Source organism: Micromonospora sp. CNZ295 (genome assembly GCF_004217535.1).
Window position 1 is genome coordinate 511,861 of record NZ_SHKZ01000001.1, and the last position, 57,135, is coordinate 568,995.

Sequence of the window (57,135 nt, forward strand, 5' to 3'; positions counted from 1 at the left end):
GGCTCCTTCGTCGAGCACATGGGCCGGTGCGTGTACGGCGGGGTCTACGAGCCCGGCCACCCCACCGCCGACTCCCGGGGGTTGCGCGGCGACGTGCTGGAGCTGACCCGCGAACTGGGCGTCTCCGTGGTGCGCTACCCCGGCGGCAACTTCGTGTCCGGCTACCGCTGGGAGGACGGGATCGGTCCGGTCGGCGACCGGCCGCGCCGGCTCGACCTCGCCTGGAAGACGATCGAGACCAACGCGTTCGGGCTGGACGAGTTCATGGCCTGGGTCGCCGAGGCGGGCGTCGAGCCGATGATGGCGGTCAACCTCGGCACCCGGGGCGTGCAGGAGGCGTGCGACCTGCTGGAGTACACCAACCACCCGGGCGGCACCCAGCTGTCGGACCTGCGCCGCAAGCACGGCGCCGAGGAGCCGTACGGGGTGCGGCTCTGGTGCCTCGGCAACGAACTGGACGGGCCGTGGCAGGTCGGCCACAAGACCGCCGACGAGTACGGCCGGCTCGCCGCCGAGACCGCCCGCGCGATGAAGCTGGTCGACCCGTCGATCAGCCTGGTGGCCTGCGGCAGCTCCAACCGGGGGATGCCCACCTTCGCCTCCTGGGAGGCGACCGTGCTGGAGCACACGTACGAGCACGTCGACTACATCTCCGCGCACACCTACTACGACCCGTCCGACGGCGACCGGGCGAGCATCCTGGCCTCGGCCGTCGACATGGACAGCTTCATCCGCGAGGTGGTGGCCACCGCCGACCACGTGGCGGCGAAGCAGCGCCACCGGCGCAAGCTCAAGATCTCCTTCGACGAGTGGAACGTCTGGTACCAGTCGCGCCTGGCGGCCGACCTGGACCGGCGCGGCTGGGTGGAGGCGCCGGCGCTGATCGAGGACGACTACACCGCGGTCGACGCGGTGGTGGTCGGCGACCTGCTGATCACCCTGCTCCGGCACGCCGACCGGGTGGGCGTCGCCTGCCAGGCCCAGCTCGCCAACGTGATCGCCCCGATCCGGACGCGCACCGGCGGCCCGGCGTGGCGGCAGAGCATCTTCCACCCGTTCGCGCTGACCGCCCGGTACGCCCGGGGCACCGTCCTCCGGACCGAGCCGGTGTCGCCCACCTACGAGACGGCGAAGTACGGCGCGGTCCCGGTGCTGGACACGGTCGCCGTGCACGACGAGGAGACCGGCGTCCTGACCGTCTTCGCGGTGAACCGGGGCGAGACCGAGCTGCCCCTGGACCTCGACCTGCGCGGGCTGCCCGCCCTGCGCGGGATGGACCACACGAGCCTCGCCGCCGGGGACGACCCGACGGCGACGAACACCGAGGCCGAGCCCGAGCGGGTGACGCCTCGGCAGCTGAACACCCCCACCACCGACGCCGGCCGGTCCGCCGTGGTGCTGCCGGCCGTGTCCTGGAACATGCTCCGCTTCGCCCCCGTCGGCGGCTGACGTCGTACCGACCCTGAGCAGGCACAATCATCCCGTCCCCCAAGGAGTGATAGATCATGACCCACACCGAGATGAGCCGCCGGCGGCTGCTCGGCCTCGGCCTCGGGCTCGGCGCCGCGGCCACCCTGACGCTGGCCGGCTGCGGCGATGACGACGACGCCGGCCCGGCGGCCGGCAACGGCGGCAAGGAGTACACCGGCCCGAAGGTGGACCTGAAGCTCTGGAACGGGTTCACCGGCGGTGACGGCGACATCTTCAAGGCGCTGGTGAACCAGTTCAACACGGAGCACCAGAACATCGCGGTGAGCGTGGCCACCTACCAGTGGGACGACTACTACAACAAGCTCCCGGGCGCCGCCTCCAGCGGGAACGGGCCGGACATCGCCGTCATGCACATGGACCAGCTCGCCACGTTCGCCGCCCGCGGCGTCATCACCGAGCTGGACGACGTGGCGAAGAACCTGGAGCTGACCGAGGGCGACTTCGCCCCCACGGTGTGGAAGGGCGGCCTCTACAACGACAAGCGGTACGGCATCCCGCTGGACATGCACCCGCTCGGCTTCTACTACAACAAGGGGGTCATGCAGAAGGCCGGCCTGGACCCGGAGAAGCCGCCGACCACCCGGGCCGAGTACGAGGCGGCCCTGGTCGAGCTGAAGAAGTCCGGCGTGCAGGGCTTCTGGGTCAGCCCGTTCCAGTTCACCGGCGGCATGACCTTCTACTCGCTGCTGCACCAGTGGGGCGGCAGCGTCTTCGACGCCGAGGCGAAGAACGCCACCTTCAACTCGGAGCCGGCGGTCGAGGCCGCCACCTGGCTGATCGACCTGATCAAGCAGGGCCACTCGCCGGCCAACGTCGGCCAGGACGCGGACTACCTCGCCTTCAAGAGCGGCAAGAACGCGTTCAACTGGAACGGCATCTGGCAGATCAACGACCTGAAGAAGAGCCCCGAGATCCAGTGGGGCGTGGCGCCGCTGCCGCAGATCGGCTCCCAGCCGGCGGCCTGGGCCAACTCCCACAACTTCACCATCGTCAAGGGGCGGGCGAACGACGCCAACAAGGTCTCCGCGGCGAAGGTCTTCATCAACTGGCTCAGCCAGCACTCCCTCGACTGGGCCAAGGGCGGCCAGGTGCCGGCCCGCAAGTCGGTCCGGGAGGGTGCCGACTTCAAGGCGCTGACCGAGGTCAACGCCCTCGCCCCGGAGCTGGAGTACGCGGCCTTCCCGCCCGCGGCTCCCGGCCTGGGTGAGGTCATGACCACCTTCTACAACTCGTTCAACGAGGCCGTGCTGGGCAAGAAGTCGGCCAAGCAGGCGCTCGACGACGGCGTGGCCAAGGCGAACAAGCAGCTCGAGGACAACCGCAAGAAGTACGGGAGCTGATCCCCCGTGTCGGACGTGATCGAGGTCGGGGCGGCGCGCGGTGACGCGCCGCCCCCGGCGGCCGGCCCCGTCCGGCGCAACGCTCCCGGCGGCCGGGCCAGCCGGGCGGCCCCGTACCTGTTCCTCGCCCCGTACCTGGTGCTCTTCGGGGTCTTCGGCCTCCTGCCGATCGCGCTCGGCGTCTGGCTGAGCGTGCACCAGTGGGACTTCCAGCTGCCCAACCGGCCGTTCGTCGGGCTGGACAACTACCGGGAGCTGTTCGCCAGCGACTCGGCGGTGTACGGGGACTGGTGGCAGAGCGTCCGGGCGACCGCGATCTTCACCGTGCTGTCGGTGCCGCTGCTGGTGGTCGTTCCGCTCGGGCTGGCCCTGCTGCTCAACCGCTCGTTCCCCGGGCGGACGTTCTTCCGGGCCGTCTACTTCGCCCCGTACGTGCTGGGCGTGGCGGTCATCGGTCTGCTCTGGCGGTTCCTGCTCGACGCCAACCTGGGCCTGGTCAACCGGCTCGCGGGCATGGTCGGGCTGCCCGCGGACACCCCGTGGGTGACCAGCACGCCGTGGGCCTGGATCTCCCTGGTCGGCGTCACCGTCTGGTGGACGTCCGGCTTCAACGCGGTGATCTACCTCGCCGGCCTCCAGGACATCCCGGCCGAGCTGTACGAGGCGGCGAAGGTCGACGGCGCGAGCACCTGGGAACGGTTCCGCCACGTCACGCTCCCCGGGCTGCGCCCGGTGCTGCTCTTCGTGATCACCACGACCGTGCTCGCCTCGGCGAACGTGTTCGGCCAGTCGTTCCTGATCACCCAGGGCGCGCCGGGCACCGAGACCCGGACCGTCGTCTGGTTCATCGTCGAGGAGGGGCTGCGCGACAACGACGCCGGCCGGGCCGCGGCGATGAGCATCGTGTTCGCGCTGATGCTGGCCGTCGTGAGCATCGCCAACTTCCGCCTCTTCCGCTACCGGGAAGACTGAGGGGCCCCAGATGACGAAAGCGACCCCCGGCGCGGGACTGCGCCGGTTCACGCTCTACGCCACCCTGGTGGCGCTCGCCCTGGTCTTCCTCACGCCGCTGGTGTGGATGCTGATCACCTCGCTCAAGACCTACACGGGGGCCCAGCAGATCCCGCCGACGTGGCTGCCCGACCCGGTCTCCGGGTACGGCTACCAGCAGATCCTCGACAACTCCGCCAACCCGGTGCTGCGCTGGTTCCTCAACAGCATGGTGTCGGCCACGCTGCACGCGCTGCTGGTGCTGGCGACCGCCTCGATGGCCGCGTACGCCCTGGCCCGGATGCGGTTCCGCGGTCGCGGCGTGCTGTTCGCCCTGGTCGTCGGGACGCTGTTCATCCCGCCGACCTCGCTGATCGTCCCGAACTTCCTCATCGTCGACGAGCTCAACTGGCTCGACACCCTGACCGTGGTGATCGTGCCGGGCGCGGCGAGCGCGTTCGGGGTGTTCTTCCTGCGGCAGTTCTTCCTGTCGCTGCCGCGCGAGCTGGAGGAGGCCGCCACGTTGGACGGCGCCAGCCAGTGGCAGATCTTCTGGCGGGTGGTGCTGCCGCTGTCCAAGCCGGCCCTCGCCACCCTCGGCGTGCTGTCGTTCCTCACCAACTGGAACGACTTCCTCTGGCCGATCTTCGTGCTGTTCAGTCCGGAGAACCTGACCCTGCCGCCGGGCCTCGGCCTGCTCCAGGGCTCGTACGTCACGGACTACCCGGTCATCATGGCCGGCGCGGTACTGGCCAGCGTGCCGGTGCTGATCCTCTTCGTGCTGGCCCAGCGGCACGTCATCCAGGGCGTCTCGCGCAGCGGGCTGAAGGGATGACCGCCGGGACCACCGGGCGACGCGGTGCGGCGGCGGTCCTCGCCGCCGCGCTGTTCGTCGCTGCCTGCGACGGTGGCGAGACCCCTTCGACCACGGGAGACGACGCGCGCATGTTCACCAACCCGGTCGTGCGGACCGACGCCCCCGACCCGCAGGCGATCCGGGTCGGCGACACGTGGTACCTGTTCCACACCAACGCGGGCGGCCGGAACGTCCCGGTGCTCACCTCCCCCGACCTGGTGAGCTGGACGCCGGCCGGCGACGCGCTGCCCGAGCTGCCCGGCTGGGCGGACCCGGGGAAGAACTGGGCACCCGAGGTGATCCAGCTGGCCCCGGACCGGTTCGTGCTGTACTACACGGTCGCCGGACGGGAGTCGGGCCGGCAGTGCGTCGGGCGGGCGGTGGCGAGCACGCCGGCCGGGCCGTACCGGGACGACTCGACCGAGCCGCTGATCTGCCAGGCGGAGCTCGGCGGGGCGATCGACGCCAGTCCGTTCCAGGACACCGACGGCAGCCTGTGGCTGCTGTGGAAGAACGACGGCAACGCCATCGGCGTCGACACCTGGATCTGGTCGCAGCGCCTCGCCGACGACGGCCGGTCCCTGGTCGGTGAGCCGGCGAAGCTGCTCAAGCAGACCGAGCCGTGGGAGGGCGCCCTGATCGAGGGGCCGTTCCTGCACCGGCAGGACGGCCGGCTGTACCTGTTCTTCGCCGCCAACGCCTACGACCGGGCCGAGTACGCCGAGGGCTACGCGGTCTGCGAGAGCCCGGCCGGCCCGTGCGTGAAGGCCCCGGAGAACCCGATCCTGCGCGGCGACGACGCGGCCTCCGGCCCGGGCCACGCGTCGATGGTGGTCAAGGACGGCCGCACCTGGCTGCTCTACCACGCCTGGCCACCGGGCCAGGAGGGCACGGTCGACCCGGGCCGCCACGTCTGGCTGGACGAGGTGGTCTGGGAGGATGGAAAGCCAGTGGTCAAGGGCCCCACGTCAACCCCCCAGCCCCGCCCCTGACGGCGAGTGCGGCTCCGGTCACGCTCCGCGCGGTGACGCCCGCCGCTTCGCGGACCGGGGAATCCGACGGACGGATCGATCCGGCACAGACCCTTGCGCCCGGACGCTGGGTGTGAAAATTTTCTACCAGCGGCACGATGTCGACGGCGGATGTTGCCGAGGACGGCCGCGTCGAACCCTGTCACGGGGCCCAACGAAGGGACACACCGTATGAAGGCAACTCGGCTCGGCGCCGCCGGGCTCGCCGCCGCCCTGCTGGGGGCGTTCGTCGCCGCGACACCGGCGGCCGCGGCGAACGACGCGGCCAGCGCCGCCTCCACCACCACCTGCGTCACCGACCCGGCCACCCCGAAGCGGCAGTTCCGGGCGATGTGGATCGCGTCGGTCACCAATATCGACTGGCCCACCAAGGCCTCCTGGACCGCCCCGGACCTGGTCGCGGCTCAGAAGGCCGAGTACCTCGGCTGGCTCGACCTGGCCGAGAAGCTCAACCACAACGCCGTGGTCGTCCAGATCCGGCCGACCGCCGACGCGTTCTGGCCGTCGCCGCACGAGCCGTGGTCGGAGTACCTGACCGGCGAGCGCGGCAAGGACCCGGGCTGGGACCCGCTGGCCTTCGTCGTCGAGGAGGCCCACAAGCGGGACCTCGAATTCCACGCCTGGTTCAACCCGTACCGCGTCTCCATGCCGGCACCGAGCGGCGCCGGCGCCGACATCGACAAGCTCGCGCCGAACCACCCGGCCCGCGAGCACCCGGACTGGGTCTTCGCGTACCCGCCGGCCGGCGTCGCCGGCAGCCGGCTCTACTACAACCCCGGCATCCCCGAGGTCCGCGAGTTCGTCCAGACCGCGATGCTCGACGCGGTCAAGCGGTACGACATCGACGGCGTCCACTTCGACGACTACTTCTACCCGTACCCGAGCGGCACCCACCAGTACCCGGACGACGCGACCTTCGCCGAGCACAACCGGGGCTTCACGAACATCGCCGACTGGCGGCGGGACAACATCAACCTGCTGATCCAGGAGATGAACACCAAGGTCAAGGCCGCCAAGCCGGGGGTGAAGTTCGGGGTCAGCCCGTTCGGCATCTGGCGTAACAAGTCGGCCGACCCGCTGGGCTCGGACACCACCGGCAGCCAGTCGTACGACATCATCTCCGCCGACACCCGGAAGTGGATCAAGAAGGAGTGGATCGACTACGTGGTGCCGCAGCTCTACTGGCACATCGGCCAGTACCCGGCCGCGGACTACGCCCGGCTGGTGCCGTGGTGGGCCGAGCAGGTGCGCGGCACCCGCGTGCAGCTCTACATCGGACAGGCCGACTACAAGAGCGGCGACCCGGCGTACGGCTCGTTCTGGATGAACCCGCGCGAGCTGTCCGACCACCTGACGCTCAACCGGCAGTACCCCGAGGTCCTGGGCAACGTGCACTTCTCGGCCGTCCAGGTACGGGCCAACCGGCTCGACGCGACCGACATCTACGCCGGCGAGCACTACTCCCGCCCGGCGCTGGTGCCGACGATGTCGCACCTGCCGGCGAAGCCACTGCTCATGCCGTTGGTGACCGGCGCGGCCCGGCAGGACGACGGGATCCGGCTGCGCTGGCGGCAGCCCGCCGACGGGGTGGGCCCGCTGGGCACCGCCACCTCGTACGCGATCTACCGCTTCGACGGCCTGAAGGTGGCCGGGAAGTGCGACGTCGCCGACGCCGCGCACCTGGTGGACACGGTCCGGGCGACGCCCGGTGACGTGCAGTCCTGGGTGGACACGACGGCCGAGGCCGGCAAGCGGTACACCTACTACGTGACCGCGCTGGACCGGCTGGCCAACGAGAGCTCGCTCAGCCCGCCGCGCTTCGTCCTCTGATCCACCGACCGCGATGCCCCGGACGCCACTGGCGTCCGGGGCATTGGTCTGTTTCAACTCATGTCACCAATAATTCATACGACAAGATCCAGGAACCGGGCGATTAATCGACACTGATCGACATCCGGTGACCCACCGGTAACCAAGAGTCCGCACACCCCGCGGAGGTTGCCATGTCCCGTCGTCTCGCCACCCTGTTCACCTCGATCGGGCTCGCCCTCCTGGTCGCGCTCGGTGCCGCCAGCCCCGCCGCCGCCGTCACCCGCGACCAGAAGCTCGCCGTCCTGTCCAGCTGGACCCAGACCAGCGCCACCAGCTACAACGCCTGGAACGCCGGCCGACTGAACAAGGCCGCCTGGGCCGACTACAACTTCGACTGGTCCACCGACTACTGCTCGTCCAGCCCGGACAACCCACTCGGGTTCAACTTCACCCTCTCCTGTTACCGGCACGACTTCGGGTACCGCAACTACAAGGCGATGGGCGTGTTCTCGTCGCACGAGTCCCGCCTCGACAGCGCGTTCTACGAGGACCTGAAGCGGGTCTGCGCCACCTACAACTCGGTGGTCCGGCCCGCCTGCCTCAGCCTCGCCTGGACCTACTACCAGGCCGTCCGGACGTTCGGCTCGGTCGCCGCCGTCCAGCAGGCCGACATCGACCGGGCCGCGAAGATGAAGGCCGACGCCGAACGCCGCTCCCCCACCTCCCCCCGCTGACCCCACCCCCACCCCACCCCCCCTCGCCCGCGTTGATCAAGAGGTTTTGGCCGTCTGGCACGGCCCCAGCGGACCAAAACCTCTTGATCAACCGGGTGGTGGCCGGGGGGGTGGGGGTTTCAGGCGTGTTCGGTGTGGGGGGTGGGGGTGGGGGTGGGGGTGGGTTGGCGGGGAGCCGGCTGGCCGGTTCCGGTGGCGAAGCGCGTCGAGTCGGCCGCCAGGTCCGGATGCTCCACCCCGAGCGCCAGCGCCGCCGCCTCCTCCAGGCCCAGCTCCGCGCCCTCGGCGTACGCGCCGTCGAACGCCGCGTCGCCCAGCGCCTCCCGTACCTCCGCCTGTCGCTGCACCCAGTACGCCCCGTAGATGCCGGGGCTGGAGCGCAGGGTCGCCCTCGTCGCCTGCGCCGCGCCGAAGAGCCGCGCGGCGGTGATCCGGTCGCCCCCCGCGGCGCACCGCACCGCGATCGCCTGCAACGTGTCACAGGCGCGGCGGTGGAAGCCGTGCGCCATCCGGGAGCGCAGCGCCACCAGCAGGTGTTCGTGCGCGGCGATCAGGTCGCCGCGGGCCAGCGCCACCAGGCCGAGCAGCATGTCCACCGTGCGGCGGCCCCGCTCCACCGGGCGGGCCGCCTCGACCGGCCGGGCCGCTCCCAGCAGCTCGGCCGCCTCGTCCAGCGCGCCCCGCCGCCACAGCAGCTCGGCCAGGCTGAACACGGCGAAGAGGGCCTCACCCATCACGTCCTGCCGGTGCGCCCAGTCGATGACCTCCCGGCACACCCGCTCGGCCTCGGCGAACTGTCCCATGTCGACCAGCGGGGCCGCCCGGCCGGCCAGGACCCGGGCCAGCAGGCCCGCGTCAGCGGCCTGCCGGGCCGCCTCCTCCGCCCGCTGCGAGAACCGCAGCTCCTCGGCGAACTCACCGTCCGCGCCGGCGTGCATCGAGTGCATGTGGTACGCCGCCGCCAGCTCCGCGTCGGGGATCCGCTCCCCGGTCTCGGCGATCCGGCCGTACAGCCGGGACAGCCAGAGCCGGCCCTCCCGGGCCAGCCCGCGCTCCCGCCACCACTGGTCCAGCCCTCCGGCCAGGACCAGCCCCGGCCGAGCGCTGCCCCCGGTCGCACACCAGCGCAGCGCGGCCCGCAGTTCCCCGGCGAGCGGGTCGAGCGCGTACAGCGAGAGGGTGACCGGCCGGCCGTCCGGCCCCAGGTGCAACCGCTCCAGCGCGTGCGCCGACCAGGCCACGTGCCGGTCCCGCGCGGCCCGCTCCTCCCCCGCCTCGACCAGCCGGCGGGCCGCGTACGCGCGGATCGGGTCGAGCATCCGGTAGGTACTGCCCCCCGCGTGCGGCTCGGCCAGCACCATCGACTTGTCCACCAGCACCGACAGCGGATCGAGCGGGTCGTCCCCGAGCAGCCACTCCACCGTCGCCAGGTCCACCGGACCGGCGAACACCGCCAGCCAGCGCAGCAGCCGTGCGGCGCGGGGGCCGAGCGTGCGGTACGACCACGTGACGGTGGCCTGCATCGTGAGGTGCCGCTCGGCGGCCGACCGCTGCACCGCCCGGGTGGCCGGGCTGGGCGGGCTCGTCCCGGCCGCCGCCGCCACCAGGTCCACCGTGTCCTGTTGGTTGCCCATCCAGCTCCGCTCGGCCGGCGGCGGCTCCGGATCGTCCCGACCGGCGTCGAGCGTGCCCAGCACGTCGTCGAGGCGCTCGGCGAGCTGCCCGACCGAGAGCACCCGCAGCCGGGCGGCGGCCAGCTCGATGGCGAGCGGCAGGCCGTCCAGCCGCTGCACCACCCGGCGCAGGTCGGCCGACTCCGCCGGGTCGGGCTGCCGCCCGCCCCGGGCGGCCGCCGTCCGGTCCAGCAGCAGCGCGACCGCGTCGCTCTCCGAACCGTCGACCGGCGGGTCGACCGACAGCGGCGGGATCCGCCACACCACCTCGCCGGGCAGCCCGAACGACTCGCGGCTGGTGGCGAGGACCCGCATGCCCGTCCCGCCGGCGAGCAGCCGGGAGATCACCTCGGCCGACGCCGACGGCTGGGCGTCGCACGTGTCCAGCAGGACGAGCATCCGGCGGGCGGCCGCGTACTCCACCAGGGTGTCCACCATCGGACGGCCGGGCTCCGGGCGGAGGCCGAGCACCGCGGCGATGGCGAACGCGACCAGGCCCGGGTCGGTGACGGTGGCGATGTCGACGAACCAGACACCGTCCGGGTAGGACTCCACCAGGTCGGCGGCGAGCTCCACGGCGAGCCGGGTCTTGCCGGTACCGCCCGCCCCGAGCACCGTGACCAGGCGGTGCCCCTCCACCAGCCGGCGCAGCTCGGCCCGTTCGGCCTGCCGGCCGACGAACGACGTGATCTGGGTGGGCAGGTTGTGCGCCACCGCGTCGGCGGTGCGCGGGCGCGGGAACTGCCGCTCCAGGCCGGGCGCGACGAGCTGGAACAGCCGCTCCCGGTCGTCGAAGCCGCGTAGCCGGTGCAGGCCCAGGTCGAGCAGGGAGGCGCCGCTCGGCAGCGGGTCGGCGTGCCGGGCGGTCGCCGCGGAGCAGAGCACCTGCCCACCGTGCGCGGCGGCGGCGACCCGGGCGGCACGGTGCACCTCCGGGCTCGCGTACTCACCGTCGCGGGGCTCCGCCCAACCGGTGTGCAGGCCCATCCGCACCCGGGGCACCGCGTCCGGGGTGGGCCACTCGTGGCTGGTCAAAGCCCGCTGGGCGGTCAGGCAGGCGGTCAGCGCGGCGGACGCGTCCCCGAAGGCGAGGAAGAAGGAATCCCCCTCGGTGAGCAGCTCCGCTCCCTCGGTGGCGGCGATCGTCCGGCGCAGCAGGCGCCGGTGTTCCCGCAACACCGGCCGGTAGTCGGGCCCGAGCAGCTGAGCCAGCCGGGTCGAGCCCTCGATGTCGGTGAAGACGAAGGTCACCCACCCGGTCGGGAGGTGGATCCGTGGCGACATGCGTGGAACCTCCGCCCGTGACGTCGGGTTCATGCTGCCTGAACCCGAGCCGTCACGCATCGTGAGAACGGCCGGCCCGGTTCCGCCCCAACGTGCCACTACGTGCACGTGCGGGCAAGCGCCGCGGGGATGCTGGCGGACCGGGAGTCCGTCTCAGCAGCCGCAGGCGCCGCCACAACAGCCACCGCCGGCCGGCGCCGGGCCGGCCGCACCGGCACCACCGCGACCGGTCACCGCGACAGTGGACAGGAGCTTCACGGTGTCGTGGTGCCCCTGCGGACAGGGGGCCGGCTCGGTGGCACGCGCCATCGGACGGTTGACCTCGAAGGTGTCGCCGCAGGCGCGGCAGCGGAACTCGTACCGGGGCATGACTCCAGCGTACGACCGGTCCGGACGCCCGACGGAACATGGGTGATACTCGACGGGTGGACGGCGAGGACAGGCAGACCCTTCGGCCCCTGCGACCGGCCGCGCCGCCCGACGGGCCACTCGCCGGATCCGGTGCCGCGCCGGACGAGCCGGCCACGTCCGTGCCCCGTCCCCGGCGGCCGTGGCTGCGGCCGCAGACGCCCCCGGGCGACGGGTCCGCACCGGCGGCCACCCCGGAGAGCGGGACCTCGACCACCGCGGAGAGCGGGACCGCCGAGACGGCCCCGGACGGCGGGACCGCCACCGGTGTGCCGGCGCCGGCGGGCTCCGACCCGGCCGCCGGTGAACCGGCGCGTACCGGAGACGACCTGACGGTGACCAAGGTCGACCCGGCCGGGACGGCCACCCCGGATCCGCTCGCGGGAGCCCGGCGGCGCCGGGTCCCCTTCGCGCACGCCGTACCCATGTCGCCCCGGCGGCTGGCGGCGGGCACGGCCCGCTCGGTCCGCGACTGGTCGCGGCGCCCCAGCGGCCGGCTCACCCTGCCCGGCGTCTTCCTGCTCTTCCTGGTCGCCGCGACCGCCGCGGCCGGCGCCCTGCTGGTGCCCGCGGCCGTGCGCTCCCGGCCGGTCGCGGTGGACGCCAGCGCCGGCGCGCCGACCGCGTCCGCGCCGACGCTGGTTCCGGGCGCGCCGCTGCCCGGCACCACGCCTCCGCTCGGCGGCCCCTCGGTCACGCCGCCGGCGGGTGGCACCGTCGTCCCGCCGCCCGGCACCGGCCGGCCCGCCGACGCGCTCGCCGGGTGGGCCGCGCAGATCGGCCCCAAGGTCGGGATCGCACCGGTGGCCATGCAGGCGTACGGCTACGCCGAGCTGGTCCTCGCCAGCACCAACCGCAGCTGCGGGCTGAGCTGGACCACGCTGGCCGCGATCGGGCACGTCGAGTCCGCGCACGGCCAGGCCAACAACGCCCAGCTCGGGCCGGACGGCCGGGCCACCCCCGAGATCATCGGCCAGCCGCTGGACGGGCAGGGCGGCCGGATGCTGATCCGCGACACCGACCGCGGGACCCTCGACCGGGACACGACCTACGACCGGGCGATCGGGCCGATGCAGTTCATCCCGACCACCTGGCAGGAGGTCGGCGCCGACGCCGACAACGACGGCCGCAAGGACCCGCACGACATCGACGACGCCGCCCTGGCCGCCGCGAACTACCTGTGCAAGGGCGGTCGGAACCTGACCATCGCGGGTGACTGGTGGAACGCCATCCTGTCGTACAACGACGTGCGGCGGTACGCGCAGGACGTCTTCGACAAGGCCAACCAGTACGGGCAGGCCAGCCGTACGTGACGTGATCGTCCGCGTACATTGGAGAACTGGACACTTCCCCCGGGCAGCCGTTAGCGGCAAGCTAGACGGGTGATGGTGCGCGAGTGGGACCCCAGGAACGCGTCGTCCGCCGAGATCGCGTCGCTGCTGGACACGCTGAACGCGGTCCTGGCGGTCGATCTCCCGCAGGATCCGCCGTGGCAGGAGAGTTCCCTGCGGGAATATCTGGCCGAGGTGATGCCGGGCGAACGGCGGATCTCCTGGGTGGCCCAGGAGGAACCGGCGGTCAACGGCACACCGGGGCCCATCCTGGGGCAGGTCCACGTGCTGCTGCTGGGCGACATCGGCGTGCTCGAGGTGCTGGTGCACCCGTCGGCGCGCCGCGACGGCCTCGGCCGTGAGCTGGTCCGGACGGCCGCCCGCCGGGTCTACCAGGAGGGCTTCCAGTCGATCGGCGTGGAGGTCGTCGGCGACACCCCGTCGGTCGCCTTCTACGAGGCACTCGGCTTCACCAAGGAGTACGTGGAGACCCGCAGCGTGCTGGACCTGGCGACGGTGGACTGGGCCGAGCTGGGCGAGATGGCCGGCGGTGTCGGCGCGGGCTACCACCTGGAGTTCCATCCGGGCGGGCCGCCGGACGAGCTGATCGAGGCGTACGCGCGGGCCAAGGCCGAGGTGCGCGACGTCGAGGACGGGGAACTACGGCCCAGCTCGTACGATCCGCAGCGACTGCGCGACAGCCTCGACTGCCTGCACCGGCGGGGCATGAAGCCGTACATCGTGCTCGCCCAGCACGAGCAGACCGGTGCGGTGGCCGGCCTGACCGAGGTGGTGGTACCGGCGCAGCACCCGACCCGCGCCGACCAGTACGACACGATCGTCGGGCAGGACCACCGCGGGTACGGCATCGACCGGGCGATCAAGGCGCGGATGCTGCTGGAGCTGCGGTCGGCCGAGCCGCAGCTGACCGAGGTCCAGACCTGGAACGCCCAGGCCAACGAGGCGATGCTCAAGGTCAACGCCGAGCTCGGCTACCGCCCCGACCGGGAGTGGTGCGAATACAGCGTCGACGTGGCCGAGCTGGTGCACCGGCTCGACGCCGCCCGCTGAGAAGTTCACGAAACGGTCCGTCGGGGGATGGACGGCGGTCAACCGCGCCCCTTAACGTGCGTTAGTTCCCGTCCACCCACCGTGGAGGCTCCATGCGCCCGCGTCGCACACTCGCCGCGCTCGCGACCGCCACCGCCGCCGTGACCGTCACGGCCGTCGGGGTCGCCCCCAGCGCGGCCAGCGCCGCGCCAACCGACCTGTTCATCTCGGAGTACGTCGAAGGCTCGTCCAACAACAAGGCGATCGAGCTCTTCAACGGCACCGCCGCGCCGGTCGACCTGGCCGCCGGCGGCTACCAGCTGCTGCTCTACTTCAACGGCTCCACCACGCCGTCGACGTTCGCCCTGACCGGCACCGTCGCGGCGGGTGACGTCTTCGTGTTCGCCCACTCGTCGGCGAACGCGGCGATCCTCGCCCAGGCCGACCAGACCACCGGCGCCGGTCTGTTCAACGGTGACGACGCGGTCGTGCTGCGCCGCGGCGAGACCGTGCTCGACTCGATCGGCCAGGTGGGCGTCGACCCCGGCACCGAGTGGGGCACCGGCCTGACCAGCACCGCCGACAACACGCTGCGCCGCCTGGGCGCCGTCACCACCGGCGACACCGACCCGACGGACGCGTTCGACCCGGCGGCCCAGTGGGCCGGCTTCCTGACCGACACGGTCGACGGGCTCGGCGCGCACACCGTGGACGGCGGCGGGCCGGTCGACGTACCGGCGACGGTCACCTGCGGCGACGCCCTGGTCGTCGGGTCCGGCACGGCGGCGGCCCGGGAGGTCACCGCGACCGACCCGGACGACCGGATCGTCGACCTGGCCGTCACGTCGGTCACCCCGGCACCGGCCACCGGCTCGATCAGCCGGACGGCGGTCACCCCCGCCGACGCGGTGGGCGGCACCGCCCGGGCCACCGTCAGCGCGAGCGCCGACCTGGCCGCCGGGGCGTACTCCGTGGTCGTGACCGCGACCGACGCCGGCGGCACCACCGCGACCTGCACCCTCTCCGTGCAGGTGACGCGGGAACTGACCGTCGGCGAGGTGCAGGGCCCGACCACCGACGCCGAGTCCGATGCGGCCGACCGCTCGCCGCTCGCGCCCGCCAGCGGCAACGGCACCAGCAGCAGCCTGTACGACGTCCGCGGCGTGATCACCCAGCGCACCCTCGCGCGGGACTCGTCCGGCCGGGACCAGCACGGCTTCTTCCTGCAGAGCCGAGCCGACGCGACCGACGGCGACCCCACCAGCTCGGACGGCATCTTCGTCTTCATGGGCTCCTTCACCTCCCTCATCGGCGGGTACGTGCCGACGGTCGGTGACGAGGTGGTGCTCCGTGCCCGCGTCTCCGAATACTTCAACATGACGCAGCTCTCCAGCGCCTCGCTGGTCCGCAGGGTGGCCTCGGGCCTGGACGTGGACGCCGTGGTCACGGTGACCGACGCGGTGCCGCCGGCCGACCTGGCCGACGCGCAGCGCTTCTGGGAGCGGCACGAGGGCGCGCGCCTGCGGGTGCGCGCGGGCAGCGGCGCGGTGAGTGGGCGGAACGTGTTCGCCTCCACCGCCGACGCCGAGACGTGGCTCGTGGACCGCGACGACACGCTGCTCGACCGCACCGACCCGTACGCCCGCCGCGTCTTCCGGGACGCCCACCCGCTGGACAACGATCCGACCCGTACCTTCGACGACGGCAACGGCCAGCGGATCATGCTGGGCAGCATGGGCGTCAAGGGCACGACCGGTGACAGCAGCGCCCTGCTGCCGCCCGCGCACACCTTCGACACCCTGACCGCCGACGCGGTGGGCGCCCTGTACTACTCCTTCGAGAAGTACGGGGTCCAGGTCGAGTCGGCGTCCTTCGCGGCCGGCACCGACCCGTCCCGGAACAACCCGCCGAAGCCGGCCAAGCGGTCGGAGGAGTTCGCGGTCGCCGCGTACAACGTGGAGAACCTGTACGACTACCGTGACGACCCGTTCGACGGCTGCGACTTCGCCGGCAACGCCGGCTGCACCGGGGTGCGCCCGCCGTTCGACTACGTGCCGGGCAGCGAGCAGGAGTACCGCGATCAGCTCGCCGCGCTCGCCGACCAGATCACCACCGACCTGCACTCCCCCGACCTGATCCTCGTCCAGGAGGCCGAGGACCAGGACATCTGCACGGTCGAGGGCGCCGAGCTGGTCTGTGGCTCCACGAACGACGCCGACGGCGCGCCGGACACCCTCCAGGAGTTGGCGCTCACCATCGCGGCCGCCGGCGGCCCCGCCTACGCGGCCGCGTACGACCGGACCGGCGCGGACGACCGGGGCATCACCTCGGCGTTCCTCTACCGCACCGATCGGGTCGCGCTGGCCGAGGCGACCGGCGACGACCCGCTGCTGGGCTCGTCACCGGCCGTCCAGTACCGCGCGCCGGGCCTGCCGTCCAACGCGGACGTGCAGAACCCGAAGGCGCTCAACGCCGTTCTGCCGTCCGACGTGGACACCTCCACCGGCCGGGACGGCGACAACGTCTTCACCCGCGCGCCGCAGCTCGGCAAGTTCACCGTGGCCGCCGCGCCCGGCTCGACCGAGCGGTTCACGGTGTGGGCGGCCAGCAACCACTACTCGTCCGGGCCGGACAGCCGGGTCGGGCAGCGCCGGGAGCAGGCCGCGTACGGCGCCGCGATCGTGACCGCGATCGAGGCGTCGGACCCGCACGCTCGGGTGGTGTACGGCGGGGACCTGAACGTCTTCCCCCGCCCCGACGATCCCATCGCCACGGCTGCCGACCCCACCCCGTCGGACCAGCTGGGCCCGCTGTACGGGGCGGGGCTGCGCAACCTGTGGGAGGACCTGCTCGCCGACGCGCCGTCGTCCGCGTACTCGTACAGCTTCGAGGGGCAGGCGCAGACGCTGGACCACCTGTTCGTGAACGAGGCGCTGCACGGCGACCTGGTGGAGATGCGGGCCGCCCACATCAACGCGGACTGGCCGGCCGAGCACACGGGTGACGGGAGCCGCGGTTCGAGCGACCACGACCCGCAGGTGGCCCGGTTCCGCTCGCGGGCCTCGCTGAGCGTGGCCGACGCGTCCGTGGTCGAGGGCGACAAGGGTCGCTCCCAGCTCACCTTCACCGTCACCGTCTCGCGGCCGCTGTCCCAGCCGGTCCTGGTCTGCGCGGCGACCTACGGCACGACCGCGCAGTCGGGCTCGGACTACGAGCCGTACGTCGGTTGCCGGACCCTGGCCGCCGGCCAGAGGAGTCTCACGTTCCCGGTGTCCGTGCGCGGTGACCGGAAGCGGGAGGCCGACGAGAGGCTGACGCTGCTCGTGGCCGGCATTCCGGGGCTGCGCCTGGCCGACCCGCTCGGCACCGGCACCATCGTCAACGACGACTGACGCCGGTCCGCTCGACGACGGCCCGCCGGCCAGGGCATCCGCCTGGCCGGCGGGCCGTCAGCCGTACCGGTCCGGGTCCGGCGGTCGGGGTACGGCCCGGTTCTGGGCGACCCGGACCTCCCACACGCTGAGGCGCCGCCGCATCTCCCGCTCCACCGGGCAGCGGTGGTACGTCTCGGGCGGACGGGCCAGGCCGTAGATGTCTGCCCACCACTCGCCCGGCTCGGGATCGAGGATCGTGTCGAGGTGGGCCGGGTAACGCCGACCGGCACCGTCCCTCGTGTCGTCCCAGACCGCCATCGGCTGCACGATCCGGCCCTTCTGGTCGACCACGACGAGGTAGAGGCCCGCCGCTCCCAGCAGCCGCTCCAGCACCGCGAGGCTGGGTGCCAGGGTGCCGGCCTCCACCCGGGCCACGGTCGACGGCGCGACCTTGGCGAACCGGGCCATGCGGTGCTGGCTCAGGCCGAGGATGCGCCGAGCCCGGCGGACCAGGCCCTGAACAGGGAACGGGCCCAGGGTGGGCCCGGTGTCCGGCGGGTTGAAGCTGTCCGGCAGAGCGGCGGAAAAGGTCATGCCGAGACTGTCCGACCTGGACGGCCGGTGAGGCAACCCCTGTGGATGAACCTGTGGACAACCGCCCTGTAGTCGACCGACGGCGCACCAGCATCGACCTCGGCACCCTCGTTCGTCGCCTTTGCTCTGCTTCACTCCACGCAACGGAAAGAGCTCGATTTTGGTGCGCGGGTTGAAGCAGAGCAAAGGCGATGAAGCGGGAGGGCACGTCGGCAGCGAGAGCCGCGGCCGACGGCCCGGTGCGGAGGGGGTGAGCGTCCGGGTTCAGTAGCGCTGGCGGAGCAGCCCCGCGGCCTCGACCGCCCAGTAGGTGAGGATGATCTGCGCGCCCGCTCGACGGATCGAGGTCAGCGTCTCCAGCATCACCCGCTCCCGGTCGATCCAGCCGTTCGCGGCGGCCGCCTCGACCGTCGCGTACTCGCCGGAGACCTGGTACGCCGCGACCGGGACGTCGACCGCGGCCCGGACCGCGGCGACCACGTCGAGGTAGGGCAGCGCCGGCTTGACCATGACGATGTCGGCGCCCTCGGCGACGTCCAGCTCGACCTCGCGCAGGGCGTCCCGCAGGTTCGCCGGGTCCTGCTGGTACGCGCGGCGATCGCCGTCGAGCGCCGACTCCACGGCGTCCCGGAACGGGCCGAAGAACGCGGAGGCGTACTTCACGGCGTACGCCAGGATCGTCACGTCCTGGTGGCCGGCGGCGTCCAGGGCCCGGCGGACCACGCCGACCTGCCCGTCCATCATCCCGGACGGGCCGACCACGTGGACCCCGGCCTCGGCCTGGGCCACCGCCATCTCGGCGTACGCGGCGAGGGTGGCGTCGTTGTCCACCGAGCCGTCGGGGGCGAGCAGGCCACAGTGCCCGTGCGAGGTGAACTCGTCCAGGCAGAGGTCGCTCATCACCACGGTCGCGTCGCCCACCTCGGCGACGACGTCCCGGATGGCGAGGTTGAGGATCCCGTTCGGGTCGACGCCGCCGGACCCGCGCTCGTCGCGCGACGCGGGCACCCCGAAGAGCATGATCCCGCCGACGCCGGCCTGCACCGCCTCGACGGCGGCCTTGCGCAGCGAGTCCCGGGAGTGCTGGAGCACCCCCGGAAGCGACGCCACGGCCCGCGGCTCGGTGAGCCCTTCCTTGACGAACATCGGCACGACCAGTTCGGCTGGGTCGACGCGGGTCTCGGAGACCAGCCGCCGCAGCGCCGCGGTGCGGCGCAGCCGGCGGGGCCGGATGTCGGGGTACGGCACGGGAACCTCCAGGGTCAGCGGAACCTCAGCGCGGTCGGCCCCTGCACCTTCGAGCCGCGGCGCTGCTTCGCCGGCATGGCGGCGAGCTTCTCGCGCAGCTCGACGGCGTAGGCGGCCAGCGCCTCCACCAGGTCGGGGACCGAGGCGTGCGGCGGCTGCACGTCGACCCGCAGGCCGAACTCCGTGGCCGTCTCCGCCGTCTTCGGCCCGATGACCGCGACAACGGTACGCGCGTGCGGCTTCCCGGCGATACCGACCAGGTTCCGGACGGTCGACGACGACGTGAAGAGCACGGCGTCGAACCCACCCGACTTGATCGCGTCGCGGATCTCGGCCGGCGGCGGCGCCGCCCGCACCGTGCGGTACGCGGTCACGTCGTCGACCTCCCAGCCGCGCTCGGTGAGCCCGGCGGCGAGCGTCTCGGTGGCGATGTCCGCGCGCGGCAGCAGCACCCGGCCGACCGGGTCGAGGACCTCGTCGTGCGGCGAGAACTCGGCCAGCAGGCCCTCCGAGGTCTGCTCCCCGGACGGGATCAGCTCCGGCTGGATCCCGAACGCCCGGACCGCGTCGGCGGTCGCGTCCCCGATACAGGCGATCTTGACGCCGCCGAAGTGCCGGGCGTCGAGGCCGTGCTCGGCGAACTTCTCCCAGACCGCCCGAACCGCGTTCACCGAGGTGAAGATCACCCAGGCGTACCGGCCGTCGACCAGGCCCTTGACCGCCCGCTCCATCTGGGCGGGGGTACGCGGCGGCTCGACCGCGATGGTCGGCACCTCGCAGGGAATGGCGCCGTACGCGCGCAGCCGGGCGCTCATCACGCCGGCCTGCTCCTTGGTCCGGGGTACGAGTACCTTCCAGCCGTACAGCGGGCGGTTCTCCCACCAGCTGAGCTTGTCCCGCTGGCCGACCCCGTCGCCGAGGGTGAGCACGACCCGGCCGGTGAAGCCGAGCGCCGCCGCGACGAAGGAGTCCACGGTCGACGTGGTCGTGTACTGCGTCTCGCCCGTGCCGTCACCGGTCACACCCACGGCGGTCGCGCCGTCCACTCCGGCGGCGAGCAGCCCGTCCCGGATCGCGGCGAGGTCACCGGCGTCCACCGCGAGCGCCAGCGAGCCCCGCGCGACGGCGGCGGCCAGCGCCTCGAAGTCCAGCGTGGTGACGTCCTCGACGTCGGCGGCGGTACGCACGCCCGGCAGCGGCACTCCCGCGTACGTCGCCACACCCTCGGCCTGCCCGACGCCCGGGACCACTTCGAAGTGCGCGGCGGTACGCGCGACCGCCTGCACCTCCTTGACGACCGACCCGTGGCCGAACGGGTCACCGGCGACCAGGTGCACCGCGTTCAGCCCGGACCGCGCCGCCGAGATCAGCACCTTCGCCACGTCGCCCGGCGCGCCCTCGGCCGGGCTGAACTGGGCGTCCTCCTTCGCCTGCGCGCGGACGACGTCGAGCAGCGACTCGGGGACTCCCCGGTCGTACACCACCTGGTCGGCGTCGACCAGGGCGTCGTGCGCCCGGCGGGTCAGCAGGCCCGGGTCGCCGGGACCGGCCCCGACGAACGCGATGCGGCCTACGGGCTTACGGGTGCGGGTCATTCTGTGCTCCCAAATTGCTGGGTCCCCGGGCCGGTGTGTCCTTCCTGGCCGAGGATCGAGTCGGCGCCGAGGTCGAGGAGTTCGGCGGCGAGGGCCTTGCCGATCTCCGCCGCGTCGGCGGGCGTTCCGGTGCGGGACAGTCGGAGGTCACGGATGCCGTCCGGGCTGATCACCGCCCCGCGCAGGTAGATCTCTTCACCCGAGTCGCCCTCGGCGAGCTCGGCGTAGGCGGCGACCGGTGCGCTGCATCCGGCCTCCAGGGTGGCCAGCAGCGCCCGCTCCGCGACGACGGCGGAGTGGGACGGTGCGTGGTCGAGCAGGGCGAGCATCTCGACCATGTCCTGGTCGTCGATCCGGCACTCCACGGCCAGCGCGCCCTGTGCGGGCGCCGGCAGCATCAGCATCGGATCGAGCGTCTCGGTAATCAGCTCGGTCCGGCCCAGCCGGGCGAGCCCGGCCCGGGCCAGCACGATCGCGTCCAGGTCGGCCTCCGGACCGAGCACCCGCGCCAGGCGGGTGTCGACGTTGCCCCGGATCGGCTCGACCTCCAACTGCAGCCCGAGCGCGTGCAGCTGGGCGATCCGGCGCAGCGCCCCGGTGCCGACCCGCGCGCCGGGCGGCAGCTCGGCGAGCGTACGGCCGTCGCGGGCGACGAGGGCGTCGCGCGGGTCCTGCCGGGGCGGCACGGCCGCGACGTGCAGGCCGGGCGCCGCCGCGGTGGGCAGATCCTTGTACGAGTGCACCGCGAAGTCGATGGTGCGCGCGGTGAGCGCGTCGCGCAGCGCGGACACGAACACGCCGACGCCGAGCCGGTGCACCGGGGCGTTCGAGCGGTCGCCGGCGGTGACCACCCCGACCAACTCGACCGGGCGGCCGGTCGCGGCGGTCAGCGCCTCCGCGACGTGCCCGGACTGGGCCATCGCCAGGGCGCTGGCCCGGGTCCCGAGGCGCAGGGGCCTGCTCATCGCTCACCTCCGGTGGGCGGGAGGTCGTCGACGCCGACCTCCCGGGTGGCTACGTCCACCACGTCGGGGACGGTGTCGACCGGCGAGGTCTGCGGTACCTCCAGGTCGAACAGCTCGCGCAGCAGGGCGGCGTACTGGTCGCCGCCGGGCTCGGCGGCGAGCTGCCGGACCCGCACGGTGGGCTGGTGCAGCAGGCGCTGCACGACGCGGTGCACCGTCCGGGCGACCTCGGCGCGTTGGTCGTCGGTCAGGTCGGGGCGGCGTTGGGCGAGCCGGCGCAGCTCGGCGCTGACCACGTCGTCGGCCCGGCCGCGCAGGGCGGCCACGGTCGGCGCGACATCGGCGCCGCGCAGCCAGGTGAGGAAGGCGTCGACCTCGCCGACGACGATCCGCTCCACGGCGGCGGCGTCGGCCGCGGCCGGCCCCTCGGCGACCAGCGCGGCCATCCGGTCGATGTCGATCACCTCGACGCCGGGCAGGTCGGCGACGCCGGGCTCGACGTCCCGCGGCACGGCGAGGTCGAGCAGCACCAGCGGCCCGCGATCCCGGTCCCGTCCGCCGAGCGCCCGGGAGACCACGTCGCGGGTGAGGACCGCCTCGGTGGCGGCGGTGGCGGCGACCACGACGTCCACCGTGGAGAGGGCCCCGGTCAGCTCGGCCATCGGGGCGGCGGCGGCGCCGTACGACTCGGCCAGCCGGACGGCCCGGTCGGCGCCGCGGTTGGTCACGGTGAGCGGGCCGGCGCCCAGCCGGGAGAGGGTCGCCACGCCCAGGGAGCCCATGGCCCCCGCGCCGACGACCAGCGCCGGGCGGCCGGCCAGGTCGCCGTCGAGCAGCTCGGCGGCGAGGTCGAGGGCCGCGGTGACCACGCTCTGCCCGGCCCGGTCGATGCCGGTCTCGGAGTGGGCGCGCTTGCCCACCCGCAGCGCCTGCTGCATCAGTTCGTGCAGCAGCCGGCCGGTGGTGTCCGCGCCCGACGCCCAGTGGTACGCGTCCCGGAGCTGGCCGAGGATCTGCGCCTCGCCGACCACCATCGAGTCCAGCCCGGCGGCGACCCGGAAGACGTGGTCGACCGCGGCGGCGTCGAAGTGCACGTACAGGTTGTTGGCGAGGGCCGCCGGCTGGCAGCCGGCCTGCTCGGCCAGCACGGCGCAGATGTCGCCGAGGCCGCCGTGGAAACCGGACACCGCGGCGTAGACCTCCACCCGGTTGCAGGTGGAGACCAGGACGGCCTCGGTCACGTACGGCTGTGCCACCAGGCGGTCCAGGGTGCGGGTGAGGTCGGCGGGCGCGACCGCGAGCCGTTCCAGCGTGGCGACCGGGGCGGTGCGGTAGGACGCGCCGACGACGATGAGTTTCACGTGCCGGTCGCCTCCTGCGGGTCGGTGATCGCGAGCCCGCCGGGCAGGGCGGTGAGCGTGGAGCCGCCGGCGGCGGGAAGCGCGGTCAGGGACGCCTTGCGGTGCTCGTGGAAGGACAGGATCTGCAGCTCGATCGCGAGATCGACCTTGCGCACGTCGACCCCGTCCGGCACCGAGAGTACGCAGGGCGCGAAGTTCAGGATGCTCGTCACGCCCCCGGCGACCAACTGGTCGGCGACCCGCTGCGCCGCGGCGGCCGGGGTGGCGATCACACCGATCGCGATCGACTCCTCGGCGGCGATCCGGGACAGCTCGTCGACGTGCCGGACGACCAGGCCGTTGATCTCCTCACCGACCCGGGCGGGGTCGGCGTCGAAGAGCGCGGCGATGCGGAAGCCGCGGGTGGCGAAGCCGTCGTAACCGGCCAGGGCGTGACCGAGATTACCCACGCCGACCAGGGCGACCGATCGGCGCTGGGTGAGCCCGAGCACGTACTCGATCTGCTCTATCAGCAGGGCCAGGTCGTAGCCGACGCCCCGGGTGCCGTACGAGCCGAGGTGCGAGAGGTCCTTGCGGAGCTTGGCGGAGTTCACCCCGGCGGCGCTGGCCAGCCCCTCGCTGGACACCGTCTCGTGGCCGGCCTCGGCGAGGTTGTGCAGGGCGCGGAGGTACTCGGGGAGCCGGGCGACGGTCGCCTCCGGCAGGTCCGGCAGCGCCGGCACGGCAACGGGGCGGTCGGGCCCACCTGGCGGGCGGTGCTGACTCATGAGACTCCGTGCGGTGCGATCCTGGGCCAACTCCGCGGGTCGGCCGCGTCGGGACTCCCGCTGGCGACCGAGGTTGCCGGCTGTGCTAGCAGGGCGCGTCGGAACTACAGGGTAGGCGCTTGTGAAGACACGCACAAATCGCGATCTTGGTCGCGTGCAACGCGGCGTCACCAGCCCCTCCGTTCCCCAAGATCGATCCGGCGGCTCTCGCCCACGCCGCACGGCGATTATTGCTCAATTACGACTTCTCTGACCAATCGCGCGCGGGCGCGTCGTGCCACATCCTCGAAGGTAGGGCCAGCACCACCAGCCAGCGGGCGGCTTACGGGATGGGACCGGGCGGTACCGCTCCGTAGCCTCGTGGCATGACCGCCGTACCCGCCGCCACCGCGCCCTCCCCCGGCACCCCCGCCCGCAGTCTGGTCCGCCAGCTCCTGCGCGACTCGGGTTACGTGCTGGTCGGCCTGCCCCTGGCCGTGGCCGGCTTCGCGCTGTCCGTCGCCGGGATCGCCCTCAGCGTCGCGCTGCTGGTCACCACGCTCGGCCTCCCGGTCCTCGCCGGCACGCTGTACGGCGTCCGGGTGCTGGCCGACATCGAGCGGCTGCGGCTCCCCGCCGTGCTGCACCAGCCCCGGGTCCGCCCCGTCTACCGGACGCCGGAGCCGGGCGCGGGCCTCCGGCGCCGGGTCCTGGTGCCGATGCGGGACCCGCAGTCCTGGCTCGATCTCCTGCACGCCCTCGGCAAGCTGCTGGCGGCGCTGCCGACCTTCGTGGTGCTGCTCGTCTGGTGGGTGCTCGCGCTCACCGGCACCCTCTACGGCGCGTACGACTGGGCGATCCCCCGCGGCCCGGGCGACCAGGACCTGAGCCAGCTCCTCGGGATGGGCGACGGCCCGGGTGCCCGCATCTTCCTGAACACCGCGATCGGCGTCTTCGCCCTGTTCACCCTGCCGCTGGTGGCCCGCGCCTGCGCCCGGGTGCAGGCCGGCCTGGCCCGTTCCCTGCTGACCGGCGTGGCCGAGATGCGCAACCGGATCACCACGCTGGAGGAGCAGAAGCGCGCGGCCGTCTCGGCCGAGGCGAGCGCGCTGCGCAAGCTGGAGCGGGACATCCACGACGGGCCGCAGCAGCGGCTGGTCCGGCTCGCCATGGACCTCAGCCGGGCCCGGGAGCAGCTCGCCTCCGACCCGGAGGCGGCCCGCCGGACGCTCGACGAGGCCGTCGGCCAGACCCGGGAGACCCTCGCCGAGCTGCGCGCGCTGTCCCGGGGCATCGCGCCGCCCGTCCTGGTCGACCGGGGGCTGCCGAGCGCGCTCGCGGCGCTGGCCGGGCGCGGGTTGATCCCGATCGAGCTGCGGGTCGACCCCGCGCTCGGCGGGCCGGGCGGTCGGCTCGACCCGGCCGTGGAGAGCACGGCGTACTTCGTGGTCGCCGAGGCGCTCACCAACGTGGCGAAGCACAGCCGGGCCACCGAGTGTCGGGTCATCGTGGAACGGGACGGGCCGCGGCTACGGGTCGCCGTCGACGACGACGGCCAGGGCGGCGCGCACCTGGCCAAGGGGCACGGGCTGGCCGGCATCGCGGACCGGGTCCGTGCGGCCGGTGGCCGGCTCACGGTGACCAGCCCGGCCGGCGGCCCCACCTCCGTGCGGGCGGAGCTCCCGCTGTGAGCCGCCCGTGGTACACATCCGTCCATGCGGATCGTGATCGCCGACGACGCCGTCCTGCTCCGGGAGGGGCTGGTCCGGCTGCTCACCGAACGCGATCACCAGGTGGTGGCCGCCGTCGGTAACGGGGACGCCCTGGTGACGGCGGTGGCGGCGCACCGGCCGGACGTGTCGATCGTCGACGTCCGGATGCCGCCGTCACACACCGACGAGGGCCTGCGGGCGGCGGTGGAGGCGCGCAGCCGGGTGCCCCGGACGCCGATCCTGGTGCTGTCCCAGTACGTCGAGGTGTCGTACGCCGACGACCTCCTCGCCACCGGCGCCGGGATCGGCTACCTGCTCAAGGACCGGGTGGCCGACATCGGCGAGTTCCTCGACGCGCTGGAGCGGGTGGCCACCGGCGGCACCGTCCTGGACCCCGAGGTGATCGCCCAGCTCTTCGCCCGCCGCCGCCGCGACGACCCGCTGCGGAACCTGACCCCACGCGAGCGCGAGGTGCTCGCGCTGATGGCCGAGGGGCACTCGAACACGGCGATCGCCCGCGACCTGGTGGTCAGCGACGGCGCGGTCGAGAAGCACGTCCGCAACATCTTCACCAAGCTCGACCTGCCGCCCGACACGGAGCAGCACCGCCGGGTCCGGGCCGTCCTTACCTACCTCCGCACCTGAGGCTACAGGTTGTGGGCCAGCTTCACCGCTTCGCTGAGGGTCTCGGCCACCGGGTGGCCGGAGGCCCGCAGCCGGCCGGGGTCGGTGAAGCCACCGGTGTAGAGGACCGCGCGACCACCGACCGACCGGGCCGCGTCGGCATCGTCGAGCGAGTCGCCGATCAGCACCACGTCCCTACCGGCCACGCCCAGCTCGGCCAGGTGCCGGGCCAGCGACTCGGCCTTGCGGTCCCCGCCGATCTCCGCCCGCAGCCCGTCGACCCGCAGGAAGTGGCCGGTCAGCCCGTAGGTGCGCACGGTGGGGACCAGCTCGTGGTGGAACCACATGGACAGCAGCGACTGGTCGCCGGGCCAGGACGACATCGCCTCCACCGCGTCGTGCGCCAGCGCGCAGGTGGTCAGCCCGTTCCGGTACGCGTCGTGGAAGATCCGGTCGAGCCGGCCGAACGCCTCGTCGTCGACCGCCTGCCCGAGCACCTCCGCGTAGTAGTCCGCGATCGGCCGGCGGAACCGGACCCGGTGCTCGTCGGCGGTCACCGCCGGCCCGCCGACGCTGGCGAAGGCCGCGTTCGTGGCCGCCACGACGAGGTCCAGGTCGTTGAGGAGCGTGCCGTTCCAGTCCCACACCAGGTGCGGGTACGCAGGGGTGGTCATCGCGGCAACCTTACCGGCGGCGCGGTCAGAGCTGGGGGGTGGTGAGGTCGCGCAGCAGGCGCTCCTCCTCGACCCGCCAGTAGCCGTGCTCCTTGCCGTCGAGCAGCACCACCGGGAGCCGGTCGCCGTACTCCCGCTCCAGCTCGAGGTCGCCGGTCACGTCCTTCTCGACCCAGCGGTCCCCGGTGACCGCCACCACCCGGTCCATCGCCGCCTTCGCGTCCTCGCAGAGGTGACAGCCGGGCCTGGTGAGCAGGGTGAGGCGGGGTTCACGCATGGGTCTCCTCCGTCGTGCCGGCCCCGGCCGGGGACCGGAGCAGTGTCTTGCGGACCTTGCCGATGGCCGAGTGCGGCAGCTCGTCGACGAACTCGACGCTGGTCGGGCACTTGAACCGGGCGAGGTTGCGGGCGCAGTGCCCGAGCAGCTCCGCCACCGTCACCTCCTGCCCCGCCGTCGGCACCACGTACGCGTGCACAGTCTCGCCGGTCCGCGGGTGCGGCACACCCAGTACCGCCGACTCCGCCACACCCGGGTGCCGGTCGAGCACCAGCTCCACCTCCCGGGGGTAGACGTTGAAGCCGTTGACCAGGATCAGATCGCCGATCCGGTCGACCAGGAACAGGTCGCCGTCGTCGTCGGCGTACGCCACGTCGCCGGTCGCCCACCAGCCCTCGGCGTCCGGCCCGCCCCGCCCGTCCGGCCAGTACCCGGAGAACAGGTTCGCCCCCCGCACCACGATCTGCCCGGGATCGGTGCCCGGCGCGACGTCGGACACGACCAGCTCGTCGGCGTCGTCGTCGGGCACGGCCGCACCGTTCCGCCACAGGTCCGTCCCGTCCGGCGCGACCAGCCTCAGCTCCACCCCGGGCAGCGGACGGCCGATCGAGCCGGGCTTCGGCTCGCCGCCGACGAGGGTGGAGGTGAGCACCGGCGCGGTCTCGGTCAGCCCGTAGCCGACATGCACCGGCCGCCCGGCGACCTCGGCGAAGCGCGCCGCGGCGGCCGGCTCCAGCGGCGCCGCGCCGCAGACCGCGACCCGCACGGACGCGAGCGGCGCGGCGGCGTCCGCCGTGGACCAGGCCGTGACCATCGACGGTACGCCGACCAGCACGGTGACCCGGTGCCGGGCGATCTCGGCGAGCCCGGCGTCGGCGCCGAGGTCGTCGACGAGCACCCCGGTCGCGCCATGGTGGACGACCGCGCCGAGCCCCGAGTTCAGCCCGTACGCGTGGAACAGCGGCAACCCGAGCAACACCGTGTCGTCCGGGCCGACCACGGGCGGCTCGATCCGGGCGACCTGCTCGTGGTTGGCGGCCAGGGCCCGGTGCGACAGCATCGCTCCCTTCGGCCGCCCCCCGGTGCCGGACGTGTAGAGCAGGACCGCCAGGTCCGCACCGCCCCGGGCGGGGAAGTCCCCGGCACCGTCGGCGCCGGGCGGCGCGGTGTGCACGGCGGTGCGGGTGGGCAGCGCGTCGGCCACGGTGGCGACCCGGTCGCTCACCTGCGGAGTGCCGATCAGGACGGACGCGCCCGAGTCGGTCAGCACGTGGGCCAGTTCGGGTGCGGTGAGGCCGGGGTTGACCGGCACCGCGACCAGCCCGGCGCGCAGCGTGGCCAGGTAGCTGATCACGAAGTCCGGCGTGTTGCCGAGCGCGATCGCGATCCGGGGTGGGTGCCGGTCGGCGGTTGCCGCCTGCGACGCCAGCGCGGACGCGGTGGCGGTCACGGCAGCGTCCAGCTCCGACCAGGTCAGGGACGTTCCGCGCCAGTGCAGCGCGGCACGGTCGCCGTGGGCGGCGGCGGCTCGGCGGAGCCGGTCGGCGAGGCCCGTCGCGGTGCCTCCGGTTGCGTCCTGCACGGTCGCTGAGTCTGGCACAGCGGGAGGTGCCCGGCCATGCCGGAACGGACCGGATGCGCGGGTCATCGATCGAGCTGCGTCGACGGATTGGATCGAGCCGACCCGTTCGGTCCCGTCCACGGGACCAGTCAGGCGGTCCGCTGTGACACCATCGGTCCCGTCCACAGGACACACCCGAGCCGTCCGACACACCGACCCACCCTCGGCCGAGCGGTCGGCGCGAACCACCTACACGGCCAGCGGACAGCCGGGTCTACCTGGGACTCCGCCACGGACCACCGTGGAATCCGAAAGTCAACCGCACACGACGGACAACCGGTCCGCCATTCGTGCGACACAGCGGGAAATACTTCGGCCCTGTGTAACGGACTTGCCACGCGCGGGTGACGTTGGCCCTATCATCACTCGGGTCGGCTCACCCCATTTGCCGTGAGTCGACACCCCTCAGCCCGAGGAGGCCCCCGTGCCCGTGAGCGCATTGGACCAGCACCTCAAGGGGAACTGCCGTACGGCGGCACGCCCCCGACCCGCACTGCCCGACCCACGCGTGCCCGAGCGCTCGACGCGGCGAGCGCGGCACGCGAGCGGCGGGACGGAGGTGGCCCGATGACGACCTTCGGATACGCGGAACGGCCCGTCGGCCTGACCGGCGCGACACCCCGGCCCGCCGTCAACGAACGGCCGGCCGCCCGGGTGCCGGTGGAGGACACCGGCAGTCTCGCCACCCGCGGCGACAGCGCGTCGAGCCGCGTCCGCAACCGCCCGCACCAGAACGAGGCGCCCGCGCGCCCGGCGACGCCGGGCGGCAACGCCAAGCCGGTCGGCGGCCGGATCGCGTCGCCGGCCCGGCCCACCATGCCGGTCCAGGGCCGCCGCACGGCCGACCCGCCCGCCGCGGCCGACTCCGCCGCCGCGGAGACGGCGGTCCTGCCGGCGGTGCCCGCCAGCACACCCGCCACCACGACCGGGTTCCCGAGCCGCCCCGACCCGTCCGACCCGGCGACCGAGGTCTGGGCGCTGGTCGAGCGGGCGCAGGCCGGCGAGGCCGAGGCGTTCGGCCTGATCTACGACCGGTACGTGGACACCGTCTTCCGGTTCGTCTACTTCCGCGTCGGCAACCGCCAGCTCGCGGAGGACCTCACGTCCGACACCTTCCTCCGCGCGCTCAAGCGGATCGGCAGCTTCACCTGGCAGGGCCGGGACCTCGGGGCCTGGCTGGTGACGATCGCCCGCAACCTGGTCGCGGACCACTTCAAGTCCGGCCGGTACCGGCTGGAGGTGACCACCGGCGACGTGCTCGACGCCGACCGCGAGGACCGCGGGCCGGAGGGCAGCCCGGAGGCGGCGGTGGTCGAGCACATCACCAACGTGGCCCTGCTCAGCGCCGTCAAGCAGCTCAACCCGGAGCAGCAGGAGTGCATCGTGCTCCGCTTCCTCCAGGGCTTCTCGGTGGCGGAGACGGCGCGGGCGATGGGCAAGAACGAGGGCGCGATCAAGGCGTTGCAGTACCGGGCGGTACGGGCGCTGGCACGGCTCCTTCCGGACGGCTTCCAGCCGTAGTGCGCCCGCGGACCGCGGGAGCGTAGGGGCAGGTCGCGGCGGTCGGCGTCCGGCGCGACCGATCACTTTCCGTGATTTCTCCTCCGCCGGACCCCGTAACCCAGGCCAGGTGCGGCGCGTTTTTCCGGGTGCGACCGTTTCAGTCCCGGCGTCCCCCCGGGTTCCTCAGGTCCGGCACCGCCGCCGGCCACGAGCCTCCCCGTGGTGTCCGCCGTCACCGGTCGCCGGTGACGACCGCGGCCGACCGGCCGTGTCCAGCGAGAGGAGGTGCCAGCGGTGGACAGCGACCTCTTCTCCCGTCGGCGCGCCGAGCGCTTCGCGCAACTTCTCGACGAAGCCAACGGCGGGCGACGCCACCACGTGCGGTCCCGCGTGGACGACGAACTCGCCGCCCTCGTCGCGGTCGGGCAGCGGCTCCGCACCGCACCGCCGGCGGTCGAGGTGAACCCGGAGTTCCGTACCGGCCTGCGGGCGATGCTCCTGGCCACCGCCGAGCGCGAGGGCATCGGCAGGCCCGCGGCCGCCTCCGGCACGGCGGCCCGGCGCCCGGCCACCAGCCGCTCCGGCCTCCTGCCGGCCGTCACCGCACGGCGGGCACGGGCGCGTGGCGCCATCCTGATCGGCATCGCGGCCGGCGCCGTCGCCGTCTCGGGCATCTCGGCGGCCAGCGAGAACGCGGTCCCCGGTGACGCCCTGTACGGCATGAAACGCTCGACCGAGCGCGCCCAGCTCGCGTTCACCAGCTCGGACGTGAGTCGTGGGCAGCTCTTCCTCAGCTTCGCCCGCACCCGGCTGAGCGAGGCGGCGGAGCTGCGCGGCGACCGAGCCGGCTACAGCGGCGTCCTGGACGACATGGACGCCGACACCCGCCAGGGCGTACGCCTGCTGACCGGCGCCGCCGTGCAGCGCTCCGAGCCGGCGGCCCTCGACGCGGTCAACGCCTTCGTCGCCGCGCAGCGGGAGGCGGTCAGCGCCCTGCTGGACGACGGGACCCGCGCCGAGCGCGACCGGACCCGCCGCTCGCTCGCCCTGCTCGACGACGTCCGCGAGCGCTCGGACGCACTGCGCGCCGCCATCGGGTGCGGCCTGCCGGCACCGGTCGGCAGCGACGCACTCGGCCCGGCGCCGGCCACCTGCCCCACCGACCGCTGACGGCGGTTCCCCGCGACGGGCACGGCCCCATCCCGGGCCGGAGGAGCCACGCCACAGTTGCCCCGTCGAGCGCCCGTTCCGGCCGGACAGCCCGCTACCCTCGCAGATGGCGCACGGCGCGCCCATTGAGTGGAGGGAGCGCGCGTGGCCCGCAGCCGTAAGGTGACGGTCAGCACCGACACCCACGGTCACACCTCCGGTTGGGCGGAGGCGGACGCGCCACCCGCCGCGCCGGACCGGACCGCCGCCGCCTTCTTCGACGTCGACAACACGATGATGCAGGGCGCGTCGATCTACTGGTTCGCCCGCGGGCTCGCCGCGCGCAACTACTTCACCACCGGGGACCTGCTCCGGTTCGCGTGGCAGCAGCTGCGGTTCCGGGTGCTCGCCACCGAGCACGCCGGGGACATGTCGCAGGCCAAGGAGGCGGCGCTCGCCTTCATCGAGGGCTGGCGGGTGGACGACATCGAGCGCCTCGCCGAGGAGATCTTCGACGAGTTGATGGCACCCCGGATCTGGAGCGGCACCCGCCGGCTCGCCCAGCGCCACCTGGACGCCGGCGAGCGCGTCTGGCTGGTCAGCGCCGCCCCCGTGGAGATCGGCCGGGTGATCGCCGCCCGACTCGGCCTGACCGGAGCGATCGGCACCGTGGCCGAGGTGATCGACGGCGCGTACACCGGGCGGCTGGTGGGCGACCTGATGCACGGGCCGGCCAAGGCCGAGGCGGTCACCCAGCTCGCCGCGGTGGAAGGGCTGGATCTGTCCTGCTGCACCGCGTACAGCGACTCGTCCAACGATCTGCCGATGCTCAGCACGGTCGGCCGGGGTGTCGCCGTCAACCCGGACACCGCCCTGCTGCGGGAGGCCCGCCGGCGCGGCTGGGAGGTGCGCGACTTCCGCACCGGCCGCCGGGCCGTGAAGATCGCCGTCCCGTCGACGGCCGCCGCCGGCCTGGTCGCCGGGGCGGTCACCGCCGGCCTGGCCCTGCACCGCCGGCGGCACCGCCCGTAGGGAGCGGCCCCTCGGCCGGTGGTTCAGCCGGCGGCCGGGACGACCGGCTTCGCGGGCGAGGTCGCATCGTCACTGTGCGCGATCCGGGTGAACTCGCGCCACAGCAGGACGACGAACACCGCCGAGCCGGCGAACGCGAACCAGAACGGCCCGGTCACCCCGAAGGGGATGACCAGCAGGCCGCCGATCGCCGAACCGGCGACCAGCCCGCCGTACGTGCTGATGGCGTTGATGCTGTTGACCCGGCCCTGGAGGTGGGTGGGTACGGCCCGCTGCCGGACGGTCAGCGAGGTGGTGCCCCAGACGAACGCGTGCGCCCCGAAGACGAAGAGGATGCCCGAGGCGACCCAGGGCGACGTGGTGAGGGCGAGGCCGAGATGGGTGAGGGTCTCGATGATCAGCCCCACCCGCATGATGTCGCCGAGACTCATCCGGCGGGTCAGCCACCCGTACCCGACGGTGCCGAGCAGCCCGCCGACCGCCGTCACCGTGCTGAGCAGGCCGAACCCGACGGGCCCCAGGTCCAGGTGGTCGCTGGCGTAGAGCACCAGGACCGACCAGGCCGCGCCGTAGGTGATGTTGAAGACCAGGATGGTGAGGCAGAGCGTCCGGACCGCCGGGTGGCGGACGGTCCACCGGAGCCCGTCGACGATGTCCCGCCGGACGCTCCGGGTCGCGCCGGACGGGGCCGGGTCCCGCGGCGGCAGCGCCACCCGGGACACCAGCAGCAACCCGGCCGCCGCGAGGACGGTCTCGGCGGCGAAGGGCCAGGCCCGGCCGGCCGCGAAGAGCGCCGCCCCGATCGCTGGGCCGGCCATCTGGTTGAGCGTGATGAACCCGGCCAGGACCCGCGCGTTGGCGATCGCCAGATCCTCCCGGCGCACCAGCATGGGGGTCAGCGTGCCCGTCGTGTTGTCGGCGAAGACCTCGGCGGTCGCGATCAGCGCCAGCGCCGCCAGCGCGCCGAGGACCGAGACCCGGTCGGCCACCAGCGCCAGGGCCAGTACGCCCAGCACGACGACCCGGACCCCGTTGGCCACCATCACGATCCGCCGCCGGTCCAGCCGGTCGGAGAGCACGCCGGCGTACAGGCCGAACACCATCGGCGGCGCCCACCGCAGCAGCGCCGCCAGCGAGACCAGGAACGGGTTGTCGGTCAGCGCCGCCACGAGCAGTGGGCCGGCGGCCACGGCCACCCCGTCGCCCAGGTTCGTCGCCCACGACGACGCCAGCAACCAGCGGAAACCGCTTCCCAACCGGGCCGGCACCACGGCCTCGACGATCCTGCTCACATCCCGAGGACCGTACGGTCCGGCGCGCCGGACCGCACCCCTATTACGCCGCCGTCAGGGGCCGAACGGGTCGGGCCGGCGTTCCAGCAGCTTGTGCAGCGTCTGCTGGATGGTTTCCCGCACCTGGTCGGCGAGGTTGAACACGACCAGCGGATCGTCCGCCGACTCGGTCAGGTGCGCGGTGGGGATCGGCGGGCAGAACTCGATCAGCCACTTGCTCGGCAGCGGCACCACGCCCAGCGGGCCGAGCCACGGGAACGTCGGCGTGATCGGGAAGTACGGGAGCTTGAGCAGCCGCGCGAGCGGCTTGACGTCGGCGAGCATCGGGTAGGTCTCCTCGGCCCCGACGATGGCCACCGGCACGATCGGAGTGCCGGTGCGCAGCGCCGCCGACACGAAGCCACCCCGGCCGAAGCGTTGCAGCTTGTAGCGCTCCGCGTACAGCTTGCCGACGCCCTTGAAGCCCTCGGGGAAGACGCCGACCAGTTCGCCGGAGCCGAGGAGGCGCTCGGCGTCCGGGTTGCAGGCCACCGTCCCGCCCGTCTTGCGGGCGATCTCCGACACCACCGGCATCCGGAAGACCAGGTCCGCGCCGAGCAGCCGGAGGAACCGGTGCCGCGGGTGCCGGTCGTGCAGCACGGCGGAGAGGATCAGCGCGTCCAGGGCGACCGTGCCGGAGTGGTTGCCGACGACCAGGCCGGCGCCCTCGGCGGGCACGTTCTCGATGCCGGTGACCTCGGTGCGGAACCAGTCCCGGTAGAGCAGCCGCAGCAGCGGGTGGAACACCGCCTCGGTGAGCTGGGGGTCGAAACCGAACTCGTCGACCTCGTAGTCGCCGGAGAGCCGCCGCCGCAGGAAGGCCAGGGCGCCGGCGACCTTGCGGTCCCAGTGGTCACCGGGCCGGTCCGGCGCCGCGGGCCCGGTCGCGCCGACCGCGGCACCGGCCTCCGCCGCCGGCTTGTCCGGCGTCACCGGCTGGTCGGTCGCCGCGATGTCCGCCGCCGGCTTGTCCGGCGTCACCGGCCCGTCGGTCGCTGCGGTGTCCGCCGCCGGCTTGTCCGGCGTCACCGGCTGGTCGGTCGCCGCGGTGTCCGGTTCGTCGGGCGGGCCGGCCGGGTGCGGCGCCGTGCCGGGCCGGGCCGCCGCGACCCGCCGGTGTCCGTTGGCCCGTGCCGGCTCCGCCGCCGGGTCCGGCACGGTCAGCGGTACGTCGTAGCGGCCGTCGCCCCCGGCCGGCTCCCGCCGCGCCCGCCCGCTCACGACTGCTCCCGGACGGCGGCCCGCACCTGCCGGATCCCGTCCAGCACCAGCCGCTCGGCGGCGGCGAGCTGGTCGCGGGTCACCACCACACCGCCGTGGTGGGCGCGGATGAAGTCGTCGAAGGCGGCGGCGGTGGAGCGCGGCGTGAAGCCGTACTCCCGCTCCAGCCGGCCGGTGTCCACGACCCGGCCGTGCACGAAGAGGTCGACCTGGTCGAGCCCGTAGCGGCCGAAGCCGAGGCTGCGGGCGAGCGCCGCGGCACCGGACAGCCCCGGCTCCAGCACCGGCACCGCGACCCGGCCGGCCCGGCGGATGGCCTGGGAGAGCGTGAGCACGCCGGAGCCGGCGACGTTGTAGGTGCCCGGGTGGTCCTCGACGATCGACCGGTGCAGCACCTCCAGCGCGTCGTCGAAGTGCAGGAACTGGAGCCGGGGGTCGCGACCGAAGACGGTGGGCACCACCGGCTGGGAGAAGTAGCGGGTGAGGGTGGTGTCGGCGGTCGAGCCGAGGAACGGCGCGAACCGCAGGACGGTGGCGGTCACGTCGGGCCGACGGCGGCGGAAACCTCGCACGTACCCTTCGATGTCCAGGATGTCCCGGCCGAAACCGCCGCGCGGCACCTCGCGCGGCTCGGTCTCCTCGGTGAAGACGGCCGGGTCGCGGAACGACGCCCCGTACGCGGCGGTCGACGAGCGGACGACGAGCTTGCGCAGCCGGGGCGCGCGCTGGGCGGCGGCGAGCAGCTGCATCGTCCCGATGACGTTCTGCTCCTTCATCGCCGCCCGGCCACCGTGCTGGGGTTCCGGTGCGGTGGACAGGGCCAGGTGCACCACGGCGTCGACGTCGAGGTCGGTGAGCAGGCCACCGACCGAGCCGGCGTCCACGCGGACCCGCTCGACCCGGTCGAGCAGGTCGGCGAACTCCGCGCCGGACTCCGGTGGATCGACGCCGATGACCCGCTCGATGCGCGGGTCGGCGGCGAGCCGGGCGGCCACGTGGGCACCGAGGTAACGGCTCACCCCGGTCACGACGACAACCCCCGGAGCACCAGGGGTGCCACCGGGGGTCATGTCGTGCACCGTCCCCGGCAGGCGGGATCGAGCCGGGGCGTCCACGGCCTGATCACCTGAGCCCTCCGAGGGTCGACAGATGGCGGGTGACGAAGGCGCCGGGCCGGGCCCGGCACCGGTCACTTGCCGAGACGGCGACGCTGGACGCGGGTCTTGCGCAGCAGCTTGCGGTGCTTCTTCTTAGCCATGCGCTTGCGGCGCTTCTTGACCACCGAGCCCATACGACAGCCTTTCGATGCAACGTGCGGGGCGGACCGGATGACGCCACGGGTGACGCCGGCGACCGCTTGCGGACAACGGACCGGGCCAGCGAGACGGGCGGCGGAGCGCACCTGCGGTCACGGTCGGGGTCCAGGGTAGCCGGAGAGCGTCAACAGGACCAACACGGCCCCTCGATGCCCGTCACGCCGGGCGGCCCGCGCGGCCCGGCGGAGGCTCAGGCGGTCTCTTGAAAGGCGCCGCGCAGGTACTCGTGCACGGCGTGCTCGGGTACGCGGAACGACCGGCCGACCCGGACCGCGGTGAGTTCACCGCTGTGCACCAGGCGGTACACCGTCATCTTCGACACCCGCATGACCGTCGCCACCTCGGCGACGGTCAGGAACTTGACCTCCGACAGCCGACCGTCGGACTGCGACCCGGCCATGGCTCACCCGACCCATCCCATGCCCGGCGCGTCCCATCCGGCGGGGAGCTTCCGCCCGGACCGGCGACGCGCGTGTTACCAGTACGGTAGCGGGGCCGCTGTGACCGGCGCGATCCCTTCGTACAACTGATCATAATTCGCACGGGTGTCCGACCGGCTTGTTACGTCGTTGAACACCTGGCGTCCGGTTCGCTCACTCCGACCGCAACGCAACCACCGGGTCGAGCCGTCCGGCCCGCTGCGCGGGCACCACGCCGAACACGATCCCGACCGCGGCGGAGACACCGAACGCCAGCGCCAGCGACCACCAGGTGATCGCGGCCGGGACCGGTGACACCGCCGCCACGGCCAGGGCCGTGCCGACCCCCAGCGCCATGCCGGTCAGGCCGCCGATCGAGGTGAGCAGCACCGCCTCCAGCAGGAACTGCACGCCGATGTCGCGCGGGCGTGCGCCCACCGCCTTGCGCAGGCCGATCTCCCTGGTCCGCTCCCGGACCGACACCAGCATGATGTTGGAGACGCCGACGCCGCCGACGAGCAGCGAGATGCCGGCGATCGCGGCCAGCACGCCGGTCAGGATGCCCAGGATGTCGCCGAGGACACCGAGGATCTGCTCCTGGGTGACGGCGCTGAACTCGGTGCCCGGATGTCGGCGGCTCAGCTCGGCGACGATCCGCTCCCCCAGGGCGTCGATGCGCTCGCGGTCCGGCGCCTTCACGGCGATGCCGTCGACCCGCTGCGTGCCGTAGAGCCGCTGCGCGGCGGTGACCGGCACGTGGACCTCGTCGTCCCGGTCGACGCCCAGGCTCTGCCCCAACGGGGCGAACACGCCGATCACCCGGAACCGCACCCCGGCGACGGTGACCTGCTGGCCGACCGGGTCCCGGTCGGGGAAGAGGGCCCGGGCCACCGAGGCGCCCAGCACCGCCACCCGGCGGCTGGTGTCCACGTCGGACCCGGTCAGGTAGCGGCCCCGGGACAGCTCGCGGGTGAAGACGGCCGGCGTGGTCTCCAGTACGCCCTGCACGGTGCTGAAGTCCGACCGGTTGCCCGCCCGTACGGTCGCGCCGGAGGCGACGGTGACCGCCACCCGGCCGGGGTCACCGACCACCCGGGCGACCACGTCGACGTCGTCCAGGGTCAGTGGGGAGACCGCCGGCGCGGATCCCACGTCGAGCCGGCCGGGTACGACCAGCAGCAGGTTGGACCCGAGCCCCTCGACCTGCTGCTCGACCTTCTGCTTGGTGCCCGTGCCGATCGAGACGAGGATCACCACCGAGGCGACCCCGATGATCACGCCGAGCATGGTCAGCGCGCTGCGCAACCGGTTCGCCCGCAGCGCGTCGAGCGCCACCCGCCAGGCCTCGGCCAGCCTCACGGCTCCGCCACCCCGTCCCCGCGGCGCCCGGTGGCTCCGGTGGCGCCACCGGTGCCACCGGACGGGCGTCCCGAACCGCTTCCGGACGCGGACCGGGACTCCGCGCTGGGAGCGGGCACCAGTGTGTCAGGCGGGCCGCCGGCACCCGCCACCGGTCGATCACCGGTGTCGCCGGCGCTGTCGGCGACCACCACCCCGTCCCGCATCGCGATCCGGCGGCGGGCCCGCGCCGCCACGTCGTTGTCGTGGGTGACCAGCACCAGCGCCACGCCGGACTCGGCGTTGAGCCGCTCCAGGAGGTCCAGCACGGCCGCGCCGGTGGCGGTGTCGAGGTTGCCGGTGGGCTCGTCGGCGAGCAGCACCGCCGGGTCGGTGACCAGGGCCCGGGCGATCGCGACCCGCTGCTGCTCGCCGCCGGAGAGCTGGTTCGGCCGGTGACCGAGCCGATGCCCCAGACCGACCCGGCCCAGCATCGCGGCGGCCCGCTCCCGTCGCTGCCGCGCGCCCATCCCGCGGTAGACCAGGGGGAGCGCCACGTTGTCCACCGCCGACGTCCGGGGCAGCAGGTGGAAGGCCTGGAAGACGAAGCCGATGGTCTCGTTGCGCAGCGCCGCCAGCTCGGCCGCAGCCAGGGTGGTGACGTCGCGCCCGTTGAGCGCCAGCCGGCCACCGGTCGGCCGGTCCAGCCCGCCGAGCAGGTGCATGAGGGTGGACTTGCCGGAGCCGGACGGCCCGACCAGGGCCAGGTAGTCGCCCGGCGCGACGGTCAACGACACCCCGCGCAGGGCCGGCACCGAGACCCCGTCGAGGCGGTAGGTGCGGGACACGTCCACCGCCTCGATCGCCGGCGGGGTCACCCCAGCTCCTGGCCGTCGCGGACCTGGTCGGCGCCCCGGACCACGACCCGGTCACCGGCCTGCACCCCGCTGAGGATCTGCACCAGGTCCTGGCCCTGCACGCCCACCGTCACCGGCGCCCGTTCGGCCCGGCCCTCCCGCACCACCCAGACCACGTCCCGCCCGTCGGCGGAGAAGACGGCGGACGCCGGCACGGTGACCGCGTCGACCGCTTCCCGCACCTGGAGCCGGACCACCGCGTTCATGCCCGGGCGGGGAGCGGGCGCCGCCTCCCCCTCGCCGAAGCGGCCCGCGCCGAGCGCCAGCCGCACCCGGTAACCCACGCCGCCCCGGACCGAGGTGGTGGGCAGGACGTCGACCGACCGGACGGTGCCCTGGTAGGTGGCGCCGGGCACCGCGTCCAACTCGACGGTCGCGGCCAGCCCCGCCTTCACCAGCAGCACGTCGGTCTCGTCCACCTCGGCGAGCAGCCCCAGCTCGCCGGTGTCGACGACGGTCAGCACCGGGGTACCGGCGGTGACCAGGCCGCCCACCGGGACGGCCGGGTCCACCCCGGGCGGCGCGGCAGCCGGGCCGGGGCCGAGCGCCGACGGGTCCAGCCCGGTGGCCGCGCCGTTGCCGCCCAGCAGCCCGGCCAGCGCCTCCGGGCTGACCCCGCCGGCGGTCGCCGTCCCGCCCGCCTGGACGACGCCGGCGATCGGGGCGCGCAGCGTCAACGCGTCGACCGTCGCCTTCGCCAGGTCGTACGCCTGCTGGGCCTGCAGCCGCTGGGCGGTGGCGAGCGCGCCGACCGCGGCGTTGAGGTCACGCACGCCGCGCTGCACCGCGCGGACCGCCCGGTCGGCCGCCCGCGCCGCGGCCTCGTACCGCTTCTGGGCGTCCCGGACCTGGAGCAGCAGCGCCTCCCGCAGCTCCGGGTCGGCGATCTTCGCGGCCGCGGCGCGGGCCGCCGCGTACGTCTCGTCGGCGGCCCGGTCGGTGCCGCGCAGCCCGCCGGACAGGTCGCCCCCGCCGCCCCGACCGGCCCGCTTGGCGGCGGCGAGCGCCTCCTTCGCCTGCCGGAGCCGCTCCTGCGCCGGCGGCGAGTCGATGACGGCGAGCACCTGGCCACGGCGAACCCGCTGGCCGGGTTGGACGCGGAGGTTCGCGAGGGTCCCGTCGGCGGGGGCGGTGAGGGTGGCGGCGGCGCGGGCGGTCACCGTGGCCGGCGCGTCGATGACCTCGGCGACGGCGCTCCGCCCCGCGGCGGCGAGGGCGACCGGGGTCTCCTCCCCGGCGCAGGAGGCGGCGGTGGTGCCGGTGAGGACGACGACCGCGAGGAGGGCGGTGAGCAGGCGGGGCCGCGTGGCCGTGCGCGGCCGCGGCGAGTGGGTGCGGCGCACGCGCCCCATGCTACGAGCCGGCCCCGACGGCGGGGCAACACGGCGTCCGGCCGGTCAGCCCACGACGTCCCGGATGTACTCGACGCAGTCGTCGTGCAGGGTCGACCAGGGCACGCCGAGGACGTCCTCGCTGGTCTGGCGCGGGATCCGGAGATCGTGCAGGACCGCCTTGACGAAGGCGAACACCCGCTCCTCGCCGAACCGGTCGACGAGGTACTGGACGGCGAGGTACGAGATGCCGTAGCTCCCGGCCACCCGCGTCAGCGGGGTGTCGTCGGTGGGGGCGACGCTGTCGAGCTCCCCGTTCCAGCCACGCTTGACCAGCCGCCGCGTCGCGCCCAGCCCGGCGTACCGGCCGATCGACCGCCCGTCGGCGGCCGCGTAGTCGGCCAACCCCTCGACCAGCCACCACGTCGACTCGTCCCATCGGTCGTGGTCGGGCAGCGAGGCGGCGTGCGCCAACTCGTGGCGGAGGATCTCGGCCAGGTCGGCGGGGGCGTACCGGTCGTGCTTGAGCACGATGTCGCGGTGGCCGCCGCCGATGCCGATCGCGTACCCGGCGGACCACCCCGGCCGGCCGCCACCGTGCCAGCGCTTCCACTCCTTCGGGCCGGCGTAGTAGATCCGGTACCGGTCGGGCCGGGAGCCGGCGACCACGTACCGGTCGGCGACCTGGGCCGCCGCCTCGGCCCGGGCCAGCAGCTCCGGCAGCCGCTTGCGGAATGCCGGCGTGGTCGCCACGAGCGTGCGCTTCCCCACCGCGACGACCAGCTCGCTGACCTCCCAGGGCAGGGCGTCGGCCTGCCACTCGGCCCGACCGCCCAGCTGGGCCTCGGCCTTCGACCCGGTCAGCGCGAGCAGGCGGGGCTCGGCACCCTTCTCCCGCCACAGTGTCTCGACCAGCAGGGAGCTGGTCCGGCAGTCGGGCACCACGAAGCAGTACCGGAACTCGACCGTCAACCGCCACTCGCCCGGCCGGCCGGCCTGCATGGGCAGACCGCTCGGGCGGGCCTCCCAGCCGCTCACCCGCAGGGCCCGCAGCGAGGCGAACCGGCGGCGCAGGTCGGCGTGCACAGCCGGTTCGGCGATCGCCAGGAACCCGGCCCGGTCGCCGCGGAGCAGCGCGGCCGACTGCCGGTCCAGCTGCTCGGTGATGCGGGCGGCGAACTGCCGGGCGGACCGGGTGGTCGGGTTCTCCGCCCGCGCGACGGCACCGGCGAACGTCCGGTCGTCGGCGCCGCGTACCGCACCGGCGGGCACCGCGAGGCCCGCGGTCACCAGCAGGGCGACGAGCAGCGCCGTCCACAGTGGCCAGCGCCGGCGCGGTCGCCGGCCGGGCGGCGGAGCCGTCGCCGGTTCGGCCGGCGGCTCAGGCGTGGCGGACGTCGTGGCGTGGCCGTCGGTCACCGGCTCCCCGTGTGTCACGCGCGAAGGGTACGGCCCGATGATCACCCCGGTCCAGGCCGGGCTGCCCACGTGTCGGCGGGGAACCGTCGGCGGCTCAGGCCGGTCGACCGGCGCGGCGCACCAGCGCCACCGTGATCGCCCACGAGGCGACCAGCGCGACGCCGCCCACCGGCTGCCCGAGCAGGGCGAGCGTGCCGCCGCCGGCCAGGAACCAGGCGGCCTGGAACGGGTTCACCGGAGGGCTCAGCCGCACGCGGGCCCTGGGCGAACCGAAGACGCCCCAGAGAGCCGCGAGCAGCAGCGGCACGGCGACAGCGGCGCAGACCCGCGCGGGGGTGGCCGACGGAAGCGTCCAGCCCCACCGGCCGGCGACAACGAGCACCGCCAACTCCAGCAGGAAGAGCAGCAGCAGGCCCAGGGCATACATCAGTCCGACCCCCCGCACCCCGGCCAGGAGCGGAAGGCGGCGTCCGGCCCGTCGAGCATCCGCTCGCTGGAGCGGTCCACGTCCTGCGGGAGCCCGCGGCCGCCGATCGCCGCCAACGACGCGTACGCGACCTGACCGCCGGCCCGCTCCACAAGGCTGACTGGCACAGCTGTGCAACTTCGCGGTTACTTCTTGCTCGCCAGGGCGCGGGCGAAGAAGGCGAGGTTGGCGGGGCGCTCGGCCAGGCGGCGCATGAGGTAGCCGTACCACTGGTCGCCGTAGGGGACGTACGTGCGCACGGTGTAGCCCTCGCCGACCAGGCGGGCCTGCTCCTCCGGTCGGATGCCGTAGAGCATCTGGAACTCGAACCGGTCCGGGCCACGGTCGAACCAGCGGGCCCGGTCCTCGCCGATCGCGATCAGCCGCGGGTCGTGGGTGGCGAGCATCGGGTAGCCGGCACCGGACATCAGGATGTTCAGGCAGCGGACGTACGACTTGTCCACCTCGCGAGCGGACTGGTAGGCCACCGACTCGGGCTCCTTGTACGCGCCCTTGCACAGTCGGACCCGGGACCCGGCGCCGGCCAGCTCGCGGCAGTCCGACTCGGTCCGGCGCAGGTACGCCTGGAGCACCGCACCGGTCGACGGGTGGTCCTTGCGCAGCTTGGCGAGGATGTCCAGGGTCGAGTCGGTGGTGGTGTGGTCCTCCATGTCGAGGGTGACCGTCGTCCCCGCCGCGTCGGCCGCCGCGCAGATCGCCCGCGCGTTGTCGTACGCCAACTGCTCGTCGAACGCCTGCCCGAGGGCGGACAGCTTGACGCTCACCTCGGCGGCCGGCGTGAGACCGGCGGCGGAGAGCAGCGTCAGCAGCCTCAGGTACTCGTCCCGGGTGGCGTTGGCCTGCTCGGGGGTGACGGTGTCCTCGCCGAGGTGGTCGAGGGTGACCGCGAGACCGTCGTCGACGAGTTCGCGGGTCGCGCGCAACGCGTCGTCGGTCTGCGCGCCGGCGACGAACCGGCGCACGACGTCCCGGGTGAACGGGGCCGTCGCGACGAGCCGCTCGACCTGGGATGACCGGGAAGCGGCGAGGATGACGGAACGGAGCATGAGCTGAGCGTAACGCCAGCGCCGGTGCGCCCGGGCGGGGGACGACGCGCCTGGCGTCCATCGGTTACAACCATTGACGTGATCGAACGCCCCCGCCGCCGGCTCCGGTCGGCCTCCGTGCAGCTCGGCGCGCTCACCGCGCTGGCGCTCGCCCTCTCCGGCTGCAACCTGACGTCCGACGACGACGATGACGACTGCGCCCTGGGCCCGGTCGGTGGCGGCGGCGGCACGGTCGCCCGGGCGCTGCTCGTCCCCGAGACCGGCGCCGGCCGCGCCGCCCCCGAGCCGGCCCCCGTCGCGCTGCCGGAACGCGGCGGCTTCGGCACCCACCTCGCCGCCTGCGGCGGTTGAGGTGCGCCGCATCCCGGTCACCCCACGTCCCGACTGGGACGCCACCGTCCGGGCCCAGGGCCTGGTGTACGTGGACACCGAACTCCCCGACGGCGGGGTCATGTCGTACTGGGACGAGACCGCGGCGTACGCCTTCGACCTGGCCGAGGTGCTCCGCCTCGAGGAGGCGACGGAGGAGCTGCACCGGATGTCCGTGGCGGCCGCCGGGCACGTGGTGGCCCGCGGCCGGTACGCGGAGTTCGGCATCCCCGCGTGGGCGGCCGAGGCGGTCGCCCGGTCGCTGCGCGAGTCGCCGCCGACCCTCTACGGCCGCTTCGACCTCTGGTACGACGGCAGCTGGCCGCCCAAGCTGCTGGAGTACAACGCCGACACCCCGACCGCGCTGGTCGAGGCGAGCATCGTGCAGTGGTACTGGCTGGAGGACACCCGGCCGGAGCTGGACCAGTGGAACAGCGTGCACGAGCGCCTCGTGACGGCCTGGGCGAAGATCGGCTCGGGTCTGCACGACCGCCGGGTGCACGTGGTCTGGTCGGACGAGGAGGAGTCCGGCGAGGACCACATGACGGCCGGCTACCTGGCCGAGACCGCCCGGCAGGCCGGCCTGGACGTGGAGCTGCTGCCGATCCAGCAGATCGGCTGGGACGGCCGCCGGTTCGTCGACGCCGCCGACCGGCCGGTCACCACCTGCTTCAAGCTCTATCCCTGGGAGTGGATGGTCGCCGAGCCGTACGGGCGGCCGGCGCTGGACCCGGGCACCCCGACCACCTGGATCGAGCCGGCGTGGAAACTGCTCCTGTCGAACAAGGCGCTGCTCGCCGTGCTCTGGGAGCTGTATCCGGGGCACGAGCTGCTGTTACCGGCGTACCTGGACTCGCCGCGCAATATGTCCGAATACGTGGCCAAGCCGCTGCTCGGCCGGGAGGGCGGGTCGGTGCGGATCGTGACCGGCGACACCGAGATCGTCAACCCGGGGATCTACGGCGACGAGGGCTGGTGCTACCAGGAGTTCCGGGCGCTGCCCGAGTTCGCCGGCAACCGGACGGTGTTGGGCAGCTGGGTCGTCGACGGCGAGGCGGCCGGTGCCGGCGTCCGGGAGAGCGCCGGTCTGATCACCGACGGCTACGCCCGATTTTTGCCGCACTACATCGACGCGCCGCGCGGCCCGTGAGTCGTCTACCGTTGGTGGGGTGAACTTCGACGCGTACGCCCGGACCGGCGTTGACCTCGTCAACACCCGCCTGGACGACCTCGACGCCCTCCGGTCCCTCTTCCCCGACGAGAACGCGTGGATGCGCGACGAGGTGTCGGAGCGGGACCTCGCGATCTTCCGGCGCGCGCAGAAGCGGCTGCGCGACGTCTTCGAGTACGGCACCTCCGGGCGGGACGCCCACGCGGTCGCCGAGCTGAACGCGCTCCTGGAGGCGTACCCGGTGCAGCCCCGCATCTCCGGGCACGACTCCAGCGACTGGCACATGCACGTCACCAGCCGGGGCGCCTCGGTGAGCGCGGAGTTCCTGGCCGGCGCCGTCTGGGGTCTGTCCGTGTGGCTCTGCGAATACGGCAGCGCCCGGTTCGGGGTGTGCGCGGACGAGCGCTGCGGCAACGTCTACCTGGACACCTCGTCGAACTGCTGCCGGCGGTTCTGCTCCGAGCGGTGCGCCACACGGTCCCACGTGGCCGCGCACCGGGCCCGGAAGCGGGCCGCGATCGGCGAGCAGGTCCCGGTGGCGGCGCAGTCCACCGCGCCGGCCGAGCGGCTCACGCCGGTCAGCTGACCCTCGGTCGTCCCCGCCCGGTCGCCCACCGACGCCCGGGCGGTCCGCCGTCCGCTCGGTCAGGCCTCGACCGGGGACGGGGTGCCGAGGTGCTGGCGGGCGAACTCCAGCGCGGTCCGCAGATCCGCCTCGCGGACCGCGCGGCTCTTCGCGCCCCGGGTCGACACCTCCACCGCCACCGAGCCGGTGAAGCCGCGGCCGGCCAGCGACCGCAGCAGCTCGGCGCAGGGCTGGTTGCCCCGACCCGGGACGAGGTGTTCGTCGCGGCCCTCGCCGGTGCCGTCACCGAGGTGGACGTGCGCCAACCCGGCGCCCATCCGGTCGGCCATCGCCAGCGCGTCGGTGTGGGACGCGGCGCAGTGCGAGAGGTCGAGGGTGTAGGACGCGTACCCGGTGTCGGTCGGGTCCCAACCGGGGACGTACGGGACGAACTGCCGGCCGGCCATCCGCACCGGGAACATGTTCTCCACCGGGAAGAGCACGCCGTCGAAGCGCTCGGCGACGTCGTGCAGCCCCTCGGCGAAGTTGCGCGCGTAGTCCCGCTGCCAGGTGAACGGCGGGTGCACCACCACGGTCGGCGCGCCCAGGGTCTCGGCCAGCTCGCCGGAGCGGCGCAGCCGCTCCCACGGGTCGGCGCTCCACACCCGCTGGGTGACCAGCAGGCACGGCGCGTGGACGGAGAGCACCGGCACGCCGTAGTGCTTGGCGAGCCCGGCGAGCGCCCCGGCGTCCTGGCTGACCGCGTCGGTCCAGACCATGACCTCGACCCCGTCGTAGCCGAGCGCCGCGGCGAGCTGGAACGCCGCCGCGGTCCGCTCGGGGAAGACCGACGAGGTGGACAGGAGCACCGGGACGCGGGAAGTCACACCCCGAGGGTAGCGGGCGTCGATAGGGATCTTCAGGATGAGTCTCCGCAAACCGTACCCGCCGCCGGACGCAGGTCACATCGGCGCGAGCTGATCGAGCCGGCGCAGGATGACTCCCTCGCGAAGCGCCCACGGGCAGATGTCCAGCGCGTCGATGCCCAGGCGGCGCAGCGCCGCCTCCGCGACGACCGCACCGGCCACCAGTTGGTGGGCCCGGCCGGCGCTGACGCCGTCCAGCTCGACGAGCTGTGTCGGCGGGATGTGCCGGATGAAGCCGAGCACCTGGCGCAGCCCGGAGCGGGTGAGCTGGCGGCGGGCCCACAGGCCCGCGCCCGAGGGGGCGGCCCCGGCGAGGCGGGCCAGGGTGCGGAACGTCTTCGAGGTGGCCACCGGCCGGTCCCAGCCCACCCCGACCAGATCCCCGGCCACCGCGTCGAGCTGGCCGGCCACGTACTCCCGCAGCTCCTCGACCAGCCCGGCCGACGGCGGGGTGGCGCTGTCCGGGGTGAGCCCGAGGCGGTCCCGGGTGAGCCGACCGGCACCCAGCGGCAGCGAGATGGCCGCGTCCGGGTCCTCGTCGATGCCCGCCGCGATCTCCAGCGAGCCGCCGCCGATGTCGAGGACCAGCAGCCGCCCGGCCGACCACCCGAACCAGCGACGCACCGCGAGGAAGGTCATCCGGGCCTCGTCCGCGCCGGAGAGGACCGCCAGGCGTACGCCGGTCTCGTCGCGGACCCGCGCCAGCACCTCGGCCGAGTTGGTCGCGTCGCGCACCGCCGACGTGGCGAAGGCCATCAGGTCGTCGGTGTCCAGGGCGGCCGCGGCCTCCCTCGCCAGCCCGACCGCCTTGACCAGCGCGTTCGCCCCGGCGTCGGTGAGCGCGCCGTCCGGGCCGATCTGCTCGGCCAGCCGTAGCACCGTCTTCTCCGAGTGCGCCGGCCACGGGTGGGCGCCGCGGTGGGCGTCGACCACCAGCAGGTGCACGGTGTTGGACCCGACGTCGAGGACACCCAGCCGCATGGTGGAAACAGTAGGGGAAACCGGTTCGGCCGGCTCGCCGGCCCGGGCGCCACACCGCGCGTACGCTGGGCCGGGTGACAGGGCAGATCGAACTCCACGTGCTGGTGGACGACCCGGACGACCCGCGCAGCCGGGAGGTCCCGCTGGACTTCCCCCGCGAGTGGCTCGAGTTCGTCGACCCGGCAGACGAGAAGCACGTCGTGCGGGCCGACCTGACCTGGCTGCTGTCCCGGTGGACCTGCGTCTTCGGGCGGGGCTGTCACGGCATCATCGCCGGCCGGGCGTCCGACGGCTGCTGTTCGCACGGCGCGTTCTTCACCGACTCCGACGACGAGAAGCGGGTCCGGGCCGCGGTCAAGCGGCTGACCCCGGAGACCTGGCAGCACCACCGACGCGGCTTCAAGAACTGGACCGAGAACGACACGGTGGACGGCAAGACGCCGGCCCGGCGGACGGCCACCCAGGGCGGGGACGGCCCCTGCGTCTTCCTCAACGACGCCGGTTTCGCGGGCGGCGGCGGCTGCGCCCTGCACGCGCAGGCGCTGCGCGACGGCGTGCACCCGCTGGAGTACAAGCCGGACGTCTGCTGGCAGCTGCCGATCCGCCGCGACCAGGACTGGGTGAAACGGCCGGACAACACCAAGGTGCTGGTCTCCACGCTCGCCGAGTTCGACCGCCGGGGCTGGGGCGCCGGCGGGCACGACCTGGACTGGTGGTGCACCTCGTCGACCGACGCGCACGTCGGCGCCGAGCCGGTGTACGTCTCCTACGGGCCGGAGCTGACCGCCTTGATCGGCGCGCCCGCGTACGCGAAACTCGCCGAGCTGTGCGCCACCCGCGCCCGTCAGGGCCTGGTCGCCCCGCATCCCGCCGACCCGGCCTGAGCCGCCCACGAGGCGCCCCCTCGACACGATCCGTGACGAGCGACGAACCACGCGGACGCGATCGAGCGGCGGGGCGGGCGGCCGTCACGGCTCGAACTTGTAGCCCAGACCGCGAACCGTGACGATGTGGCGCGGAGCCGACGGTTCCGGCTCGACCTTGGAACGCAGGCGCTTGACGTGCACGTCCAGGGTCTTCGTGTCGCCCACGTAGTCGGCACCCCAGACCCGGTCGATGAGCTGCCCCCGGGTCAGCACCCGGCCGGCGTTGCGCAGCAGCAACTCCAGCAGTTCGAACTCCTTGAGCGGCAGCTGCACCGGCGCGCCGTCGACGGTGACCACGTGCCGCTCGATGTCCATCCGGACCGGGCCGGCGGCCAGCGTCGGCGCACCGGACTCGGCCCCCTCGGCGCTCCGCCGGCGCAGCACCGCCCGGATGCGGGCGACCAGCTCCCGCGGCGAGTACGGCTTGGTCACGTAGTCGTCGGCGCCGATCTCCAGGCCGACCACCTTGTCGATCTCGCTGTCCCGCGCCGTGACCATGATGATCGGCACGTGCGAGCGCTGCCGGAGCTGCCGGCACACCTCGGTACCCGACATCTCGGGCAGCATCAGGTCGAGCAGCACGATGTCCGCGCCGGTCCGGTCGAACTCCGTGAGGGCCGCGGGGCCCGTCGCGGCGACCGACACCTCGAAGCCCTCCTTGCGGAGCATGTACGACAGGGCGTCGGAGAACGACTCCTCGTCCTCGACCACCAGAACGCGGCTCAAGGGATGTCCTTTCCTCACTGTCAGACCTGCCGGAGCTCGGCCGGGTCGGCGTCGATCCCATCGGCGGGCGGTATCACCAGGAGGTCGTCCGGTGGGCGGGCGGGCAGCCGGAGGGTGAACGTCGACCCACCACCAAGAGTGCTCTCGACCTCGACCCGTCCGCCATGGTTGCTGGCGATGTGCTTGACGATGGCGAGCCCGAGACCGGTACCGCCGGTCGAGCGGGACCGGGCCTGGTCGGCCCGGTAGAACCGCTCGAAGATCCGGTCCACGTCGCTCGGGGCGATGCCGATGCCCTGATCGGCGACGGCGATCGTGACGTGTTCGTCGTCCGTCCGCGCGGTGATCCGGACCGTGGTGTCATCGGCCGAGTAGTTCATGGCGTTCTCGACCAGGTTCGACACCGCGGTGGCGAGTTGGCTTCCGCTGCCGTACACGGTCAGCCCCCGCTCGCCGTCGACGACCACGTCGATCCGGCGGGCACTGGCGCTGGTCCGCGTCCGGTCCACCACCTCGGCGACCAACCAGTCCACGGCGACCGGCTCCGGCGCGGGCTGCGGCTCGGCGCCCTGCAACCGGGTCAGCTCCAGCAGTTCCTGCACCAATCGGCCCAGGCGGGTCGACTCGTGCTGGATCCGCTCGGCGAACCGGCGCGCGGCGACCAGGTCCTCGGAGAGGCCCGGCTGCTCCGCGCCCGCCGGCTCGGTGGCGTCCAGCAGCGCCTCGGCGAGCAGTTGCAGCGCCCCGATCGGCGTCTTCAGCTCATGGCTGACGTTGGCCACGAAGTCGCGCCGGACCCGGGCCAGCCGGTGCGCCTCGGTCACATCGGCCGCCTCCACGGCGACGTAGCCGGCCCCCAGGCCGATCGCCCGCAGGTGCACGCCGAGCGGATTCTCCGCGGCGCCGTCGCGGCCCCGGGGCAGGTCCAGCTCGATCTCGCGGCGCACGCCCGTGCGCCGCACCTGCCCGACGAGCGTACGGATCAGCGGGTGGGCGGCGATCGAGCCCGGGGTGGCGCCGGCGCGGAGCAGCCCCATCGCCCGGGACGCCGGGTTGACCAGGACGGGCACGTCGTCGGCGTCGAGCACCACGACGCCGACCCGGAGGGAGTCGATCGCCCGGCGGCCGAAGCCGGACCGCGGATCCTCGCCGATCGCCGGCCTCCCCCGGCGGTCCCGGGCGGCAGCGGCGAACCGGGGCAGGAGCAGTCCCGCCGCCAGCCCGACCACCAGACCGACCGCCGCGGCGACCGTCACCACCCACTCCACGCGGCGATCGTAGGGTCATCGTTAACCTGTCGACCGCTCAGAACGGGACGAAACCCACTGCTTCCGCGAATGTTCACCGTCACGTCCGGTGCCGTTCACCGGGGTTCACCCGCGGTCCGCCCACGCCACCTACCGTGGGCCACGCCCTGCCTCCCGCCGCCGGCAACCGACGGCACCCGACCACAGGACGTGATCCATGCGTGCGGAGTTCCGTGCCGACCTGCAGCTCGTCAACCAGTTCCTGGTGGACCTGGCCGAGGAGGTCCGCGCCGCGATGCGGCAGGCCACCCGCGCCCTGCTCACCGCCGACCGGGCGGCGGCGCAGGCGGTGATCGAGCGGGACGCGGACATCGACGGCCGCTACCGCGACGTCGAGGAGCGCGTCTGCGACCTGCTCGCCCGGCAGGCCCCGGTCGCGTCCGACCTGCGCATGATGATCACCGCCCTGCACGTCGCCGCCGACCTGGAACGCATGGGCGACCTGGCCGAGCACGTCGCGAAGACGGCGCTCCGGCGGCACCCCTCGCCGGCCGTGCCGGCGGAGCTGCGCCCGGTCTTCACCGACATGGCGGGCATCGCGGACGGGCTGGCTGCCAAGATCTCCGCGGTTCTGGCGAAGCCGGACGCCGACCTCGCCGGCGGTCTGGACCGCGACGACGACGCCATGGACGACCTGCACCGCAGCCTGTTCGGGGTGCTGCTCGGGGAGGACTGGCCGTACGGCGTGGAGACGGCGATCGACGCGACCCTGCTGGGACGCTTCTACGAGCGCTTCGCCGACCACGCGGTCAACGTCGGCGAGCACGTCGTTTACCTGATCACCGGCGAATCCACCGCCTGAGGTGACGGAAGGGCCGCTCCCGACGCCTCGCGTCGCGAAGGGGCCCTTCCCACCTACCCGGCCTCGTCAGCGGCCCTGGTTCGCCACCGCGGCGGCGGCGTCCTTCGCCGCCTCCGGGTCCAGGTAGGTGCCACCGAGCGTCAGCGGGCGCAGCTGCGGGTCGAGGTCGTAGCGCAGCGGGATGCCGGTCGGGATGTTCAGCTTGGCGATCGCCTCGTCGCTGATCTGGTCGAGGTGCTTGACCAGGGCGCGCAGCGAGTTGCCGTGGGCGGCCACCAGGACCGTCCGGCCGGCCAGGACGTCCGGCACGATCGAGTCGTACCAGTACGGCAGCATCCGGTCGACGACGTCCTTGAGGCACTCCGTGCGGGGCATCAGCTCGCTCGGCAGCACCTTGTAACGCGGGTCCCCGACCTGCGACCACTCGTCGTCGTCCGCGATCGGCGGGGGCGGGGTGTCGTACGAGCGGCGCCAGAGCATGAACTGCTCCTCGCCGTACTCGGCGAGGGTCTGCTTCTTGTTCTTGCCCTGCAGGGCGCCGTAGTGGCGCTCGTTGAGCCGCCACGACCGGCGCACCGCGATCCAGTGCCGGTCGGCGGCGTCCAGCGCCAGCTCGGCGGTGCGGATCGCCCGACGCAGCAGGCTGGTGTGCACCACGTCCGGCAGCAGGCCGTGCTCGCGCATCAACTCGCCGCCGCGGCGCGCCTCGATCTCGCCCTTCTCGGTCAGGTCCACGTCGACCCAGCCGGTGAAGAGGTTCTTGGCGTTCCAGTCGCTCTCGCCGTGCCGCAGCAGGACCAGCGTCCCGACGGTGGACCCTTCGCTAGCAGTCATGCCGATCATCCTGCCGCACCGGCTCCCCGTACGCGCGGGAAGGGTGGTGACGACCACCACGTGGAAATCCCGGTGACCAGCCTTCCGGGGCGGCACTAGGTTGTAAGGCGCTGCCAGGAGGCCGGTCATTACGAAACGGGGGGGGCGCCGACGTGCGGGCGATGCGGGGTTGGTTACAGGACACGGCCGGCGGCCTGCCCCGGACCTTCTGGTACCTCTGGGGCGGCACCCTGATCAACCGGCTCGGCTCGTTCGTCCTGGTCTTCCTCGCCATCTACCTGACCCAGGAGCGGGGCTTCTCGGCCGCGCAGGCCGGCCTGGTCCTCGGGCTCTGGGGCGTCGGCGGCGCGGTCGGCACCACCATCGGCGGCACGCTCACCGACCGCTGGGGTCGCCGGCCCACCCTGCTCACCGCCCACATCGGCGCGGCGAGCATGATGCTGGCCCTCGGCTTCGCCCGGGAACTGGAGCTGGTGGCGCTCGGCGCGCTCCTGCTCGGCCTGTTCGCCGAGGCGGCCCGGCCCGCGTTCGGCGCCATGATGATCGACGTCGTTCCGGAGAAGGACCGGTTGCGGGCGTTCTCCCTGAACTACTGGGCGATCAACCTCGGCTTCGCCTGCGCGGCCATCCTCGCGGGGGTCGCGGCCCAGGCCGGTTACCTGCTGCTCTTCGTGGTGGACGCGGTCACCACGCTGATCACCGCCCTGATCATTTTCGTCAAGGTCGGCGAGACCCGCCGTCCGGTGGCGGTCGCCGCGGGGCGGCCGGCCGCGCCGTCCGGGGCGCTGCGCACCATCCTGTCCGACCGGGTCTACCTCGGCTTCGTGGCACTGAACCTGTTCGGCGCGCTGGTCTTCCTCCAGCACATCTCGATGCTGCCGATCGCCATGGGCGACGCCGGGCTCAGCCCCGCGACGTACGGCGCGGTGATCGCCCTCAACGGCGTCCTGATCGTGGTGGGCCAACTCTTCGTCCCCCGGTTGATCAAGGGCCGGAGCCGGTCCCACGTGCTCGCCCTGGCGGCGGTGGTGATGGGCGTCGGGTTCGGCCTGACCGCGTTCGCCGAGACCGCCTGGTTCTACGGCCTGACCGTGCTGATCTGGACCGTCGGGGAGATGCTCAACTCGCCGTCCAACGCCACGTTGATCGCCGAGCTGTCGCCGAGCGAGCTGCGTGGCCGCTACCAGGGCGTCTTCTCGCTCTCCTGGCAGGTGGCCGGCGCCGTCGCACCGATCCTCGGCGGGCTGGTCCGGGAACAGGCCGGCAACGCCACGCTGTGGCTGGCCTGTGCCGCGATCGGCGGGCTGATGGCGGTGGGGCACCTGGTCTCCGGGCCGGCCCGGGAACGCCGGGCGGTCGCGCTGCGAACCGCGACGCGTCCGGTGGTGCCGGCCGTCGCGCTGCGCCCGCCCGCGCCCGAGGCGGGCGAGGCCGCCGCGACGGCACCGGCCGAGCCACTTCCGGCCCGCTCCGACGGGGGTACGCGGACCGGCTCGGTCACCGCTGGTCAGCCGTGACCGGCGACACCCTGGCGCGAAAAGACTGATCTTCCTACGGTCGGGAACGGTTCGTTTAGGAATCTGAACTGTTCGGGAGGCGACGGGTGCGAGTGCTGCGCCGCTGGGTGCACGACACGGCCGGCGGGCTACCCGCCACCTTCTGGTATCTCTGGGGCGGCCTGCTCATCAACCGGGCCGGCGCGTTCGCCATGCTCTTCCTCCCGCTGTACCTGACCGAGGCGCGCGGGGCGAGCGAGGCGCTGACCGGGACGATCGTCGGGGCGTACGGGCTGGGCGGGGCGGCCGGTGTGCTGCTCGGCGGCGTGCTCGCCGACCGGTGGGGACGCCGGTCGACCCTGCTCGCCGCCCACCTCGGCACGGCGGCGCTGATGGTGGCGCTCGCGTTCAGCCGGCACCTGGTGCTGATCGCGGTGCTCAGCGCCCTGGTCGGGGTGGTCCACTCGATGCCCAGCCCCGCCTTCGTGGCGGCGATCGTGGACGTCGTACCCGAGGAGCGCCGCTCGCGGGCCTTCAACCTCCAGTTCTGGGCGTTCAACCTGGGCATGGCGGTCGCGTCGCTGCTCGCCGGGATCCTCGCCGAGGCGAGCTTCCTCGCGCTCTTCCTGGTCGACGCCGCGGCCACGCTGACCGCGGCGCTGGTCATCGCCGGGAAGGTGCCCGAGACGCTCGCCGGCGGACGCCGCCGGCGGATCTTGGACACCTCCCGTTCCCAGCGCACGGCAACTGTCCAAGATCTCTCCCGCCGGCGGCGACCGGGGCTGCACACCGCGCTGACCGACCGCGTGTTCCTCACCTTCGTGGGGCTGACCTTCGTGCTCGCCGTGCTGACCATGCAGACCTCCACGATCATGCCGCTCGCCATGCGCGCGGACGGGCTGCGCCCCTCGGCGTACGGCGCGGTGGTGGCACTGGGTGGGGTACTCATCGTCGTCGGGCAGCTCTTCGTACCCCGGTTGATCGACCGGCACCGCAAGGACCGCGTCCTGGCCGTCTCGACGGCGCTCCTGGCACTGGGCTTCGCGGCCCTCGCCGTGGCCGACGAGCTGGCGGTCTACCTCGCGGCGGCGGTGGTCTGGACGGTCGGGCAGATGCTGGCCGCGCCGCCGAACGCCCAGATCAACGCCGAACTCGCCCCGCCCGAGCTGCGCGCCCGGTACCAGTCGGTCTTCTACCTCGCCTTCCCGGCGGCGTCGTTCGTGGCGCCGACGCTCGGCGGCGTGAGCCTGCAGTACCTGGGCGAGCAGCACTGGCTCGTCGTCGGCGGCCTGGGTCTGCTCGCGGCCGGTTGCCACCTGCTCGCCGGCCCGCCCCGGGAGCGCCGGGTGGCCGCCCTGCGCCGGGCCGGCGCGGCCCGCCGCGAACCGGCGCTCTCGGCCGAGCGGTGACCCTGACCGCCGGCCCTGGCCACCGCAGGTTCGCGCGCCGACCGCGCGGCGGCGGCCTCACCAGCTGACGGGGTACGTCCGCGCCGGTGGCGCGAGGTCGGCACCGGGGTACGCAAAACGCCCATCACGAACCCGTGATGGGCGTTTCGCACCGTATGACCGGCGGCGGCGGGCGGCACTCACCCCCGTAAGCGGCACCCGCTCACGCCGCCGGTCCAAACAGGTGGCCACCGTCCCCCAACGGTGTTGTTCCACCCGTCCCCCGCACCACGCTCGATGCACGGATCTGATCGATCCTCCGCTCCCCCGAACGGATCCGAGCGCAGCGCGGTGCAATAAAGTTAGTTCGCCCGGATTGCGGATTCAACCTGGACCGGCTGTCTCGCCGGTCACAGCCCCGATGTCGCCGCTGCCCGGGTCCAACTGTGGCCAACAGCGCATACCCGCCGGGCATTCCCCCAAACACTCACCCGTCCTCCCGATCGGGTGACTCGGTCCGGAAGAAGTTGCTGGTGCGGCCGTCGCGCATCTGCTCCTGGTAGATCAGGTTCAGCTTCCGCTCGTCGAACGTCCGGAACCACTCGTCCCAGGTGATCTCGCGGATCCGGCTGCTCTCCCGGTAGCCGGGCAGGTTGAACGTCAGCACACCCGCGCGGCCCTCCCGCTCGGTGCCCGCGATCGTCGCCGGCCGGGCGTTGCGCTGCTCCGCCCACCGCCGGATGACGTCGTGGTCAGCGGTCACCAGGCTCCGGCCGGGGCGCTCCGGCCGGTCGGCCACCGACGTGATGACCTGCGAAGACCGCACCGACCGCGAGGAGTTCCGTCCGGTGCGCACCGCCGTGCCGCGGGACGGGCCGGCGGCCGTCACCTTCCGCGCGGGCGCGGCTCGCTTCGCCGTCGTGGCCCTCGCGGCCGGCGCCTTCTTCGCGGCCGGCGCCTTCTTCGCGGGCGCCTTCTTCGCGGCCTTCCTCGCCGGCGTCGCCTTGGCGGTGGTCCTCCGCGCGGGCGCCTTCTTCGCGGGCGCCTTCCTCGCCGGGGCCGCCGCACGCGCCGCGGCGGTCTTCTTCGCCGCAGTGGTCTTCTTCGCGGCGGCCTTCTTCGCCGCAGTGGTCTTCTTCGCCGCAGTGGTCTTCTTCGCCGCAGTGGTCTTCTTCGCGGCGGCCTTCTTCGCGGGCGCGGTCTTGTTCGCCGGCGCCGCCTTCGCGCGGGCCGTCGGGGTACGACCGGCCGCCCGCTTGGTCGCCGCCGCGCGACCCGCCGCCGCTCTCGTGCCCGTGGCCCGGCCCGCCGGCCCGGTGGCCGTGCGGGCCGCCCCGCCGGCCCGCCGCGCGGACCGCAGGGTGCGCACCAACGTCCGCACCAGTTCCGGCTTGCGTAGCGCGGAGATGCCGGACACGCCGTGCCGGCGCAACTGCCCGCGGATCTCGTCCACCTTCATCCGGGAGATCTCGGCTTCGGACACCTGCGGGGTGTTCGGAGTCTGGTTTCCTGGCTGTCGCCCGGTCCGGGTCGCGGTCCCGCCGCGACCTGAGCTGCTTCGCTGAGCCATGGACGCTCACGCTCCTTGAGACAGTCCGTCCTCGGCGCGCGGCGGGTCCCAACTGCCGCACCGCGCGGTGCGGCATACCCGTCAGGACCGGCCCGAACCTCCCGGAGCGGGAGCGGGCTCACCGGCAACCGGTGCGGTGCCGTCGGTGGGCTCGAAGAGGTGAGCGAAGGCCGCGAGGTTCGCGGTGGATTCGCCGCGTCTGACCCGCCACTCCCATTCCCGGCGGATCGAGCTGCCGAAGCCGATCTCCAGCATGGTGTCGAAGGACTCGTCGGCGTACGTCAGGACCGCCCCGAGCAGCCGGTCCAGCTCGTCGGCGTCGATACCGGCGGGATTGACCCGGCCGGTCAGGTAGACGTCGCCGACGGCGTCGATGGAGAAGGACACCCCGTACATGCGGGCGTTGCGCTGGAGCAGCCACGCCCACAGCTCCTCGCGGCGCTCGTCGGGCTGGCGCATGACGAACGCCTCGATCCGCAGGGCGTGCTCGCCGACGATCAGGTTGCAGACGGTCTTGAGCTTGTGGGTGCCGGGCAGGGTGACCGCGTACGAGTGCGGCCCGGTGGGCTCGCAGGCCAGGTCCCGCTCGGCGCAGACCGACTCGATCAAGGCCCCGAGGTCGCTCTTACCGCTCATCGCACCCACTCTACGGCCGGCCCGACCCGCTCGCGCGCAGCACCGACCCGGTCCGGCCGGGGCCGCTTCCGGTCACCAGGAGCAGGTCGCGAGCTGGGCGGTCAGGCGGGCGCGGTGCTCGGCGATCGCCTCGCCGTA

53 protein-coding genes (2 of these 53 cut by a window edge) are annotated in these 57,135 nt (G+C 73.6%); 22 read left to right on the top strand and 31 right to left on the bottom strand.

Annotated features, from left to right (window positions below; translation table 11 throughout):
- From arfA to EV376_RS02425, 7 genes are all read left to right on the top strand, one after another.
- On the top strand, window positions 1–1,449 hold the 3' portion of the coding sequence (arfA, locus tag EV376_RS02395; RefSeq protein WP_130320518.1) for an arabinosylfuranosidase ArfA. The gene continues 66 nt to the left of window position 1, outside the view; 1,449 of the gene's 1,515 nt are visible here — the last part of the coding sequence; its start codon lies off the left edge, out of view; its stop codon occupies window positions 1,447–1,449.
- Window positions 1,450–1,505: 56 nt separating this feature from the next.
- On the top strand, window positions 1,506–2,831 hold the full coding sequence (locus EV376_RS02400; protein ID WP_130320519.1) for an ABC transporter substrate-binding protein: 1,326 nt from the start codon (window positions 1,506–1,508) through the stop codon (window positions 2,829–2,831).
- Window positions 2,832–2,837: 6 nt separating this feature from the next.
- Complete coding sequence (locus EV376_RS02405) at window positions 2,838–3,803, top strand: carbohydrate ABC transporter permease (protein ID WP_130320520.1); 966 nt, start codon at window positions 2,838–2,840, stop codon at window positions 3,801–3,803.
- A gap of 10 nt (window positions 3,804–3,813) precedes the next feature.
- Complete coding sequence (locus EV376_RS02410) at window positions 3,814–4,656, top strand: carbohydrate ABC transporter permease (protein WP_130320521.1); 843 nt, start codon at window positions 3,814–3,816, stop codon at window positions 4,654–4,656.
- The gene (locus EV376_RS02415; protein ID WP_130320522.1) at window positions 4,653–5,669 is read left to right on the top strand and encodes a glycoside hydrolase family 43 protein; all 1,017 of its coding nucleotides are present in this window, start codon (window positions 4,653–4,655) and stop codon (window positions 5,667–5,669) included. The genes EV376_RS02410 and EV376_RS02415 overlap by 4 nt, the downstream gene beginning before the upstream one ends.
- Before the next feature lie 210 nt (window positions 5,670–5,879).
- Complete coding sequence (locus tag EV376_RS02420; RefSeq protein ID WP_130320523.1) at window positions 5,880–7,538, top strand: family 10 glycosylhydrolase; 1,659 nt, start codon at window positions 5,880–5,882, stop codon at window positions 7,536–7,538.
- A 173-nt stretch (window positions 7,539–7,711) separates the two neighbouring features.
- A complete protein-coding gene (locus EV376_RS02425) occupies window positions 7,712–8,254 on the top strand; it encodes a phospholipase (protein WP_130320524.1) in 543 nt (180 codons plus the stop codon).
- 119 nt (window positions 8,255–8,373) lie between these two features.
- On the opposite strand, the gene EV376_RS02430 is transcribed toward EV376_RS02425, so the two are convergent.
- On the bottom strand, window positions 8,374–11,211 hold the full coding sequence (locus EV376_RS02430; RefSeq protein ID WP_486482494.1) for an ATP-binding protein: 2,838 nt from the start codon (window positions 11,209–11,211) through the stop codon (window positions 8,374–8,376).
- Window positions 11,212–11,364: 153 nt separating this feature from the next.
- Window positions 11,365–11,580, bottom strand: a complete 216-nt coding sequence (locus EV376_RS02435) for an FmdB family zinc ribbon protein (RefSeq protein WP_130320525.1) — start codon at window positions 11,578–11,580, stop codon at window positions 11,365–11,367.
- Window positions 11,581–11,618: 38 nt separating this feature from the next.
- Here EV376_RS02435 and EV376_RS02440 point away from each other — a divergent pair, with 38 nt between their 5' ends.
- From EV376_RS02440 to EV376_RS02450, 3 genes are all read left to right on the top strand, one after another.
- Window positions 11,619–12,932, top strand: a complete 1,314-nt coding sequence (locus tag EV376_RS02440) for a lytic murein transglycosylase (RefSeq protein WP_130320526.1) — start codon at window positions 11,619–11,621, stop codon at window positions 12,930–12,932.
- A gap of 72 nt (window positions 12,933–13,004) precedes the next feature.
- Window positions 13,005–14,021: a GNAT family N-acetyltransferase gene (locus EV376_RS02445; protein ID WP_130328493.1), complete on the top strand. Its 1,017-nt coding sequence runs from the start codon at window positions 13,005–13,007 to the stop codon at window positions 14,019–14,021.
- Between the two features lie 92 nt (window positions 14,022–14,113).
- The gene (locus EV376_RS02450) at window positions 14,114–17,392 is read left to right on the top strand and encodes a lamin tail domain-containing protein (protein WP_130320527.1); all 3,279 of its coding nucleotides are present in this window, start codon (window positions 14,114–14,116) and stop codon (window positions 17,390–17,392) included.
- 57 nt (window positions 17,393–17,449) lie between these two features.
- Here EV376_RS02450 and EV376_RS02455 read toward each other — a convergent pair whose 3' ends face one another.
- From EV376_RS02455 to EV376_RS02480, 6 genes are all read right to left on the bottom strand, one after another.
- The gene (locus EV376_RS02455) at window positions 17,450–17,968 is read right to left on the bottom strand and encodes a helix-turn-helix domain-containing protein (RefSeq protein ID WP_130320528.1); all 519 of its coding nucleotides are present in this window, start codon (window positions 17,966–17,968) and stop codon (window positions 17,450–17,452) included.
- 264 nt (window positions 17,969–18,232) lie between these two features.
- Window positions 18,233–19,216 (bottom strand): porphobilinogen synthase, encoded by a 984-nt coding sequence (gene hemB, locus EV376_RS02460; RefSeq protein WP_130320529.1) that lies wholly within the window; start codon window positions 19,214–19,216, stop codon window positions 18,233–18,235.
- A 14-nt stretch (window positions 19,217–19,230) separates the two neighbouring features.
- Window positions 19,231–20,811: a bifunctional uroporphyrinogen-III C-methyltransferase/uroporphyrinogen-III synthase gene (locus EV376_RS02465; protein WP_130320530.1), complete on the bottom strand. Its 1,581-nt coding sequence runs from the start codon at window positions 20,809–20,811 to the stop codon at window positions 19,231–19,233.
- Entirely contained in the window at window positions 20,808–21,776 is a 969-nt protein-coding gene (gene hemC, locus EV376_RS02470) for a hydroxymethylbilane synthase (protein WP_130320531.1), read from the bottom strand. The genes EV376_RS02465 and hemC overlap by 4 nt, the downstream gene beginning before the upstream one ends.
- Window positions 21,773–23,137, bottom strand: coding sequence for a glutamyl-tRNA reductase (locus EV376_RS02475; RefSeq protein WP_130320532.1), 1,365 nt, complete (start codon window positions 23,135–23,137; stop codon window positions 21,773–21,775). Before EV376_RS02475 ends, hemC begins: the two co-directional genes overlap by 4 nt.
- Window positions 23,134–23,904 carry a redox-sensing transcriptional repressor Rex gene (locus EV376_RS02480; protein ID WP_130320533.1) on the bottom strand — a complete coding sequence of 257 codons (771 nt, stop codon included), beginning with the start codon at window positions 23,902–23,904 and terminating at the stop codon, window positions 23,134–23,136. The genes EV376_RS02475 and EV376_RS02480 overlap by 4 nt, the downstream gene beginning before the upstream one ends.
- Window positions 23,905–24,269: 365 nt before the next feature.
- Here EV376_RS02480 and EV376_RS02485 point away from each other — a divergent pair, with 365 nt between their 5' ends.
- Complete coding sequence (locus EV376_RS02485; RefSeq protein WP_130320534.1) at window positions 24,270–25,574, top strand: sensor histidine kinase; 1,305 nt, start codon at window positions 24,270–24,272, stop codon at window positions 25,572–25,574.
- A gap of 24 nt (window positions 25,575–25,598) precedes the next feature.
- Window positions 25,599–26,240, top strand: coding sequence for a response regulator transcription factor (locus tag EV376_RS02490; protein WP_130320535.1), 642 nt, complete (start codon window positions 25,599–25,601; stop codon window positions 26,238–26,240).
- Window positions 26,241–26,242: 2 nt separating this feature from the next.
- On the opposite strand, the gene EV376_RS02495 is transcribed toward EV376_RS02490, so the two are convergent.
- The 3 genes from EV376_RS02495 to EV376_RS02505 are packed head-to-tail and all read right to left on the bottom strand — an operon-like array spanning window position 26,243 to window position 28,818.
- Complete coding sequence (locus EV376_RS02495) at window positions 26,243–26,893, bottom strand: HAD hydrolase-like protein (protein WP_130320536.1); 651 nt, start codon at window positions 26,891–26,893, stop codon at window positions 26,243–26,245.
- 25 nt (window positions 26,894–26,918) lie between these two features.
- A complete protein-coding gene (locus tag EV376_RS02500; RefSeq protein ID WP_130320537.1) occupies window positions 26,919–27,170 on the bottom strand; it encodes a glutaredoxin family protein in 252 nt (83 codons plus the stop codon).
- The gene (locus tag EV376_RS02505; RefSeq protein ID WP_130320538.1) at window positions 27,163–28,818 is read right to left on the bottom strand and encodes an AMP-binding protein; all 1,656 of its coding nucleotides are present in this window, start codon (window positions 28,816–28,818) and stop codon (window positions 27,163–27,165) included. The genes EV376_RS02500 and EV376_RS02505 overlap by 8 nt, the downstream gene beginning before the upstream one ends.
- A gap of 540 nt (window positions 28,819–29,358) precedes the next feature.
- Between EV376_RS02505 and EV376_RS02510 the strand changes: the two genes are divergently transcribed.
- From EV376_RS02510 to EV376_RS02520, 3 genes are all read left to right on the top strand, one after another.
- The gene (locus EV376_RS02510; RefSeq protein WP_130320539.1) at window positions 29,359–30,312 is read left to right on the top strand and encodes an ECF subfamily RNA polymerase sigma factor, BldN family; all 954 of its coding nucleotides are present in this window, start codon (window positions 29,359–29,361) and stop codon (window positions 30,310–30,312) included.
- 276 nt (window positions 30,313–30,588) lie between these two features.
- Window positions 30,589–31,464, top strand: a complete 876-nt coding sequence (locus EV376_RS02515; protein ID WP_130320540.1) for a DUF5667 domain-containing protein — start codon at window positions 30,589–30,591, stop codon at window positions 31,462–31,464.
- A gap of 144 nt (window positions 31,465–31,608) precedes the next feature.
- The gene (locus EV376_RS02520; protein WP_130320541.1) at window positions 31,609–32,475 is read left to right on the top strand and encodes an HAD-IB family hydrolase; all 867 of its coding nucleotides are present in this window, start codon (window positions 31,609–31,611) and stop codon (window positions 32,473–32,475) included.
- Window positions 32,476–32,498: 23 nt separating this feature from the next.
- Here the strand turns inward: EV376_RS02520 and EV376_RS02525 are convergent, their stop codons facing one another.
- The 12 genes from EV376_RS02525 to EV376_RS02575 form a co-directional block, all read right to left on the bottom strand.
- The gene (locus tag EV376_RS02525; protein WP_130320542.1) at window positions 32,499–33,767 is read right to left on the bottom strand and encodes an MFS transporter; all 1,269 of its coding nucleotides are present in this window, start codon (window positions 33,765–33,767) and stop codon (window positions 32,499–32,501) included.
- A gap of 54 nt (window positions 33,768–33,821) precedes the next feature.
- The gene (locus EV376_RS02530) at window positions 33,822–34,631 is read right to left on the bottom strand and encodes a lysophospholipid acyltransferase family protein (protein ID WP_486482854.1); all 810 of its coding nucleotides are present in this window, start codon (window positions 34,629–34,631) and stop codon (window positions 33,822–33,824) included.
- A gap of 392 nt (window positions 34,632–35,023) precedes the next feature.
- Window positions 35,024–36,097, bottom strand: coding sequence for an NAD-dependent epimerase/dehydratase family protein (locus EV376_RS02535; RefSeq protein ID WP_130320543.1), 1,074 nt, complete (start codon window positions 36,095–36,097; stop codon window positions 35,024–35,026).
- A 119-nt stretch (window positions 36,098–36,216) separates the two neighbouring features.
- The gene (locus tag EV376_RS02540; protein WP_007465623.1) at window positions 36,217–36,318 is read right to left on the bottom strand and encodes a 30S ribosomal protein bS22; all 102 of its coding nucleotides are present in this window, start codon (window positions 36,316–36,318) and stop codon (window positions 36,217–36,219) included.
- 215 nt (window positions 36,319–36,533) lie between these two features.
- Complete coding sequence (locus tag EV376_RS02545; RefSeq protein WP_007465625.1) at window positions 36,534–36,743, bottom strand: helix-turn-helix domain-containing protein; 210 nt, start codon at window positions 36,741–36,743, stop codon at window positions 36,534–36,536.
- A 193-nt stretch (window positions 36,744–36,936) separates the two neighbouring features.
- Entirely contained in the window at window positions 36,937–38,121 is a 1,185-nt protein-coding gene (locus EV376_RS02550) for an ABC transporter permease (protein ID WP_130320544.1), read from the bottom strand.
- Window positions 38,118–38,978, bottom strand: coding sequence for an ABC transporter ATP-binding protein (locus tag EV376_RS02555; protein ID WP_130320545.1), 861 nt, complete (start codon window positions 38,976–38,978; stop codon window positions 38,118–38,120). The genes EV376_RS02550 and EV376_RS02555 overlap by 4 nt, the downstream gene beginning before the upstream one ends.
- Window positions 38,975–40,369, bottom strand: coding sequence for an efflux RND transporter periplasmic adaptor subunit (locus EV376_RS02560; protein ID WP_130320546.1), 1,395 nt, complete (start codon window positions 40,367–40,369; stop codon window positions 38,975–38,977). The genes EV376_RS02555 and EV376_RS02560 overlap by 4 nt, the downstream gene beginning before the upstream one ends.
- A gap of 45 nt (window positions 40,370–40,414) precedes the next feature.
- Window positions 40,415–41,785 carry a hypothetical protein gene (locus EV376_RS02565; protein ID WP_486482495.1) on the bottom strand — a complete coding sequence of 457 codons (1,371 nt, stop codon included), beginning with the start codon at window positions 41,783–41,785 and terminating at the stop codon, window positions 40,415–40,417.
- A 76-nt stretch (window positions 41,786–41,861) separates the two neighbouring features.
- The gene (locus tag EV376_RS02570) at window positions 41,862–42,194 is read right to left on the bottom strand and encodes a YrdB family protein (RefSeq protein WP_130320547.1); all 333 of its coding nucleotides are present in this window, start codon (window positions 42,192–42,194) and stop codon (window positions 41,862–41,864) included.
- Window positions 42,194–42,361, bottom strand: coding sequence for a hypothetical protein (locus tag EV376_RS30035; protein ID WP_165437936.1), 168 nt, complete (start codon window positions 42,359–42,361; stop codon window positions 42,194–42,196). The genes EV376_RS02570 and EV376_RS30035 overlap by 1 nt, the downstream gene beginning before the upstream one ends.
- Window positions 42,362–42,379: 18 nt before the next feature.
- Complete coding sequence (locus EV376_RS02575; RefSeq protein ID WP_130320548.1) at window positions 42,380–43,300, bottom strand: proline dehydrogenase family protein; 921 nt, start codon at window positions 43,298–43,300, stop codon at window positions 42,380–42,382.
- A gap of 78 nt (window positions 43,301–43,378) precedes the next feature.
- Between EV376_RS02575 and EV376_RS02580 the strand changes: the two genes are divergently transcribed.
- From EV376_RS02580 to EV376_RS02590, 3 genes are read left to right on the top strand one after another with little or no spacing between them, the layout of a single operon-like run.
- A complete protein-coding gene (locus tag EV376_RS02580) occupies window positions 43,379–43,651 on the top strand; it encodes a hypothetical protein (protein ID WP_486482496.1) in 273 nt (90 codons plus the stop codon).
- 1 nt (window position 43,652) lies between these two features.
- Window positions 43,653–44,819 carry a glutathionylspermidine synthase family protein gene (locus EV376_RS02585; RefSeq protein WP_130320549.1) on the top strand — a complete coding sequence of 389 codons (1,167 nt, stop codon included), beginning with the start codon at window positions 43,653–43,655 and terminating at the stop codon, window positions 44,817–44,819.
- A 19-nt stretch (window positions 44,820–44,838) separates the two neighbouring features.
- Entirely contained in the window at window positions 44,839–45,426 is a 588-nt protein-coding gene (locus EV376_RS02590) for a CGNR zinc finger domain-containing protein (RefSeq protein WP_130320550.1), read from the top strand.
- A gap of 59 nt (window positions 45,427–45,485) precedes the next feature.
- On the opposite strand, the gene EV376_RS02595 is transcribed toward EV376_RS02590, so the two are convergent.
- Both EV376_RS02595 and EV376_RS02600 read right to left on the bottom strand, forming a co-directional pair.
- Entirely contained in the window at window positions 45,486–46,292 is an 807-nt protein-coding gene (locus EV376_RS02595) for a sugar phosphate isomerase/epimerase family protein (RefSeq protein ID WP_130320551.1), read from the bottom strand.
- A gap of 75 nt (window positions 46,293–46,367) precedes the next feature.
- Window positions 46,368–47,312: a Ppx/GppA phosphatase family protein gene (locus EV376_RS02600; protein ID WP_130320552.1), complete on the bottom strand. Its 945-nt coding sequence runs from the start codon at window positions 47,310–47,312 to the stop codon at window positions 46,368–46,370.
- Window positions 47,313–47,386: 74 nt separating this feature from the next.
- Between EV376_RS02600 and EV376_RS02605 the strand changes: the two genes are divergently transcribed.
- Entirely contained in the window at window positions 47,387–48,196 is an 810-nt protein-coding gene (locus EV376_RS02605; RefSeq protein WP_130320553.1) for a DUF3109 family protein, read from the top strand.
- An 84-nt stretch (window positions 48,197–48,280) separates the two neighbouring features.
- On the opposite strand, the gene EV376_RS02610 is transcribed toward EV376_RS02605, so the two are convergent.
- Complete coding sequence (locus tag EV376_RS02610) at window positions 48,281–48,964, bottom strand: response regulator transcription factor (RefSeq protein WP_130320554.1); 684 nt, start codon at window positions 48,962–48,964, stop codon at window positions 48,281–48,283.
- Between the two features lie 20 nt (window positions 48,965–48,984).
- Entirely contained in the window at window positions 48,985–50,193 is a 1,209-nt protein-coding gene (locus tag EV376_RS02615) for a sensor histidine kinase (protein ID WP_486482855.1), read from the bottom strand.
- 235 nt (window positions 50,194–50,428) lie between these two features.
- Here EV376_RS02615 and phoU point away from each other — a divergent pair, with 235 nt between their 5' ends.
- Window positions 50,429–51,073, top strand: coding sequence for a phosphate signaling complex protein PhoU (gene phoU / locus EV376_RS02620; protein WP_130320556.1), 645 nt, complete (start codon window positions 50,429–50,431; stop codon window positions 51,071–51,073).
- A gap of 66 nt (window positions 51,074–51,139) precedes the next feature.
- Here phoU and EV376_RS02625 read toward each other — a convergent pair whose 3' ends face one another.
- Complete coding sequence (locus EV376_RS02625; protein WP_130320557.1) at window positions 51,140–51,907, bottom strand: phosphoglyceromutase; 768 nt, start codon at window positions 51,905–51,907, stop codon at window positions 51,140–51,142.
- Window positions 51,908–52,068: 161 nt separating this feature from the next.
- On the opposite strand from EV376_RS02625, the gene EV376_RS02630 reads away from it, so the two are divergent.
- Both EV376_RS02630 and EV376_RS02635 read left to right on the top strand, forming a co-directional pair.
- A complete protein-coding gene (locus EV376_RS02630; protein ID WP_207228013.1) occupies window positions 52,069–53,424 on the top strand; it encodes an MDR family MFS transporter in 1,356 nt (451 codons plus the stop codon).
- Window positions 53,425–53,510: 86 nt separating this feature from the next.
- The gene (locus tag EV376_RS02635; RefSeq protein ID WP_130320559.1) at window positions 53,511–54,812 is read left to right on the top strand and encodes an MFS transporter; all 1,302 of its coding nucleotides are present in this window, start codon (window positions 53,511–53,513) and stop codon (window positions 54,810–54,812) included.
- Between the two features lie 466 nt (window positions 54,813–55,278).
- Here the strand turns inward: EV376_RS02635 and EV376_RS02640 are convergent, their stop codons facing one another.
- The 3 genes from EV376_RS02640 to mshA all read right to left on the bottom strand — a co-directional run.
- Window positions 55,279–56,250 carry a hypothetical protein gene (locus tag EV376_RS02640; protein WP_486482856.1) on the bottom strand — a complete coding sequence of 324 codons (972 nt, stop codon included), beginning with the start codon at window positions 56,248–56,250 and terminating at the stop codon, window positions 55,279–55,281.
- A gap of 192 nt (window positions 56,251–56,442) precedes the next feature.
- Window positions 56,443–56,997 carry a type III secretion system chaperone family protein gene (locus tag EV376_RS02645; protein ID WP_130320561.1) on the bottom strand — a complete coding sequence of 185 codons (555 nt, stop codon included), beginning with the start codon at window positions 56,995–56,997 and terminating at the stop codon, window positions 56,443–56,445.
- A 72-nt stretch (window positions 56,998–57,069) separates the two neighbouring features.
- Window positions 57,070–57,135: the 3' portion of a D-inositol-3-phosphate glycosyltransferase gene (mshA, locus tag EV376_RS02650; protein WP_130320562.1), read on the bottom strand. 1,284 nt of this gene lie beyond the right edge of the window; only the last 66 of its 1,350 coding nucleotides appear in the window; its start codon lies off the right edge, out of view; the stop codon is at window positions 57,070–57,072.

Coding starts and splice junctions, on each gene's coding strand:
- EV376_RS02400 (WP_130320519.1), top strand. CDS start 1,506: ATGACCCACACCGAGATGAGCCGCCGGCGGCTGCTCGGCCTCGGCCTC.
- EV376_RS02435 (WP_130320525.1), bottom strand. CDS start 11,580: ATGCCCCGGTACGAGTTCCGCTGCCGCGCCTGCGGCGACACCTTCGAG.
- EV376_RS02640 (WP_486482856.1), bottom strand. CDS start 56,250: ATGAAGGTGGACGAGATCCGCGGGCAGTTGCGCCGGCACGGCGTGTCC.
- EV376_RS02630 (WP_207228013.1), top strand. CDS start 52,069: ATGCGGGGTTGGTTACAGGACACGGCCGGCGGCCTGCCCCGGACCTTC.
- phoU (WP_130320556.1), top strand. CDS start 50,429: ATGCGTGCGGAGTTCCGTGCCGACCTGCAGCTCGTCAACCAGTTCCTG.
- EV376_RS02445 (WP_130328493.1), top strand. CDS start 13,005: ATGGTGCGCGAGTGGGACCCCAGGAACGCGTCGTCCGCCGAGATCGCG.
- EV376_RS02570 (WP_130320547.1), bottom strand. CDS start 42,194: ATGTATGCCCTGGGCCTGCTGCTGCTCTTCCTGCTGGAGTTGGCGGTG.
- EV376_RS02535 (WP_130320543.1), bottom strand. CDS start 36,097: ATGACCCCCGGTGGCACCCCTGGTGCTCCGGGGGTTGTCGTCGTGACC.
- EV376_RS02495 (WP_130320536.1), bottom strand. CDS start 26,893: ATGACCACCCCTGCGTACCCGCACCTGGTGTGGGACTGGAACGGCACG.
- hemC (WP_130320531.1), bottom strand. CDS start 21,776: ATGAGCAGGCCCCTGCGCCTCGGGACCCGGGCCAGCGCCCTGGCGATG.
- EV376_RS02450 (WP_130320527.1), top strand. CDS start 14,114: ATGCGCCCGCGTCGCACACTCGCCGCGCTCGCGACCGCCACCGCCGCC.
- EV376_RS02430 (WP_486482494.1), bottom strand. CDS start 11,211: ATGTCGCCACGGATCCACCTCCCGACCGGGTGGGTGACCTTCGTCTTC.
- EV376_RS02505 (WP_130320538.1), bottom strand. CDS start 28,818: ATGACCCGCGCATCCGGTCCGTTCCGGCATGGCCGGGCACCTCCCGCT.
- EV376_RS02500 (WP_130320537.1), bottom strand. CDS start 27,170: ATGCGTGAACCCCGCCTCACCCTGCTCACCAGGCCCGGCTGTCACCTC.
- EV376_RS02420 (WP_130320523.1), top strand. CDS start 5,880: ATGAAGGCAACTCGGCTCGGCGCCGCCGGGCTCGCCGCCGCCCTGCTG.
- EV376_RS02440 (WP_130320526.1), top strand. CDS start 11,619: ATGGGTGATACTCGACGGGTGGACGGCGAGGACAGGCAGACCCTTCGG.
- EV376_RS02575 (WP_130320548.1), bottom strand. CDS start 43,300: ATGCTCCGTTCCGTCATCCTCGCCGCTTCCCGGTCATCCCAGGTCGAG.
- EV376_RS02645 (WP_130320561.1), bottom strand. CDS start 56,997: ATGAGCGGTAAGAGCGACCTCGGGGCCTTGATCGAGTCGGTCTGCGCC.
- EV376_RS02415 (WP_130320522.1), top strand. CDS start 4,653: ATGACCGCCGGGACCACCGGGCGACGCGGTGCGGCGGCGGTCCTCGCC.
- EV376_RS02485 (WP_130320534.1), top strand. CDS start 24,270: ATGACCGCCGTACCCGCCGCCACCGCGCCCTCCCCCGGCACCCCCGCC.
- EV376_RS02560 (WP_130320546.1), bottom strand. CDS start 40,369: ATGGGGCGCGTGCGCCGCACCCACTCGCCGCGGCCGCGCACGGCCACG.
- EV376_RS02540 (WP_007465623.1), bottom strand. CDS start 36,318: ATGGGCTCGGTGGTCAAGAAGCGCCGCAAGCGCATGGCTAAGAAGAAG.
- EV376_RS02600 (WP_130320552.1), bottom strand. CDS start 47,312: ATGCGGCTGGGTGTCCTCGACGTCGGGTCCAACACCGTGCACCTGCTG.
- EV376_RS02510 (WP_130320539.1), top strand. CDS start 29,359: ATGACGACCTTCGGATACGCGGAACGGCCCGTCGGCCTGACCGGCGCG.
- EV376_RS02480 (WP_130320533.1), bottom strand. CDS start 23,904: ATGAGTCAGCACCGCCCGCCAGGTGGGCCCGACCGCCCCGTTGCCGTG.
- EV376_RS02465 (WP_130320530.1), bottom strand. CDS start 20,811: ATGACCCGCACCCGTAAGCCCGTAGGCCGCATCGCGTTCGTCGGGGCC.
- EV376_RS02625 (WP_130320557.1), bottom strand. CDS start 51,907: ATGACTGCTAGCGAAGGGTCCACCGTCGGGACGCTGGTCCTGCTGCGG.
- EV376_RS02425 (WP_130320524.1), top strand. CDS start 7,712: ATGTCCCGTCGTCTCGCCACCCTGTTCACCTCGATCGGGCTCGCCCTC.
- EV376_RS02410 (WP_130320521.1), top strand. CDS start 3,814: ATGACGAAAGCGACCCCCGGCGCGGGACTGCGCCGGTTCACGCTCTAC.
- EV376_RS02455 (WP_130320528.1), bottom strand. CDS start 17,968: ATGACCTTTTCCGCCGCTCTGCCGGACAGCTTCAACCCGCCGGACACC.
- EV376_RS02490 (WP_130320535.1), top strand. CDS start 25,599: ATGCGGATCGTGATCGCCGACGACGCCGTCCTGCTCCGGGAGGGGCTG.
- EV376_RS02545 (WP_007465625.1), bottom strand. CDS start 36,743: ATGGCCGGGTCGCAGTCCGACGGTCGGCTGTCGGAGGTCAAGTTCCTG.